The sequence below is a fragment of the Streptomyces sp. JW3 genome (genome assembly GCF_052216785.1).
GTDB lineage: Bacteria > Actinomycetota > Actinomycetes > Streptomycetales > Streptomycetaceae > Streptomyces.
Window position 1 is genome coordinate 56,702 of sequence record NZ_JBQOUX010000014.1, and the last position, 49,117, is coordinate 105,818.

At 72.5% G+C, this 49,117-nt stretch carries 44 protein-coding genes (1 of these 44 only partly in view); 21 read left to right on the forward strand and 23 right to left on the reverse strand.

What is annotated here, in order from left to right; translation table 11 throughout:
- From ACTT8P_RS08795 to ACTT8P_RS08805, 3 genes are all read right to left on the reverse strand, one after another.
- Positions 1 to 1,034 carry the 5' portion of a hypothetical protein gene (locus ACTT8P_RS08795; protein ID WP_442830974.1) on the reverse strand. 1,123 nt of this gene lie to the left of the window's left edge, so only the first 1,034 of its 2,157 coding nucleotides appear in the window; it begins with the start codon at positions 1,032 to 1,034; the stop codon falls past the left edge of the window.
- 114 nt (positions 1,035 to 1,148) lie between these two features.
- Complete coding sequence (locus ACTT8P_RS08800) at positions 1,149 to 2,915, reverse strand: TIGR03767 family metallophosphoesterase (RefSeq protein WP_442830975.1); 1,767 nt, start codon at positions 2,913 to 2,915, stop codon at positions 1,149 to 1,151.
- Between the two features lie 232 nt (positions 2,916 to 3,147).
- The gene (locus tag ACTT8P_RS08805; protein WP_442830976.1) at positions 3,148 to 3,600 is read right to left on the reverse strand and encodes an NUDIX hydrolase; all 453 of its coding nucleotides are present in this window, start codon (positions 3,598 to 3,600) and stop codon (positions 3,148 to 3,150) included.
- Positions 3,601 to 3,830: 230 nt separating this feature from the next.
- On the opposite strand from ACTT8P_RS08805, the gene ACTT8P_RS08810 reads away from it, so the two are divergent.
- Positions 3,831 to 7,142: a S8 family serine peptidase gene (locus ACTT8P_RS08810; protein WP_442830977.1), complete on the forward strand. Its 3,312-nt coding sequence runs from the start codon at positions 3,831 to 3,833 to the stop codon at positions 7,140 to 7,142.
- A gap of 58 nt (positions 7,143 to 7,200) precedes the next feature.
- On the opposite strand, the gene ACTT8P_RS08815 is transcribed toward ACTT8P_RS08810, so the two are convergent.
- Both ACTT8P_RS08815 and ACTT8P_RS08820 read right to left on the reverse strand, forming a co-directional pair.
- Positions 7,201 to 7,899 carry a hypothetical protein gene (locus ACTT8P_RS08815; protein WP_442830978.1) on the reverse strand — a complete coding sequence of 233 codons (699 nt, stop codon included), beginning with the start codon at positions 7,897 to 7,899 and terminating at the stop codon, positions 7,201 to 7,203.
- Between the two features lies 1 nt (position 7,900).
- Complete coding sequence (locus ACTT8P_RS08820) at positions 7,901 to 8,431, reverse strand: RNA polymerase sigma factor (protein ID WP_442830979.1); 531 nt, start codon at positions 8,429 to 8,431, stop codon at positions 7,901 to 7,903.
- Between the two features lie 332 nt (positions 8,432 to 8,763).
- Between ACTT8P_RS08820 and ACTT8P_RS08825 the strand changes: the two genes are divergently transcribed.
- The 3 genes from ACTT8P_RS08825 to ACTT8P_RS08835 all read left to right on the forward strand — a co-directional run bounded on the left by ACTT8P_RS08825 (position 8,764) and on the right by ACTT8P_RS08835 (position 12,850).
- Entirely contained in the window at positions 8,764 to 9,786 is a 1,023-nt protein-coding gene (locus ACTT8P_RS08825) for an aspartate-semialdehyde dehydrogenase (RefSeq protein ID WP_442830980.1), read from the forward strand.
- Between the two features lie 118 nt (positions 9,787 to 9,904).
- The gene (gene pepN, locus ACTT8P_RS08830) at positions 9,905 to 12,475 is read left to right on the forward strand and encodes an aminopeptidase N (protein ID WP_442830981.1); all 2,571 of its coding nucleotides are present in this window, start codon (positions 9,905 to 9,907) and stop codon (positions 12,473 to 12,475) included.
- Positions 12,476 to 12,517: 42 nt separating this feature from the next.
- On the forward strand, positions 12,518 to 12,850 hold the full coding sequence (locus ACTT8P_RS08835; protein ID WP_442830982.1) for an MmyB family transcriptional regulator: 333 nt from the start codon (positions 12,518 to 12,520) through the stop codon (positions 12,848 to 12,850).
- Between the two features lie 21 nt (positions 12,851 to 12,871).
- Here the strand turns inward: ACTT8P_RS08835 and ACTT8P_RS08840 are convergent, their stop codons facing one another.
- Both ACTT8P_RS08840 and ACTT8P_RS08845 read right to left on the reverse strand, forming a co-directional pair.
- A complete protein-coding gene (locus tag ACTT8P_RS08840; RefSeq protein WP_442830983.1) occupies positions 12,872 to 13,312 on the reverse strand; it encodes a hypothetical protein in 441 nt (146 codons plus the stop codon).
- Positions 13,313 to 13,320: 8 nt separating this feature from the next.
- Positions 13,321 to 13,830, reverse strand: coding sequence for a SigE family RNA polymerase sigma factor (locus tag ACTT8P_RS08845; RefSeq protein ID WP_442830984.1), 510 nt, complete (start codon positions 13,828 to 13,830; stop codon positions 13,321 to 13,323).
- Positions 13,831 to 14,026: 196 nt separating this feature from the next.
- On the opposite strand from ACTT8P_RS08845, the gene ACTT8P_RS08850 reads away from it, so the two are divergent.
- On the forward strand, positions 14,027 to 14,401 hold the full coding sequence (locus ACTT8P_RS08850) for a hypothetical protein (protein ID WP_442830985.1): 375 nt from the start codon (positions 14,027 to 14,029) through the stop codon (positions 14,399 to 14,401).
- 54 nt (positions 14,402 to 14,455) lie between these two features.
- Here ACTT8P_RS08850 and ACTT8P_RS08855 read toward each other — a convergent pair whose 3' ends face one another.
- Entirely contained in the window at positions 14,456 to 15,919 is a 1,464-nt protein-coding gene (locus ACTT8P_RS08855; protein WP_442830986.1) for an FAD-dependent monooxygenase, read from the reverse strand.
- Positions 15,920 to 16,120: 201 nt separating this feature from the next.
- Between ACTT8P_RS08855 and ACTT8P_RS08860 the strand changes: the two genes are divergently transcribed.
- Entirely contained in the window at positions 16,121 to 16,690 is a 570-nt protein-coding gene (locus ACTT8P_RS08860) for a TetR/AcrR family transcriptional regulator (RefSeq protein WP_442830987.1), read from the forward strand.
- A gap of 80 nt (positions 16,691 to 16,770) precedes the next feature.
- Here the strand turns inward: ACTT8P_RS08860 and ACTT8P_RS08865 are convergent, their stop codons facing one another.
- Complete coding sequence (locus ACTT8P_RS08865; RefSeq protein WP_442830988.1) at positions 16,771 to 17,061, reverse strand: hypothetical protein; 291 nt, start codon at positions 17,059 to 17,061, stop codon at positions 16,771 to 16,773.
- 306 nt (positions 17,062 to 17,367) lie between these two features.
- Between ACTT8P_RS08865 and ACTT8P_RS08870 the strand changes: the two genes are divergently transcribed.
- Genes ACTT8P_RS08870 through ACTT8P_RS08885 form a run of 4 tightly spaced genes read left to right on the forward strand, consistent with a single transcriptional unit; the run spans position 17,368 to position 20,467 of the window.
- Positions 17,368 to 17,778, forward strand: coding sequence for a hypothetical protein (locus tag ACTT8P_RS08870; RefSeq protein ID WP_442830989.1), 411 nt, complete (start codon positions 17,368 to 17,370; stop codon positions 17,776 to 17,778).
- A 39-nt stretch (positions 17,779 to 17,817) separates the two neighbouring features.
- Positions 17,818 to 19,143: a DUF7224 domain-containing protein gene (locus ACTT8P_RS08875; protein WP_442830990.1), complete on the forward strand. Its 1,326-nt coding sequence runs from the start codon at positions 17,818 to 17,820 to the stop codon at positions 19,141 to 19,143.
- Positions 19,140 to 19,730, forward strand: a complete 591-nt coding sequence (locus ACTT8P_RS08880) for a hypothetical protein (protein WP_442830991.1) — start codon at positions 19,140 to 19,142, stop codon at positions 19,728 to 19,730. The genes ACTT8P_RS08875 and ACTT8P_RS08880 overlap by 4 nt, the downstream gene beginning before the upstream one ends.
- Entirely contained in the window at positions 19,727 to 20,467 is a 741-nt protein-coding gene (locus tag ACTT8P_RS08885; RefSeq protein ID WP_442830992.1) for an ATP-binding cassette domain-containing protein, read from the forward strand. Before ACTT8P_RS08880 ends, ACTT8P_RS08885 begins: the two co-directional genes overlap by 4 nt.
- A gap of 27 nt (positions 20,468 to 20,494) precedes the next feature.
- On the opposite strand, the gene malQ is transcribed toward ACTT8P_RS08885, so the two are convergent.
- The 4 genes from malQ to ACTT8P_RS08905 form a co-directional block, all read right to left on the reverse strand.
- Positions 20,495 to 22,561 (reverse strand): 4-alpha-glucanotransferase, encoded by a 2,067-nt coding sequence (malQ, locus tag ACTT8P_RS08890; protein WP_442830993.1) that lies wholly within the window; start codon positions 22,559 to 22,561, stop codon positions 20,495 to 20,497.
- Positions 22,562 to 22,834, reverse strand: coding sequence for a hypothetical protein (locus tag ACTT8P_RS08895; RefSeq protein WP_442830994.1), 273 nt, complete (start codon positions 22,832 to 22,834; stop codon positions 22,562 to 22,564).
- A gap of 124 nt (positions 22,835 to 22,958) precedes the next feature.
- Positions 22,959 to 23,135: a DUF397 domain-containing protein gene (locus tag ACTT8P_RS08900; protein WP_442830995.1), complete on the reverse strand. Its 177-nt coding sequence runs from the start codon at positions 23,133 to 23,135 to the stop codon at positions 22,959 to 22,961.
- Positions 23,136 to 23,138: 3 nt separating this feature from the next.
- On the reverse strand, positions 23,139 to 24,023 hold the full coding sequence (locus tag ACTT8P_RS08905) for a DUF5753 domain-containing protein (RefSeq protein ID WP_442830996.1): 885 nt from the start codon (positions 24,021 to 24,023) through the stop codon (positions 23,139 to 23,141).
- A gap of 199 nt (positions 24,024 to 24,222) precedes the next feature.
- Here ACTT8P_RS08905 and ACTT8P_RS08910 point away from each other — a divergent pair, with 199 nt between their 5' ends.
- Complete coding sequence (locus ACTT8P_RS08910; RefSeq protein ID WP_442830997.1) at positions 24,223 to 24,705, forward strand: ATP-binding protein; 483 nt, start codon at positions 24,223 to 24,225, stop codon at positions 24,703 to 24,705.
- The gene (locus ACTT8P_RS08915) at positions 24,702 to 25,217 is read left to right on the forward strand and encodes a Uma2 family endonuclease (protein ID WP_442830998.1); all 516 of its coding nucleotides are present in this window, start codon (positions 24,702 to 24,704) and stop codon (positions 25,215 to 25,217) included. The genes ACTT8P_RS08910 and ACTT8P_RS08915 overlap by 4 nt, the downstream gene beginning before the upstream one ends.
- Here the strand turns inward: ACTT8P_RS08915 and ACTT8P_RS08920 are convergent.
- A complete protein-coding gene (locus ACTT8P_RS08920) occupies positions 25,157 to 25,693 on the reverse strand; it encodes an HNH endonuclease (protein ID WP_189412569.1) in 537 nt (178 codons plus the stop codon). The two genes, ACTT8P_RS08915 and ACTT8P_RS08920, sit on opposite strands and share 61 nt — an antisense overlap.
- Before the next feature lie 317 nt (positions 25,694 to 26,010).
- Here ACTT8P_RS08920 and ACTT8P_RS08925 point away from each other — a divergent pair, with 317 nt between their 5' ends.
- The 8 genes from ACTT8P_RS08925 (at position 26,011) to ACTT8P_RS08960 (ending at position 38,526) form a co-directional block, all read left to right on the forward strand.
- Positions 26,011 to 27,147 (forward strand): mechanosensitive ion channel family protein, encoded by a 1,137-nt coding sequence (locus tag ACTT8P_RS08925; RefSeq protein WP_442830999.1) that lies wholly within the window; start codon positions 26,011 to 26,013, stop codon positions 27,145 to 27,147.
- A gap of 178 nt (positions 27,148 to 27,325) precedes the next feature.
- Positions 27,326 to 28,804 carry a hypothetical protein gene (locus ACTT8P_RS08930; RefSeq protein ID WP_442831000.1) on the forward strand — a complete coding sequence of 493 codons (1,479 nt, stop codon included), beginning with the start codon at positions 27,326 to 27,328 and terminating at the stop codon, positions 28,802 to 28,804.
- A gap of 71 nt (positions 28,805 to 28,875) precedes the next feature.
- Positions 28,876 to 29,928 carry a glutamate ABC transporter substrate-binding protein gene (locus ACTT8P_RS08935; protein WP_442831001.1) on the forward strand — a complete coding sequence of 351 codons (1,053 nt, stop codon included), beginning with the start codon at positions 28,876 to 28,878 and terminating at the stop codon, positions 29,926 to 29,928.
- Between the two features lie 96 nt (positions 29,929 to 30,024).
- Positions 30,025 to 31,308 carry a hypothetical protein gene (locus tag ACTT8P_RS08940; RefSeq protein ID WP_442831002.1) on the forward strand — a complete coding sequence of 428 codons (1,284 nt, stop codon included), beginning with the start codon at positions 30,025 to 30,027 and terminating at the stop codon, positions 31,306 to 31,308.
- A gap of 31 nt (positions 31,309 to 31,339) precedes the next feature.
- Positions 31,340 to 34,030 (forward strand): tetratricopeptide repeat protein, encoded by a 2,691-nt coding sequence (locus tag ACTT8P_RS08945; protein ID WP_442831003.1) that lies wholly within the window; start codon positions 31,340 to 31,342, stop codon positions 34,028 to 34,030.
- Positions 34,031 to 34,033: 3 nt separating this feature from the next.
- Positions 34,034 to 35,470: a protein phosphatase 2C domain-containing protein gene (locus ACTT8P_RS08950; protein WP_442831004.1), complete on the forward strand. Its 1,437-nt coding sequence runs from the start codon at positions 34,034 to 34,036 to the stop codon at positions 35,468 to 35,470.
- 112 nt (positions 35,471 to 35,582) lie between these two features.
- On the forward strand, positions 35,583 to 36,929 hold the full coding sequence (locus ACTT8P_RS08955; protein WP_442831016.1) for a vWA domain-containing protein: 1,347 nt from the start codon (positions 35,583 to 35,585) through the stop codon (positions 36,927 to 36,929).
- Positions 36,930 to 36,984: 55 nt separating this feature from the next.
- Positions 36,985 to 38,526 carry an FHA domain-containing protein gene (locus ACTT8P_RS08960; protein ID WP_442831005.1) on the forward strand — a complete coding sequence of 514 codons (1,542 nt, stop codon included), beginning with the start codon at positions 36,985 to 36,987 and terminating at the stop codon, positions 38,524 to 38,526.
- 6 nt (positions 38,527 to 38,532) lie between these two features.
- On the opposite strand, the gene ACTT8P_RS08965 is transcribed toward ACTT8P_RS08960, so the two are convergent.
- A complete protein-coding gene (locus ACTT8P_RS08965) occupies positions 38,533 to 39,510 on the reverse strand; it encodes a methyltransferase domain-containing protein (RefSeq protein ID WP_442831006.1) in 978 nt (325 codons plus the stop codon).
- 77 nt (positions 39,511 to 39,587) lie between these two features.
- On the opposite strand from ACTT8P_RS08965, the gene ACTT8P_RS08970 reads away from it, so the two are divergent.
- Positions 39,588 to 39,992 (forward strand): globin, encoded by a 405-nt coding sequence (locus ACTT8P_RS08970; RefSeq protein WP_442831007.1) that lies wholly within the window; start codon positions 39,588 to 39,590, stop codon positions 39,990 to 39,992.
- On the opposite strand, the gene ACTT8P_RS08975 is transcribed toward ACTT8P_RS08970, so the two are convergent.
- From ACTT8P_RS08975 to ACTT8P_RS09010, 8 genes are all read right to left on the reverse strand, one after another.
- Complete coding sequence (locus tag ACTT8P_RS08975; protein ID WP_442831008.1) at positions 39,976 to 40,653, reverse strand: hypothetical protein; 678 nt, start codon at positions 40,651 to 40,653, stop codon at positions 39,976 to 39,978. The genes ACTT8P_RS08970 and ACTT8P_RS08975 overlap by 17 nt on opposite strands.
- The gene (locus ACTT8P_RS08980) at positions 40,650 to 41,063 is read right to left on the reverse strand and encodes an acyl-CoA thioesterase (protein WP_361166141.1); all 414 of its coding nucleotides are present in this window, start codon (positions 41,061 to 41,063) and stop codon (positions 40,650 to 40,652) included. Before ACTT8P_RS08980 ends, ACTT8P_RS08975 begins: the two co-directional genes overlap by 4 nt.
- 6 nt (positions 41,064 to 41,069) lie before the next feature.
- The gene (gene ettA / locus ACTT8P_RS08985; protein WP_361166144.1) at positions 41,070 to 42,734 is read right to left on the reverse strand and encodes an energy-dependent translational throttle protein EttA; all 1,665 of its coding nucleotides are present in this window, start codon (positions 42,732 to 42,734) and stop codon (positions 41,070 to 41,072) included.
- Positions 42,735 to 43,043: 309 nt separating this feature from the next.
- Positions 43,044 to 44,273, reverse strand: coding sequence for a hypothetical protein (locus ACTT8P_RS08990; protein ID WP_442831009.1), 1,230 nt, complete (start codon positions 44,271 to 44,273; stop codon positions 43,044 to 43,046).
- Between the two features lie 287 nt (positions 44,274 to 44,560).
- Complete coding sequence (locus ACTT8P_RS08995) at positions 44,561 to 44,917, reverse strand: hypothetical protein (RefSeq protein WP_442831010.1); 357 nt, start codon at positions 44,915 to 44,917, stop codon at positions 44,561 to 44,563.
- Entirely contained in the window at positions 44,914 to 46,347 is a 1,434-nt protein-coding gene (locus tag ACTT8P_RS09000) for a Cys-Gln thioester bond-forming surface protein (protein WP_442831011.1), read from the reverse strand. The genes ACTT8P_RS08995 and ACTT8P_RS09000 overlap by 4 nt, the downstream gene beginning before the upstream one ends.
- Positions 46,348 to 46,631: 284 nt before the next feature.
- Positions 46,632 to 47,117: a single-stranded DNA-binding protein gene (locus ACTT8P_RS09005; protein ID WP_442831012.1), complete on the reverse strand. Its 486-nt coding sequence runs from the start codon at positions 47,115 to 47,117 to the stop codon at positions 46,632 to 46,634.
- Positions 47,118 to 47,236: 119 nt separating this feature from the next.
- Positions 47,237 to 49,117: GTPase (locus tag ACTT8P_RS09010; protein WP_442831013.1), on the reverse strand; the 1,881-nt coding region annotated here is incomplete at its 5' end.

A 49,117-nucleotide genomic window follows, 5' to 3' on the forward strand; every position in this document is an offset into this window, starting at 1 on the left:
GTGGCCGGCGCCCCGTCGGCGGGCCGGAACTCCGCCACCGGTCTCGGTGGCAGGCCCCCGTGCAGGAAGTCGCCGCCGTCCGCCCCGCGCGCCGTGCCCACGACCACCACGCGGTCGCGCTGCCCGGCCCGGCGGTCGGTGAGGACGGCGCGCAGCAGCCGCTCGCCCAGCGGTTGATCGGCGTGGTCCAGCAGCAGCCCCGGCCGGCCGACCCGGCCCAGCCAGCCTCCCAGCCCGCCGTACGCCGCCTCCAGATCCTCGCGCAACGCGCGGAACAGGAAGCGCTCGGCGTCCTGGCGCCGCTCGGCGTCCTCCCGCCGCTCACCGCCGGCCAGGAAGTCGGCGGCGAGCCGGCGCAGCCCGTGCTTGGGCTGGCCGGCCGCGCCGGGGTAGTCGCCGTAGAGCCGGGTCAGTGCCACCTCGGCCCGGGGTGTCACGCGCTCGAAGAGGGCGTCGAGCAGGGCGCTGAGCGCGACCGCCCCGTACGGGCCGAGCGTCTGGCCGGCCAGCACCTCCAGCATTCGCCGTACCGCCCCCGTCAGCGCGCCGCGCCAGAAGTCGCGCGTCAGTCCGTGCAGCCGCGGCTGCCCGATCAGCTCCTCGTACCGCTCGACCTCTGTCCTGATCGCCTCGGCGGTGCCGCCCGCGACGCCGGTCGAGATCACCGCCAGGCCCGCGAACAGCCGCGGGAAGGTGAACCCGCCGCCCGTTCCCCGCCAGGTGTGCAGCAGCAGCGCGGCCTCGACCAGGAGCTCGGTCACCGCCGAGCGGGCACGGGGCTCCGGCCGGGCCCGGTCGGCGTACACCACCGAGGCGCAGTCCAGGGCGATCACCGGCACCTGACGGGCGAACCGGTCCAGTACCGCCCGCAGCAGCCGCCCCTTGCCCATCCCCGGGCCGCCGTTGACCAGCACCACGGGCAGGTCGGGTCCGTACAGCGGCTTGCGCGCGGCGCCCGACGGCGACCGCCCTAGCAGGCGCGCGAAGAAGCCGTCCGCGCCGAGGAGTGTCTCGAAGCCCAGGTCCTCATACACGCATCTCCCCCGTGGACGCCCGCCCGCCCGCCCGGGAGCGGGTGACCGATGTGGTGCATGGAGATTAGTGGAACACGTGGCTTCTGACAGAACAACGGCTGTTATGCGACAGGCTCAGCCCTTCTTGAGCAGCAGTTCGGTGTTGCGGTCGGCCGCGTCGCCCGCCAGGTCGGTGCGGGCGCCGGGGGCGTTGAGGGACAGTTCCCGGTAGAGGGCGGCCAGGCCGGTCTGGGACAGGTCGGTGAAGTCGGTGCGGGCCGGGGCCGATGACTCGACGAGGGTGGTGAACAGGGACAGCGTGCCGTCCTTGTTGTCCACCAGCTCGATGACCCGGGCGAGTTGCGGATGGTCTACGTGGGAGGCGGTGGAGATCTCCCAGAAGGAGTGGCCGTCCGACCCGGTGTGCGGGGTGACGGCGTTGCGGTGGATGTGGCCGTTGACCCAGGCCAGCACGTTGCGGTGGCGGCCCAGCAGCGCGACCACGTCGTCCCCGTCGTGGCGCCGGTCGGCCGGGTGGGCCGGGTCGGGGCGGGTGTTGTCCATGGTCTTGCTGGTGTGGTGGCTGAAGACGACGGCGTAGGAGTCGGCGTGGTCCGTCAGTGTCCGGTTCAGCCAGGCGAGTTGGGCCGCGCCGATGGAGCCCTCGTAGTGGCCGCCGGGGTCGGTGGTGTCGAGGCTGATGCCGAGCACGTCGTCGGCGATGCGGAAGCTGTAGTACTGGGTGCCGGCCTCGACGTTGGCGGTGGAGTAGCCGTGGCCGTGCGGGCCCGGACCGAGGTACGCGGCGTCCAGGTGGGCCTTGAGGTACTCGGCCGGGGTGAAGGGGGCGCGCTTCTCGTCCGGGGTGACGGGGCGCATGGCGCGGGCGTGCGCCTTGAGGAAATCGTGGTACTGGGCGCCCCGGGGGTCGTCGGCCTGCTTCAGGGCGGTCTGGAGCCGCGCGGCCTCGGCGGCGGACAGTTCCATCAGCTTGCGGCCGCCGACGGCGAGTTCGGTGAGGTAGGAGTCGCCGTGCGAGGCGTAGCAGCCCAGCGGCATGGCGTCGTGGTTGCCGACGGTCGAGTACCAGGGCAGGTTCAGGCCGGGGCTGCGGACCTCGCGGGTGGCGGCGGCCAGGAAGCCGTCCAGGTGCGGGAAGCCGCGCTGCTTGTCGGCGTCGCGGACCGCCGCGTCGGGCTGCCAGTACTGGGTGAGGCCGCTGTTCTGGACGCCCTCGTAGTGCCGGGGGTCGCCGGAGTTCGGGGTGACGCGCCCGCCGCTCATGACGGTGAGGAACCACTCCAGTTCGGTGCGGGCGTTGTTGTCGGTGTTGTCGCCGGTGGTCATCGCGAAGTGCAGCGGCGCGCCGGTGACGGGGGCGCCGCGCAGCGCGTTGATCCGCTCGACGAGCGCGATGGCGCCCTGCACGGTCAGCGCCTCCTGGGGGCGCCAGGCGTGCACGTCGGTGGAGCGCAGGTATTCCAGGCGCAGCGGGTGCTGGGTGTCGATCAGGTGCAGGTCGGTGAGCTGGACGAAGGCGGCGAGCGCGGTGCGGCGGCTTTCGCGGCCGGACTTGGCGGTCGCCAGTCCGTCGCGGACCACGCGCTGCCAGCCGGGTCCGTCGGCCAGCCGCCGGTAGCCGGAGCCTGCGCCGGAGCCCGGGGTGGCCAGGGCGGCGAGGGTGGTGCCGCGGGTGTAGGGGGCGAGCGGGGCGGCCGGGGCCTGCCGGGAGGAGGCGAGGGCCGCCGCCCGGTCCGGGGCCGCGGCGGCGGTGGCCGCGGCCTCGTCGGGCCGCAGCGCGTAGCCGGCGCCGCCGGCGACGGCCACCGCGGCGGTGGCGGCGAGGACGGATCGACGGTGGACACCCGGCCCGGAGCCGGTGGTTGAGCGTATGCGCGACATGCGCTTGTCTCCCCGAGTGCGAACGCGCCGGCAGTGACGGCGGACGGTCGCATCCGCGAACGTCCGCTCCTACCGGATCGTTGGCAGCGGGGATGACCGGTGCGTGAACGGGGCCGCAACGGGCCACGCCGATCACCGTACGTGGATCATGCGACACCCCCCGCGTTCGCAACCGCTCCTCGACCGGCCGGAAAGCGGTCGCCCGGCGTTCACCTGCCGGGGTACCGGACCGCTACCCCGCGGGCAGCCGCCCCGCCGCCGGCCGCTCCCGCCACAGCCGCAGCCCGGCGTCCACCAGCGGCACCCGGGTCAGCCCGGCCACCGCGCCGAGCTCCTGCCAGGCGGCCAGGTCGGTGGAGCCGCCGACCTCGTGCCGGAGTTCACCTCCGGTGATCCGGGCCTCGTAGACCAGGCGGACGCCGTGGTGGTCCACGGGACGGCCGAACCACCCGGGCCGGACGACCCGGTTGGAGTCCACGCCGAGCAGACCGGTGACCTCCACCCGGTATCCGGTCTCCTCCGCGACCTCCCGCACCACCGTGTCGCAGGGGTCCTCGCCGTGCTCCATGCCGCCGCCCGGCAGCACCCACTCGGGCACCCCGCCGGGCCCCGGCGACCGGGCCAGCAGCACCTGTCCGTCCCGTACACAGAGGGCGTAGGCCGCCACCCGCAGCTTCCGTCGCACGCCGGGACGTTAACGTGCCGCGCTCACAGGATTGTCATGGCCCGCCCCTTGTGTCCCCGGTGGCGCATGGCGGAAGTACGCCATGACCTCATCCCGCCCCGGTGAACTCTCCCCAAACAACGATCCCTTGGGTAAGGCTGAGCGGTCGTCTCGGATCGCATTCCGGACGACGACGATCGGGACAGAGCAGCCTCGGTCGTTTTCTGTACCGCCGTCCACAAGGGATGCCGATGACCCACACTCCCCAGCGTGACCCGATACCGGGTGGCAGACGCGCGGCCCGGATCGCCGTGGCCGCCGGTCTGGTCGCCGCGCTCGCCGCGGCCGGACCAGTACCGCTGGCCCTGGCCGCCGACGGCCCGACGGCCGGCATCGCCCCGGCCGCCGCCGACCCGTCCGTGAAGTCCGCCGACGACAAGCTCGGCTCCGACGACGCGGACCGGCTCGCCGAGGCCAAGGCCGACGGCGACAAGACCGTCACGATGATGGTCGCCACCGCGCCCGGCGACACCGCCGAGGTGGCGAAGAAACTGGACGCGGTCGAGGGCGGCACCGTCGGCCGCACCTACGACAAGCTCGGCTACGTCCGCGCCACCGTCCCCACCGCCAAGGCGGACGCCGCGATCGCCGCCGCCGCGAAGCTCTCCTCCGTGCACGGCATCGATCTACGCGAGGAGATCGCCCTCGACGACCCGACGCCGAGCGCGGACACCGCCAAGGGCGCCGCCGAGAAGGCCACGGCCACCGCCGCCAAGGCGCCCGGCAAGAACACCCCGGCGAAGAACCCGTACAACCCGTCCTTCGAGACCGGCGCCGTCGACTTCGTCAAGCAGAACCCGAAGGCGGACGGCCGCGGCATCACCATCGGCATCCTGGACTCGGGCGTGGACCTGTCCCACCCGGCGCTCCAGAAGACCAGCACCGGACAGCGGAAGATCGTCGACTGGGTCACCGCGACCGACCCGGTGGTCGACGGGGACCGCACCTGGCGGCCGATGACCGCCTCCGTCTCCGGTCCGGTGTTCACCTACGGCGGTCAGAGCTGGACGGCGCCCGCGGGCTCGTACAAGGTCTCCACCTTCCTGGAGTCGTACACCACCGGCGGCGACGCGGCCGGTGACGCCAACCGGGACGGCGACACCACCGACTCCTGGGGCGTGCTGTACGACGCGGCGGCCGGCACGGTCCGGGTCGACCTGAACAACAACCACGACTTCTCCGACGACACCGCGATGAAGCCGTACAAGGACGGCTACCAGGTCGGCTACTTCGGCACCGACGACCCGGCCACCGACGTCGCCGAGCGGCAGCCGTTCGTCGTCGAGATCCGCAAGGACGTCGTCTACAACAGCGCGGGCGCCAAGGCCGACTTCGTCAACATCGGCGTCATCGAGTCCGAGCACGGCACCCACGTCGCGGGCATCACCGCCGCCAACGGCCTGTTCGGCGGGCAGATGGACGGCGCCGCCCCCGGCGCGCAGATCGTCTCCTCCCGGGCCTGCACCTGGACCGGCGGCTGCACCAACGTGGCGCTCACCGAGGGCATGATCGACCTGGTCGTCAACCGGGGCGTCGACATCGTCAACATGTCGATCGGCGGCCTGCCGTCCCTGAACGACGGCAACAACGCCCGCGCGGAGCTGTACACCCGGCTCATCGACGAGTACGGCGTCCAGCTGGTCATCTCGGCCGGCAACGACGGCCCCGGCGCCAACACCGTCGGCGACCCCGGCCTGGCCGACAAGGTCATCTCGGTCGGCGCGTCCATCTCCAAGGAGACCTGGGCGGTCAACTACGGCTCGGCGGTGGAGAAGAAGTACGCCATGATGCCGTTCTCCTCGCGCGGCCCGCGCGAGGACGGCGGGTTCACGCCGACGCTGACCGCGCCGGGCGCGGCGATCAACTCCATCCAGACCTGGCTGCCGGGCGCCCCGGTCGCCGAGGCGGGCTACTCGCTGCCCGCCGGCTACGGCATGCTCCAGGGCACCTCGATGGCCTCCCCGCAGGCCGCGGGCGCCTCCGCGCTGCTGCTGTCGGCCGCGAAGCAGAAGCACATCGACCTCACCCCGGCGAACCTGCGCACCGCGCTGACCTCGACCGCCGACCACATCAAGGGTGTGCAGGCGTACGAGGAGGGCGCGGGCCTGATCAACGTCGTGGACGCCTGGAAGTCGATCCGCAAGGGCGCCACCGCGCACACGTACACGGTCAAGGCCCCGGTCGACACCGCGATCGACTACGCGCTTGAGACCCCGGGCTTCGGCACCGGCCTCTACGACCGCGAGGGCGGCCTGAAGGCGGGCCAGAAGAAGACGTACGAGATCACCCTCACCCGCACCTCCGGCGCGGACAAGGCGATCCGGCACGAGCTGAGCCTCGCCAACAACGCCGGCTCGACCTTCCAGGTGGTCGGCTCCCGCACGGTGAACCTGCCGCTGAACCAGCCGGTCACCGTCAAGGTGCGGGCGGCGCCCCGCTCCGAGGGGCTCAAGAGCGCGATCCTGGAGGTGGATGACCCGAAGACCGAGGGCGTCGACCAGCAGGTCATGACCACGGTCGTGGTCGCTCCGGAGGTCGAGTACACCTACTCCGCGTCCGGTTCGGTGCAGCGCAACAGCACCGCGTCCTACTTCGTGACGGTCCCCGAGGGCGCCAAGTCCCTGGAGGTCGCCATCGGCGGGCTGAAGGGCAAGAGCCAGACCCGGTTCATCACCATCCACCCGTACGGCGTCCCGCTCGACGAGACCTCCACGCCGTACTGCTACAACAACTACCTCGACGGCAACGGCTGCAAGCCCGACGTGCGCGCGTACGCCGACCCGCAGCCGGGGGTGTGGGAGGTCGAGGTCGAGTCGCGCCGCACCTCGCCGCTGCTGGACAACCCGTACCAGCTGGACGTCTCCGTCCTCGGCGCCGACTTCGCCCCCGAGGTCGTGACGGTGCCCGAGGCGCAGGCAGGCACCCCGATCGACGCCTCCTGGACGGTGACCAACAAGTACGCCGCGATCGAGGGCGGCAAGCTGGTGGGCGGCCCGCTGGGCTCGTCCCTGACCAGCCGTCCCACCATCGCCGAGGGCGACGCGCAGACCACCACCGTCGAGGTGCCCGAGGGCGCCACCTCGCTGGACGTGGCGATCGGCAACGTCTCCGACGCCGCCGCCGACCTGGACTTGTATGTGTACGACGCGGCTGGCGAGGAAGTGGGCAGCTCCGCCGACGGCGACTCCGAAGAATCGGTCTCGCTTGCCGGTCCCGCCATCGGCACCTACACCGTCAAGGTTGTCGCCTATTCGGTCCCTGCCAGCTCGACCGAATACGACTACGGAGACGTCTTTTACGCCTCCTCCCTCGGGTCCGTAAGTGTTCCGGCAGCAGACCCGGTGCACCTTGGTTCCGGCGAGTCCATGTCGTTCACCGGCAGCGTCACCGCGCTGTCGCCTGCACCGGAGGGCCGCGAATCCGTCGGTCGTGTGCAGCTGACGAATGCCCGCGGCACGGTCGCGGGCACCGGCAGCGTGGCGATCGAGAAGGTCGTGCCGTAGTCCGGTACGGCGCGTGCGCAGGGGGCGGGCGCCGCGGCGCCCGCCCCCTCTTCGCTCCCTACTCGCAGGCCAGGGTGCGGGACGCCGGGAGGGCGGCGGTGACGCGGGCCCGTTCGGGGGCGATCCCGGCCTCGCCGACGAAGAGGACGTCCGGGTGCACGCCGTGCGCCGGGAGCCCGAACAGCACCCGGTCGCCCACGCCGAGGGCTTCCTCGGTCAGGAAGCCGACCTCGCCGGACGCCTTGTCGGGCACGTACGGCCGGGTGATCCGCGCCGTGATCCGCAGGCCTCCGTCGCCGGGCGCCGGCTCCACGTCGGTCACCGTGGCCTCGGCGACCAGCCGGGCGCAGGCCAGGTAGCCGGGGCTGCCGAAGGGGGCGGCGGCGGCCTCCTTGCCGCCGGAGTCGGCCGCGCTGCCGGCCCCGGCGTCGTCGGCACCACCGGGCCCGGCCTGCGTGACCAGCCACGCCATGCCGGACAGGAAGGCGCCCGCGCAGGCCACGGCGAGCGCGCCGAGGAGCAGCTGCCGGCGGCGGCGCGGGCGGCGTACCGCCGGGGCCCGCTCCCGTACCGCCGAGGCCCGCTCCCGTGGCGGCGAGGGCTCGCTCAGCGCCCCCGCGATCACCCCCAGCTGCTCCCGCAGCACCGTCACGTCGGCGGCCTCGGCCGACCCCGGCGGCAGCGGCTCCCCCATGATCGCGGCCAGCAGCGCGTCGTCCGGGACGGCGCCCTCGTACGCCTCGTGCTCGGCGGCCATCTCACACCACCTCGTCCTCGTGCAGACGGGCGCGCAGGGCCCGGACCGCCGTGTGCAGCCTGCTCTTGACCGTGCCCTCGGGAACACCCAGCTCCGCGGCGATGCCGCGCACCGGCAGATCGGCGTAGAAGCGCAGCACCACGACCTGGCGCTGGGCGGCGGGCAGCGCGTCCAGGCCGCGGGCGACGGCCAGCGAGAGCAGGCTGGTGTCCTCGCCGGAGGGGTGGTCGCTGTGCCGCAGCGCGGCGAGCCGCTCGCCGATCCGCTGCTGGCGGCGTTTGGCCCGGTGCCAGTCCATGGCCAGGTTGGAGGCGACCACCGCCGCCCACGCCGAGACGTCCCGGGGCGCCTCCTGTCCGCTCGCCGCCCGTTCCAGCAGCCGCAGCCTGACCTGCTGCACCCCGTCCGGCAGGTCCGCCTGCGGCACCCCGCCGAGCGCGAGCACCGCCCGCACCCGCCGCTCCTGGACCGCGTCCAGCGGATCGTCGCCGACCGCCTGATCCCGCCCCCGGCGGATCTTTCCGCGCAGCACCGGCCGCCCCCTCTCCCCTCGCCGCGTTTTCTCTACGACGCCGCAGTCGGCGAAAACGTTCGCTCCGGGCCCGGCGAGGGCGGGGAGGCGTACGTCACACCGGGTGTGGGCCGGGGCGAAAGGGGCAGGGGCCGGGGCAGCACAGCTTGCGGCGCCGGGGCCGCAGCGGGTTAATTCCTCCAGCTCGGCAGGGGTGCGGCCGTCGTCCCTGCGGCGCCCGCCGAACCCGGTCCGCGGGCAATGCGGTGGACAGCCGGGCCGGGGATGACCGCATGATGGAAAGGTCCCGGCCGCACAGGCCGGACGCACGCAGGTCACGAAAGGGAGTCGCCGTGAGGGTCGGAATCGTCGGAGCCACCGGACAGGTCGGCACGGTCATGCGCAGAATCCTCACGGAACGAGACTTTCCGGTCACCGAGCTGCGCCTGTTCGCCTCCGCCCGCAGCGCGGGCAAGGACCTGGACGGGGTGACGGTGGAGGACGCGGCCACCGCCGACTACTCCGGCCTGGACATCGTGCTGTTCTCGGCGGGCGGCGCCACCTCCAGGGCGCTGGCCGAGAAGGTCGCCGCGCAGGGCCCGGTCGTGATCGACAACTCCTCGGCGTGGCGCCGCGACCCGGACGTGCCGCTGGTGGTCTCCGAGGTCAACCCGCACGCGATCGCCTCCCGCCCCAAGGGGATCATCGCCAACCCGAACTGCACCACGATGGCCGCGATGCCGGTGCTGCGTCCGCTGCACGCCGAGGCGGGCCTCGAAGCGCTGGTCGTGGCCACCTACCAGGCGGTGTCCGGTTCCGGGCTGGCCGGTGTGGACGAGCTGTTCGAGCAGGTGAGGAAGGTCGGCGAGGACGCGCCGAAGCTCACCCACGACGGCACGGCGGCCGAGTTCCCGAAGCCGGAGAAGTACGTCGCGCCGATCGCGTACAACGTGCTGCCGCTGGCCGGGTCGGTCGTCGACGACGGCTCACACGAGACCGACGAGGAGCAGAAGCTGCGCCACGAGTCCCGCAAGATCCTGGAGATCGACGGGCTGAAGGTGTCCGGCACCTGTGTGCGCGTGCCGGTCTTCACCGGGCACTCGCTCCAGATCAACGCCCGCTTCGCCCACCCGATCAGCGTGGAGCGCGCCAAGGAGCTGCTGGGCGGCGCGCCCGGCGTGGCCCTGGCGGAGGTCCCGACCCCGCTCCAGGCGGCCGGCCAGGACCCGTCCTACGTCGGCCGCATCCGGCAGGACGAGACGGTCGACAACGGCCTCGCGCTGTTCGTCTCCAACGACAACCTGCGCAAGGGCGCGGCGCTGAACGCGGTGCAGATCGCGGAGCTGGTGGCGGCCGAGCTGTCCGGCAAGCGGTAGTCCTCCCAACGTACGGCGCACGGGCGTGGTCACTCCCCGGTGACCACGCCCTTCGCGTGCCCGGTGGCGCGCTGCCGTGGAAGGATGGCGGAAACGACACATACGAGGAGATGACCGCGTGCCTGGCACAAACCTGACCCGCGAAGAGGCGCAGCAGCGGGCGAAGCTGCTCTCCGTGGACGCGTACGAGATCGATCTCGACCTCTGCGGCGCGCAGGAGGGCGGCACCTACCGCTCCGTGACGACGGTGCGCTTCGATGTCGCCGAGAACGACGCCACGTCCTTCATCGACCTGGTGGCCCCGGCCGTCCACGAGGTCGTCCTCAACGGTGACCAGCTCGACGTGGACACCGTCTTCGCGGACTCCCGGATCGCGCTGCCCGGACTGCTGGAGGGCCGCAACATCCTGCGGGTCGTCGCCGACTGCGCGTACACCAACACCGGCGAGGGCCTGCACCGGTTCGTCGACCCGGTCGACGAGCAGGCGTACCTGTACACCCAGTTCGAGGTGCCGGACGCCCGCCGGGTCTTCGCCAGCTTCGAGCAGCCGGACCTGAAGGCGACCTTCCAGTTCACCGTGCGGGCGCCCGAGGGCTGGACCGTCATCTCCAACTCCCCGACGCCCGAGCCCAAGGACAACGTCTGGGTCTTCGAGCCGACGCCGCGCATCTCGTCGTACATCACGGCCCTGATCGTCGGCCCGTACCACTCGGTGCACAGCGTCTACGAGAAGGACGGGCAGTCCGTGCCGCTCGGCATCTACTGCCGGCCGTCGCTGGCCGAGCACCTCGACTCGGACGCGATCTTCGAGGTGACCCGGCAGGGCTTCGACTGGTTCCAGGAGAAGTTCGACTACCCGTACCCGTTCAAGAAGTACGACCAGCTGTTCGTGCCGGAGTTCAACGCGGGCGCGATGGAGAACGCGGGCGCGGTCACCATCCGGGACCAGTACGTGTTCCGTTCGAAGGTGACGGACGCGGCGTACGAGACGCGCGCCGAGACCATCCTGCACGAGCTGGCCCACATGTGGTTCGGCGACCTGGTCACCATGGAGTGGTGGAACGACCTGTGGCTGAACGAGTCGTTCGCCACCTACACCTCCATCGCCTGCCAGGCCGCCGCGCCCGGCTCGCGCTGGCCGCACTCGTGGACCACGTTCGCCAACTCCATGAAGACCTGGGCGTACCGGCAGGACCAGCTGCCGTCCACGCACCCGATCATGGCGGACATCACCGACCTGGACGACGTGCTCGTCAACTTCGACGGCATCACCTACGCCAAGGGTGCCAGCGTCCTGAAGCAGCTCGTGGCGTACGTCGGTGAGGACGCGTTCTTCCAGGGCGTGCAGGCGTACTTCAAGCGGCACGCGTACGGCAACACCCGGCTGTCCGACCTGCTGGGCGCGCTGGCGGAGACCTCCGGGCGGGATCTGAGGTCCTGGTCGAAGGCGTGGCTGGAGACGGCCGGCATCAACGTGCTGCGCCCGGTGATCGACACCGACGCCGACGGCACCATCACCTCCTTCGCCATCCGGCAGGAGGCGCCCGCGCTGCCCGCCGGCGCCAAGGGGGAGCCGACGCTCCGTCCGCACCGCGTCGCGGTCGGCTGCTACGACCTCGACCCGAGCGGCAAGCTGGTCCGCGGTGAGCGCGTCGAGCTGGACGTGGACGGCGAGCTGACCGACGTACCGCAGCTGGTCGGCACCCGCCGCCCGGCGGTCGTGCTCCTCAACGACGACGACCTGTCGTACGCCAAGGTCCGCCTGGACGAGCAGTCGCTGGCGTTCGTCACCGAGCACCTCGGCGACTTCGCCGAGTCGCTGCCGCGCGCCCTGTGCTGGGCGTCGGCCTGGGACATGACCCGGGACGCCGAACTCGCCACCCGCGACTACCTGTCCCTGGTGCTGTCCGGCATCGGCAAGGAGTCCGACATCGGCGTCGTGCAGTCGCTGCACCGGCAGGTCAAGCTGGCCGTCGACCAGTACGCCGACCCGGCGGCCCGCGAGACGCTGCTGACCCGCTGGACCGAGGCGACCCTCGCGCACCTGCGGGCGGCCACCCCGGGCAGCGACCACCAGCTGGCGTGGGCGCGGGCGTTCGCGGCGACGGCCCGGACGCCGGAGCAGCTCGATCTGCTGGAGGCGCTGCTCGACGGCACGCAGACGGTGGAGGGGCTGGCCGTCGACACCGAGCTGCGCTGGGCGTTCGTGCAGCGGCTGGCGGCGGTGGGCCGGTTCGACGAGGCGGAGATCGCCGGCGAGCACGAGCGGGACCGCACGGCCGCCGGTGAGCGGCACGCCGCCGCCGCGCGGGCCGCCCGGCCGACCGAGGAGGCCAAGGCCGAGGCGTGGGCGTCGGTCGTCGACTCCGACAAGCTGCCCAACGCCGTGCAGGAGGCGGTGATCTCCGGCTTCGTCCAGACCGACCAGCGGGAGCTGCTCGCACCGTACGCGGACCGGTACTTCGAGGTGCTGGCGGAGGTCTGGACGTCCCGGTCGCACGAGATGGCCCAGCAGATCGCCGTCGGCCTGTACCCGGCGATCCAGGTCACGGACGAGACGCTGCGCAGGACGGACGCGTGGCTGGCGGCCGGCGAACGGGGCGCGGCCCTGCGCCGGCTGGTCTCCGAGTCCCGCGCGGGCGTGGAGCGGGCGCTGCGGGCGCAGGCGGCGGACGCGGCGGCGCAGTAGGGGTCTGAGGGGGCGCCCGGGACCGGCTCCGGGCGCCCCCTCGTGATCCGCGAGTCCTACGTCGACCGGGAACGGGTCCTGCGCGAGGGCGTCACCCATCTGCGCGCCGCCTGGGCCGCGCATCCCGCGGACCCGGCGCTGACCGGCCTCGTCGCCGAGTTCATGGCCCAGGTCGACGGGTTCGCGGGCCTGTGGGCCGAGCGGGACATCGAGGTGAACGGCAGCGGCCGGAAGGTCATCCGGCATCCCGGCGCCGGTGTGATCGCGGTGCGGTTCGAGGTGCTCGTGCCGCTTCAGGACACCGACCAGCGGCTGATGATCGGCCGTGCCGACGACGACGCGAGCCGGTCGGCGCTGGACCGGCTGTGCGCGTGAACCGTCAGTCCGGCCCCGCCGTCAGTCCGGCCCCGCAGTCCGCCCGGCCTCGGCCGCTTCGCCGGCGTTCGACGCGGCGGGCACGGGGAGCCACGGGTCCGTCGCGGTCTCGGCGGCCGACGGCCCCGTGGCGGCCGTGGAGGCCACGGGGGGCGCCGGAGTGGGCGTGAGCGGACCTGGTGTCGGGCGGCCCGTGCCGGCCGGGGCGAGGGGCCGTTGGGCGGGCCCGCCGTCCGTCCCGGACAGGCCGACGGCCACGGTGACGGTGACGGCGCAGACCGCGAGCGCGCTCGCCGTGCCGGCCACCGCACGGCGGCGCCTGATGCGGCGCCCGCCGGTGACGGCCGCGTCGGTGACGCTGGGCAGGGCGGGCTCCGGGCCGGCGTCGAGCACGGCCTGGAAGGCGGCGCGCAGCAGGTCGTCGTGCGGGCCGCGGTCATGGTCGTGACCGTGCTCGTCCATGCGCGGGCTCACCTGACCCTCCGTTCGTCGGTCAGGCCCTCGACGATCGCGCGCAGCCGGGTGAGGCCGCGGGCGCTCTGGCTCTTGACCGTCCCCGGGCTCACCCGCAGCGCCTGCGCGGTCTGTTCAACGGTCCAGTCCTCCCAGAAACGCAGGACCAGCACGGCGCGGTACCGGGGCGACAGCTCCATCAGGGCCTCCTGCATCATCAGGCGCAACTCCGGTGCGGCCGGCACGGCCGGGGTCAGGTCGGGCGGCTCGCCCACCGATTCCTCCCGCCAGCCTCCCCGGCGCTGCTGGTCGATGAAGGCGCGGGTGAGGATGGTACGGGCGTAGGCGTCCACGTTGCCGTCCCGGCGGACCCGGCTCCAGGCCGCGTAAAGCTTCATCAGGGTGGTCTGGGTCAGGTCCTGCGCCTGGTGCCAGTCCCCGCACAGCAGGTAGGCACTGCGCCGCAGCTGGGCCTGCCGCGCCTCGGCGAACTCCCGGAACTCCCGTTCCCGGACCGCTTCCCTCACTCTTGCCGACCCTCCGCCGCCGCACCGCCCCGCCGGACATACATACGGCGGACGGGTGCGCGAGGTTGCACGCGACGGCGGAGAGATTTTCTCCGGGGCGGCATGCAACCCGCCCCCGGCCGCTCCCGTACTCCTCTCACACACGAAGGCCCCCGCGCCCCGAGCGGCGGCCCGTGACCGAGACAGAGGAAGACCCTTGAAGCATCGCAAGATCTCGCAGAACCGCCGTCGGATGTACAGCCTGGCGGCCGGCACGCTGCTGGCCGCCGCCGGCACCGCCGGCATCGCCACCGCGGCCACCGGCACCGGCGCCGAGGCCGCGACGCCGGCGCCGGTGTCCCACCCCGGCGCGGCCCAGCCGGCCGGAACCTCGACGCCGTCCCCTGCCAAGACCGCGGAAGCGGCGACGCCGGTGGGCGCCGGGGCCGAAGCGACCGCCGCTCCCGTGGGCGCCGGGGCCGAAGCGACCGCCGCACCGGTCGGCGCCGGAGCCGAGCTGGCGCCGGGCCAGGCGGCGGTGCGTCCGATGTCGGAGCTGAGCGCGGCCGAGCTGGCGAGCGCGGTGGGCTGACCGGGGATCAGGCCGGCGTCTCCTTGACCGGGAGGCGCCGGCCACCGGGCGTACTCAGCCCACGTGCGCGGCGAGCGCCGCCGCCACCGCCGCCCCGTCCGCCTCCCGGGCCGCCCAGGCCACATACCCGTCGGGCCGCACCAGCACCGCCGTACGGCGTCCGCTCGCCCAGCGCGCCACCACGAGCCGGTCGGCACGGCCGTCCCCGTCCCCGGCCCCGTCCCCGCCCCCCACGTTCGGCGGGTCCGGCGTGATCAGCACGAACCGGCCGCCCCGCAGCGCCTCGTACAACCGGCCGCCACCGGCGAGCGCCACGTCGGGAGCCCGGCGCCCGGTGAGGGGGTGGGCGCCGCGCGGCGCGGCGTACCGGTACCCGACACCGGAGATCAGGCCGGCCACCCGGCGCCGCACCGGACCCGCGTGGTCCAGCGTCGTGACGGCCGCCGACCGCAGCGCCCGCGACCAGGGGCGGGACGCCATGGCGAGGCGGATCATGCCGCCGCTGCTGCGCAGCACCGACCGGCCGACCGGGTGACGTTCGCTCTGGTAGCTGTCGAGCAGGGTGTCCGGCGCCCGGCCGTGCAGGACGGCGGCCAGTTTCCAGCTCAGGTTGGCCGCGTCCTGGAGGCCGGTGTTCATGCCCTGGCCGCCGGCCGGGCTGTGCACGTGCGCCGCGTCGCCGGCCAGCAGGACCCGGCCGACCCGGTAGGCGGGCACCTGGCGCTCCTCACTGTGGAAACGGGAGAGCCAGCGCGGATCGCGCATACCGAAGTCCCGGCCCGTCACCCGCCGCACCAGTTCCTTGACCTCGGCCAGGTCCACCGGCTCGCTGTCGGGCACGTTGTGCTCGCGCTGCCAGCCGACCACCCGGTGGTAGCCGTCGCCGAAGGGCGCGATGACGACGAAGGCGCCCGGCACCGAGTCCCCGACCAGTTCCGCACCGGACTCCTCGGCGAACCGCACATCGGCGATGACCACCGAACGGATCACCGCACGGCCGGGGAAGGGCAGCCCGACCGCGTGCCGCACGGCACTGCGCACGCCGTCGGCACCGACGACGTACCGGGCGCGCAGTTCCCCGGGCACCCCGCCCGGCCCGCGGACCGCGACGGTCACCCCGTCCCGGTCCTGGCGCACCCCGGTCACCTCCGTCTCGTACCGGAACTCCACGCCCGCCCGCGCCGCCCGCTCCCGCAGGACCTTCTCCACCTCGTACTGCGGAACCATCAGGACGTGGTTGAAGCGGGACGGCAGGGCGCCGAAGTCGAGACGGAGGTCGAAGAAGCGGAGCCGGTCGAGGCGGCGGCCGATCGCCTCCAGCGGTTCGGCGAGGCCACGGGCGTCGAGCTGCTCCAGGCTGCGGGCGTGCAGTCCGAAGGCGCGGGAGAGGTTGCTGATCTCCGGTGACCGCTTCTCGACGAGGGTGACGGGGAGGCCGGCGGCGGCCAGATCGCCGGCCAGGAGCAGGCCGGTGGGGCCGGAGCCGACGACGATCACGGTGCGGGGCGTGCCGTTCACGGTGGACCTCCTACGGGGTACCAACAGCCGTTTGCCAACGCTGTTCGCCAACAACCGTTTGCCAACAGTCGGTCGCCAACAACCGGTCGCCAACAACTGTTTGCCAACGTCTGTTCGCCAACATCTGTTGTCACCGTAGAGCCGGTCACAGACCCCAGTCAACACTTGTTGGCCCACACACGTTGGCCTACGCTCATGGGCATGCCCAACCCGACCCCGGCCCGCCGCTCCGACGCCACCCGCGCCGCGATCCTGGACGCCGCCCGCGAGCGTTTCGCCCTCGACGGCTACGACCGTGCCACCATCCGCGCCATCGCCCGCGACGCGCGCATCGACCCCTCGATGGTCATGCGGTACTACGGCAGCAAGGAGGGCCTCTTCACGGCGGCCGTCTCCGTGGACCTGCGACTGCCCGACGTCACCGCCCTGCACCGGGACGACGTAGGAGCGGCCCTGGTCCGGCACTTCCTCTCCCTCTGGGAGAAGAACGACGTGCTGACGGCCGTCCTGCGGGCCGGCGCCCTGAGCACCGACGGGGCCGAGCGCACCCGCGGCATCTTCCGCGACCAGTTGCTGCCGGTCGCCCGGCGGATCTGCCCGGACCCCGAGCAGGCCCCGACCCGGGCCGCCCTGGTCGCCTCACAGCTCCTCGGGCTGGCGCTCACCCGGTACGTGCTGCGCATCCCGCCGGCCGTGGAGCTGTCCGAGGGGGAGGTCGTGGCGTGGCTGGGCCCCACGGTGCAGCGTTACCTCACCGCACCGAGCCCGTGAGCCCATGAGCCCATGAAACACGTCGAGGGCGCCTGCGGCATGGCAGGCGCCCTCGACGGAGCTTGAACGAGAAACCGGTGTCAGGCCTTGGCGTCGGCCTTCTCCATGGTCTCCCGGGTCTTGATGTTGCGGCTGGTCACCCGGTGCTCCTCCTTGGAGCGGTCGAGGACCAGGACCAGCCCCGCGATGATCGCGAACAGCACGATCGGGGCGAAGACGTAGAGGCCCAGCGTCTCGATGACGCTCAGGCCCGTGCCGGGGTCGTCACCGTCGTCGCGGGTCAGCGCGAGCGCGGGGGACGACATGAGCAGCATCATCAGCGTCGTACCGGCCGCCAGGGTGCCGGCGCGCAAGGCGTTCTTCTTGTCCACGTCCCCAAGTTAGCGAACGCCGATCACCTCCGCGCGCCCGGGGTGCCGTACGAGACCTCGGGCCGACACCTCCGCCACCCGGCCGCCTTCTCCAAGCACCACCCGAGATGGCTTGAACACCGCGCCAATCAGCGGTACACATCGGCTCAAGTCCGACAATCAACCGACTCGCCAAACGCTTTTTTGCCATTGCGGCACATCCGGCCAGCACATTCATTGACGCATTCGATCATGAATGACTAGGGTCAGCTCATTCACCTTGCAGTTGCCATTCAGTCAACTGCTGTTCATCCCTGGGGGGGGATCGTGAACAAACTTCGTGCTGCCCTGGTGGTCGGTGTCACTGCGGCCGTCACACTGGCGGGAACGCCGGCCTTCGCGAACTGGCAGAGTTCCATTTCGAGCTGGACCGACGGAAATGAGTCCCGGAACTGGGACGACGAAAGCTATTCGGAAGTCCGCTTCAAGGGCTGTACCGCGCAGTACGGCAGCGAAAAGGTGACGGTCAAGCTGTGGAAGGCCATCGACCTCTACCCTGACGACTCCCAGGGCACCCACCTCTTCACCAACTGCTACAACGGCTCCACGTCGGTCAGCGCAGGCGAGTGGACCGGCCTGGACAGCGGCTCATATTACTTCGAGACTTCGACGGTCGGAGACGGCGGGGGTCTGCTCGATGCGGACGTCGTCTACGTCGACACCACGCAGGCAGACTAGCCGACCAGTCAGTATCACATACGGCGCTGGGGTTCGCTCATGGAGCCTCAGCGCCCTCTCTGTCCGTTCCGAGAGGGCAGCAGCTTGCGACTCCTTACTGTTCTGCGCACCAGTAGCGCCCTGTGGGCGGCACCGGTCGCCCTGGCGTTGCCGGTCTTCTACTTCTTCGTCGGACGCAGCGATCTGGAGTCGTATTACGACTACGCGCCGACGATTGTTTCCGACGTCCTGATGCCCGATTACTCGTTCGCCTATGCCGTCGCATCCGGGCTTTCTGCTTGGGAAAGCGGACGAATTGTCATGGCCCGCGTGTGGGATTCTGCGGCCGCGCGTTCCCGTTACCGCATCGCCTTGGACGTGCTGGCTCCTGTCGTCGTTCTGAGCTGGCTCATGCTGCTCTTGCCCGTGGCCCTGAGCCTCGGGTTCGCGGGCACCATGCCCTCTTTCGCCAGTCTGCGTCCACTCGCGCTGGCTTTCCTCATCTGCGCCGCCCACGCAGTGATCGGCTTCGGAGTCGGGCTTCGAGTGCCGCGCCATGTCGCCGCGCCCATGCTTCTTGTCGTCGTCTGGGTGCTCACGGCCTTCTCCGTGACCTACGACGAGATGTGGCCGCGCCACCTCTCCGGCCGGTTTCCGACGAATCTTGCCTTCGGCGAGGTGGCCACAATGGTTTCCCTGGTGCCACACATACTCCTGACCGGGGGCATCGCCGTTGCGGTGGCACTGCTCTGGACGCGCCGTGGCACCTTCGCCCTCCGTGCCGGGCTGGCCGGCGCGGTCGCCGTCAGCGGCACCCTGGGCGCCTACACGATGGTTCATGACTGGGGGCACGACGCTCCCGTGCTCACCAGTCAGGCGCCCATGACTTGTGTGGGCACCGCCCCTCGGCTGTGCATGCCCACCGCTACCGGCCAGAACATCAAGGCGGTGCGCCAGGAGGTGGTCTCTGTCCTCGCCGAACTGCAGGCCGCCGGCGTCGAACCGGCACCCGCACTCATCATCGACACCCTGCAACCCTACGGAACGGCGCAGGCGACCGATCCCAGAACCGTTCGCATACCTCTCACCGAAGCGGCGAAGACAGGGACGATCCGGTTCCGTGTACTGAACGGCGCCATACGTTTCTCCTGCCCCCGCCCGGACGCGGCTGACGCGTACGCCGCTTACCTGTGGGCGGCCGATGTGACCGGACAGAAGGACGCCTACCGGACCCGTCTTGCCGCAGCGGCGAGAAGTGATACGAGGGCCAGAGCGGCGCTCGACCAGGCCGCCGACACGGTGAGTGAGATTCGGAAGAGGTCGACGGCAGAACAGTCCCGCTGGTACGCGCGTACCCTCACGGACGCCTGCGAGGAGACCGCATGAGGTTCTGGCTTCGCGCCCGGCGCGCGGCGCTGGTCATGCCTGCCTGTACGGTGGCGCTGTTCGTTCTGACCCTGCTCACCCGCAACGCCTCGGTCGGCCTGCCGAGCCTTCTGTCCGGCTCCTCCGCCAGCGTGGTCGTGTCGATGTTCGTGCCAGTGGTGGTCGTCTCCGGGCTCATGGGCTGCCTCGACTCCAATCTGCCCGCCGCCGAGGCTTCCGGTGTCAGACCGATCGCACTCATGGACGCCGCACTGTCGGTCGGCAGCGTGCTGGCAGCCTCCGTGGCCGCGCTCGGGGCCACGCTGCTTACTGGGGACCGGGACGCGGCCTCGGTCGGCCGCAACACCGCATTCCTCGTGGGAATCGCGCTGATCGCCCGTGTGTTCGTCGGCCAGAAAGCCGTGCTGGTGCCCATCGCCTGGCTGATGACCGTTGTCTTCCTGGGCTTTCGCAGCAGGCTTGATCCTTATCCCTGGACCGTCCTCCCGGAGCCGGTCAGCGCGCCGCACGCGGCCGTGGGCGCCGCGCTCGCGCTCACCGCGGGGATCGCCGCACAGTTGTCCATCTCGACGAGGAAGCTGTCATGACGCTGGAACTGGACTCCTGCACTTACGCCTACAGCCGACGCACACGGCCGATCCTGACCGACTTTTCCTACCGGCTGCCGGACGGGCTCACGATCCTGCTCGGCCCCAACGGCGCCGGTAAGTCCACCCTGCTGAAGCTCGCCGCCGGAGTGGCCTCCCCCCGTGTCGGCACGGTCTCCTGCCACGGTCTGCCGGCCCGGAGCAAGGCGTACCGCCGAGCCGTCGCCTGGATGCCACAACACATCGCCCCCATGTCTTCCCTGACCGCCCGCGATTACGTCGCGTATCTGGGGTGGCTCAAGGGCATGAGCCGCAGCAGCGCATGGTCACAAGCGCGCCGAGCGCTGCAGCGGGTACAACTGACCGACAAAGCGAACACGAAGACGTCCCAGCTTTCCGGAGGACAACTGCGACGGGTCGGTGTGGCGGGCGCCCTCGTGCACGGCGCGGAGATATTGCTCCTGGACGAGCCCACGGCAGGAATGGACCCGCACCAGCGGCGCGTCTTCCGGGACATCCTGCGCGGCGTCACCGACGACGTACAGGTGCTGATGTCGACGCATGATGTCGCCGACCTCGCCGAAGAAGCGGACAGCGTCACGGTGCTGCATGCAGGCCGCGTGCTCCACACCGGGCCGACCGAGGCGTTCCTCGCCCACACACCGGCCGGCACCGCGCCCGGCCGGGCCGCCGAGGGCGCCTACAGCTCCCTGCTGACCCTGCACGCGGCGGACTGACGCGGTCCCACACGGCGCAATGACCGTTCATGGCCCGGTCCCCGCACGTACGGCGTCGATCAGCGCGTGCAGCCGAGGTGCGGCCGCCAGTTCCTCCAGCGTCACCGGGCGGCCCGCGGCGTCGGCGATCGGCAGCCGCCAGTTCGGGTACTGGTCCCAGGTGCCGGGGAGGTTCTGCGGGCGGCGGTCGCCGGCCGTGTCCGGCAGCCAGACGCCGACCATGCGGGCCGGGGTGGTGCGCAGGAAGCGGTACACGGCCTGGATGCCGGCCTCCTCCGGGTCGGAGGTGTCGCCCAGCAGACCGAGCCGGGCCAGCAGGTCCAGCCACTCCCCCGCGTCGGCCGCCGCCTCGGCCCGCTCCTCCTCGACCGGGCGGGTGAGCAGCCCGAGGCGGTCGCGGAGCCCGACGTGCTCGCCGGTGAGGCGGGCGGCGGTGGGCGGCAGGTCGTGGGTGGTGGCGGTGGCCAGGCAGTCGGCGCGCCAGCGGCCGGCGGGCAGTGGCCGGCCGTCGCCCGCCCAGTCCCGTTCGAAGAACAGCACGGAGGTGCCGAGCACCCCGCGCTCCCGCAGCGTCTCGCGCACCCCCGGCTCCACGGTGCCCAGGTCCTCGCCGATCACCACCGCCCCGGCCCGGGACGCCTCCAGGACCAGCACGGCGAGCATGGCCTCGGCGTCGTAGCGGACGTAGGTCCCCTCGGTGGGCGGCAGTCCCTCGGGCACCCACCAGAGCCGGAACAGGCCCATGACGTGGTCGATGCGCAGGGCGCCGGCGTAACGGAACAGGGCGCGCAGCAGGTCCCGGAACGGCGCGTAGCCGGACTCCGCGAGCCGGTCCGGGCGCCAGGGCGGCAGGCCCCAGTCCTGGCCGCGGGCGTTGAAGGCGTCCGGCGGGGCGCCCACCGACATGCCGGCGGCGAAGTACTCCTGCTGCGCCCACGCGTCCGCGCCCACCGGGTGCACGCCCACCGCGAGGTCGTGCACGATCCCGACCGGCATGCCGGCCTCGCGGGCGGCGCGCTGGGCGTCGGTGAGCTGGGTCTCGGTGAGCCAGGTGAGCCAGGAGTGGAAGTCGACGCGGTCCATCAGCGCGGTGCGGGCCCGGGCGGTCTCGGCGGAGCGGGGGTCGCGCAGCCCGGCCGGCCAGCGCCGCCAGTCGGGGCCGTGCACCTCGGCGAGGGCGCACCAGGTGGCGTGGTCCTCCAGGGCCTGCCCCTGGGCGGCGAGATAGTCGCGGTAGGCGGCCCGCCGCCCCGGCCCGAGCGGCACCTCACGGAGGGCCTCCAGTGCCTGCCGCTTCAGCGCCCACACCGCGTCCCGGTCGATCAGGTCACCCGCGAGTACGCCGTCCCGCAGCCGCCCGGCCCGTGCCAGCAGGTCGTCGAGGCGGCCGGGGGCGTACGCGTACTCGGGGACGTCCTCGACCCGCAGATGCACCGGGTCGGGAAAGCGGCGCGAGGAGGGCCGGTACGGCGAGGGGTCGGTGGGCGCTCCCTCGCCCCCCGGCACGGCCGCGTGCAACGGATTGACCTGCACGAACCCCGCCCCGAGCGCCCGCCCGGCCCAGCCGGCCAGCTCGGCGAGGTCACCGAGGTCGCCCATGCCCCAGGAGCGCCGGGACAGCAGGGAGTAGAGCTGGACGAGCAGCCCGTAGGACCGCCCAGCCGGAGCGGCCAGCCGCGGCGGCGCGACGACGAGGTGGGCCTGTCCGATACGCCCGTCGGGAGCGGTGACACTCACCCGGTGCACCCCCGCCAAAAGCCCCTCCACGCCGGTCCGCGTCTCCCCCTGCTCGGTGTCGACGCGCAGCGAGGTACCCGTCGGCAGCGCGGCCAGGGCGGCCGGCGCTGGGCCGTCGCCCCACTGCACGACGGTCGGCGGCAGCAGCCGCGCGCCCAGCTCCTCGGCACGGGCGGCGAGCGCGGCCCGCGGGTCACCGGCGTCGACCCCGAGGGCGGTCAGAGCACGGACGAGGGCGGTGGCGGAGGCGGCGACCGTGCGGTCCGGGGACGGCCGGTAGGAGGCGGCGACACCGTACAGCTCGGCGAGCCGGGTCAGCTCCTCGGAAGGGGGCCCGTCCGGCCGGGGAGCCGCCACCTACGGCCTCATGGCTTCCGGTACGGCGAACGAGGCGGTGCCCTGCTCGGGGATGACGGCGGTCAACTCGGGCGAGGACTCGCTGGTCAGCGGCATGACGTCGGGAAAAGGGGACTCGCTGGTGAGTGGCTCGGCATCGGGCAGCGGCGGCTCACTGGTGAGCGGCGGCTCGGCGTACGCGTCCTGCGCCCCGAAAGCACCCTCGGACTCGGCGGACGGATCCGCCACGGGTTTGGAGGGGGCCGGGAAGGTGAGGTGTGCCGTTACGGTCACGAAGATCTCCTTGGCGAGCACGACTGCGGTTACGGCAGCCCTACCCAGCACGCGCGAGGTCAGACGCCCCAGGACGGGGGACGTGGCCTTGGTCACACCGTCATGCCTTCTCCCCGCCCACCCCTCAGCTCAACGACGCCGCGAAACGCTCCCAGGCCTTTGGGCCGACCCGGAGTATCGGACCGTGCCCGTCGTGCTTGGAGTCGCGTACCGCGACGGTGCGGGGGACGTTGAGGGCGACCTCGACGCACTCGCCCGAGGTATTGCTGTAGCTGGACTTCACGAAGTCGAACTCGGACACCGGTCACATCTCCTGTCGGATGGTTTCGATAAGTCGCATGGAGTCACGCTGAGCGAGGCTTTGCCGGGCCGTTCGGTCAAAGAGGTCGCGGTAGGCGCTGCTCGCCGTCTCGTTCTCCACCCACATGCTGGACGAGATGGTGTCCGCCTGAACCACGTCCACGGCCTCGGCCTGATTAAACGACAAGATCGTGAATGGACCCGAAACGCAAGGGTGCCCGCCGGCATGGAACGGCAGCACCTGAAGACGGACGTTGTCCAGTTCCGCCACCTCCCGGAGGCGCCCCAACTGACCGCGCATGGCCTCCGAGCCACCGATCAACTGCCGCAACGCCGCTTCCCAGACGACGGCGTACACCTCAAGCGGGCGCTCACCCACGAGGCGGTCCTGCCGTCGCATTCGGATGTCGACGATCCGGTCGATGTCCGCGGGGTCCTCCCAGGGACCGACGCCTTCGCTGATCGCCAGCGCCCGTGCGTATTCGGGGGTCTGGAACAGCCCCGGCACCAGCGAGAGCTGCCAAGTGCGGACGCGGGTGGCCGCGTCTTCCATCGCAATGTACTCGGTGAGCGCTCCCGGGTGCGGCGAATCCTGCCACCACCCCTTCGCCTTGCGCCGTTCACGGTCCAGCCTGGCCAGTTCCAGCAATTGGGTCAGGACCTTCCCGTCCACCACGCCGTAGAACTCGCACAGAGCACGGATATCCGGGTCACGCATCGGCACCCAACCGCGCTCCATCTTGACGATCTTCGAGTTGGTCGCACTGATGACGTCGGCAGCCTGCTGCTGCGTCTTCGCGGCGGCGTCCCGCAAGCGCAGAAGTTCCCCACCGAGCCTGCGCCCGAGCACGGTTGACGTCCGGTTCCCGAGTTGTGTGGTTCGAGTCACCCGCACATGGTGCCGGACTCAGCTTCAGACGATGGAATTGGAGACAAATGTCTCTGAGTCAGTTGCGCCCGAGACATGCAATTCGCTACGTTCAGTGTCCGGCCGCCTACAGAGCGGCTCCCGTCATGGCGGAAGCACACCGCCCTGCCCAGGCAGGTCCGGCGAAGCCACCGCCGCCCGTACGCAGGAGGCACGTCCTATGGCCGAACCCGCGCCCGTGCCGGTGTCCCCTCTCCGTGAGGACCGGCTCGACTACACCCCCACCCAGCGCAGCGTCCCCCTCGCCCGGCGCAGAGCCGCCCGGCTCGTCGCCGAGTGGGGGCGGGCGGACATCGCCGGGGACGTCGCCCTCGTCGTGTCGGAGCTGATGACCAACTCCCTGCTGCACGGCAGCCTGCGGGGGCGGCTCATCCACATGAGCATCACGCTCGGTCACCGCACCCTGCGGGTGGAGGTGAGTGACCCGCGCGGCGAGCGGCTGCCCAGCCCGCGCGCGGTGGGAGACACCGAGGAGCAGTTCGGGAGGGGACTCCTCCTGGTGGGGGCGCTGGCCGCGCGGTGGGGCTGGGAGGCGCGGACCGTGGGCAAGACCGTGTACGCCGAGTGGGATGCCCCACCTCTCGTGCCCGGTCTCCCCTACGCTGGGCGTGTGGACCCCCGTACACCCGGAGGAGCCCTGTGACCGTGACCGCCGACCGGCCCCACATGCTCGTCACCCAGTTCGAGGAACTCGCCCGCCATGCCGCCCGGAGCATAGAAGGCGCGCGGCTGGAGTTCATCAACGGACATCTCGGGGGGAAGGCCGTGCCGGACGGCGATCACGGACGCGTCATTCAGTGGCTGACGCGTATCTGCATGCAGCACCGCCCCGATCTGTGGCTGGACCCGACGCAGGGACTGGAGATCGACGCGTACCGCGCCGGCCGCGCCCGTCCCGACGGCTCCCTGGCCCCGGCGGAAGCCTTCGTCGGCCAGGGCGAATGGGCCGACCCCGCCCCCGTCCTCATGGTCGTCGAGGTCACCTCGTACGACTCCGACACCGACACCGATCGGCGCGACCGGGTCGAGAAGCCGGGGGCGTACGCCCGGACCGGTATCCCCGTCTACCTAGGCCCCTGGAGGCCCGGGGCGCGTCAGGCGGAGATGCCGTCGATCCGGGCCAGCGCGTCGTCCGCGCCGTACGGCTGGAGGTAGGGCAGCCAGCGCGGGTCCCGGTGGCCGGTGCCGATGATGCGCCAGGCCAGGCCGGTGGGCGGGGCCGGTTTGTGGCGCAGCCGCCAGCCGATCTCGGTGAGGTGCCGGTCCGCCTTGGTGTGGTTGCAGCGGCGGCACGAGGCCACCACGTTGTCCCAGGCGTGCTTGCCCCCGCGGCTGCGCGGGACCACGTGGTCGACGCTGGTTGCGACGCCACCGCAGTACATGCAGCGGCCCCCGTCACGGGCGAAGAGCGCGCGGCGGGTCAGGGGGACGGGGCCCCGGTAGGGGACCCGCACGAACCGCTTGAGCCGGACCACGCTGGGCGCGGGGACGGTGACGGTCGCGCTGTGCAGGAAGGCGCCGGACTCCTCGAGGCAGACTGCCTTGTTCTCGAGGACGAGGACGAGCGCGCGGCGGAGCGGTACGACGCCGAGGGGCTCGTACGACGCGTTGAGGACCAGGACATGCGGCACGGATGGCCTCCTTGTACGCCGGCGGCGCGTGGCTCGCGCCGGGACGATCCGTAGTCAGTCTCCCCTCAGGGTCGGTGGAAGCGCCACCATGTCCTGGTAACGGGCTGGGAGTGTTTTCGACCACACCTGATACATCCCCCGGGCCCTGACCAGTTCAAGCGCGGGTGAGCACCGTCTCTGCTTCCCGCATTCCGGGGGTGCGCACATCGTGCCCCGTTAGTGTGGTTGTTCCGCTCGTCCGGTGACCTTTTCGTGACCTTGGACCAACTCCCCCGGGTCCCCGGACGGGCGGGCCGCTGCTTTCTGGAGGTCCCGCCGTGTCCCCGTCCGTCGCCTACGCCGCCGTCCTCGCGGCCGCCGATCCCTCGCCGTCGTCGGCCACCCCCACCCCCTCCCCCTCCCCCTCCCCCTCGCAGTCGACGCCGTCCGTGCCGTCGCTCCAGGACGCCCAGGAGAGCGCGTCGAACGCCGCCGGGTGGATCGAGGAGAACTGGTCGACGTGGTTGGCGATCGGGCTGCGGGTGCTGCTGATCGTGGTGATAGCCGCGGTGCTGCGGGTGGTGGTGCGGCGGGCGATCACCAAGCTGATAGACCGGATGAACCGCACCGTGCAGACCATGGACGGCACCGCGCTGGGCGGGCTGCTGGTCAACGCCGAGCGGCGCCGGCAGCGCTCGCAGGCCATCGGGTCCGTACTGCGCTCGGTGGCGAGCTTCGTCATCCTGGGCACCGCCGCCCTGATGGTGCTGGCCACCTTCCAGATCAACCTGGCGCCGCTGCTGGCCTCCGCCGGTGTCGCGGGCGTCGCCATCGGCTTCGGCGCCCGCAACCTGGTCACCGACTTCCTCTCCGGCGTCTTCATGATCCTGGAGGACCAGTACGGCGTCGGCGACACCGTCGACGCGGGCGTGGCCTCCGGCGAGGTGATCGAGGTCGGCCTGCGGGTGACCAAGCTGCGCGGCGTCGACGGCGAGATCTGGTACGTCCGCAACGGCGAGGTCAAGCGGATCGGCAACCTCTCGCAGGGCTGGTCGACGGCCGGCGTGGACGTGACCGTGCGCTCCGGCGAGGACCTGGACCGGGTGAAGGCCACCCTCGACGCGGTGGCCGAGCGGATGAGCAAGGAGGAGCCCTGGAACGAACTGCTCTGGGGCCCGATCGAGGTGCTCGGCCTGGACTCGGTGCTGCTGGACTCGATGGTGGTGCGGGTCTCGGCGAAGACCATGCCCGGCAAGGCGCTGACCGTGGAGCGCGAGTTGCGCTGGCGGATCAAGCGGGCTTTCGACGCGGCCGACATCGACATCGTCGGCGGCGCCACCGCCCCGCCGGCGGAGTCCGAGCAGACCGCCTCCGACCCGACGGCCGGCATGGCGGCCCCCTCCGCCTACGCCAACACCGGTTCCCCGCAGTCGGCCGCGGCCTCCCCGCTGACCCCGCCCAGCACCGCCAAGTGACCGGCGCCCGGGGAACCGAACCGGTTCCCCGGGCGTATTGATGGGCAGGGGTGGTGCCGGAGGACGCGCGGACCTCGGGGCCGGGCCGGGGCCGGTGCCGGTACCGGTGGCACAAGATCGTGTGCAGGCCGGTGCGCAGCCGGGCCCGGGCAGGCGATACTTGCGGTGACGGATGACCATGGGGGAGGTCAGAGTGGCTCAGGCGCCGAACGGCAGCGCACCGCCGGGTCCGGCCACGCCGCCGCTGCCCGCCGTACCGCCCCAGGTCCAGGCCCAGGTGCACTCCCAGGCTCATGCCCAGGCCCCCGCCGCGCAGGCGCCGCCGCCCGGCCCGGTTCCGCCGCGCCGCACCGCCTTCGCCGAGGGCGTGGAGCGGCTGCGCGCCGCCGCCGTCACCGAGCCCGGCCGGCTGCGGGCCATCGGCGCCCTGCTCGCCCTCCTCGTCGTCGCCTTCGGCGCCGTCACCGCCTGGCAGACCACCGACCGGGCCGCGGCCGCCGACGACGTACTGCACCGCAGCCAGCCGCTCAGTTCCGAGGCGGCCGCCATCTACCGCTCCCTCGCCGAGGCCAACACCGCGGCCTCCACCGGGTTCCTGGCCGGCGGGCAGGAGACGAAGGACTCCCGCGAGCGCTACGAGCGCGGCATCCGCACCGCCGCCCAGGGCCTGGTGACCGCCGCCGCCAACTCCGAGCCCGACTCCGCCGCCGCCGCGACCGTCGCCGAACTGAACCGCCTGCTGCCCGAGTACAAGGGCCTCATCGAGCGCGCCCGGGTCTACAACCGCCAGGGCTTCCCGGTCGGCGGCGCCTACCTGCGCTACGCCAACGACACGATGCAGCGCGACATGCTCCCGAGGGCGGAGGCCCTCTACATCTCGGAGAACCGGCGCCTGGGCGACGACTACGACGCCGCCGAGAGCTACCCCTGGGCCGCGATCGCCCTCGGCGTGCTGGCGCTGGCCGCGCTGGCCTGGGCGCAGTACCGCACCTACCGGCGCACCAACCGGGTGCTGAACCAGGGCCTGGTCGCGGCCACCGCCGCCATCGTCGTCGTACTGCTCTGGCTGGTCGTCGGCCACGGTGTCGCCCGGTCCCACCTCACCGCCTCCTACGACCACGGCGTGCGCTCGCTGAACGTGCTGACCGAGGCCCGCCTCGCCTCGCTGAAGGCCCGCGGCAACGAGAACCTGACCCTGGTGGCGCGCGGCGCCGAGAGCAGGACGGTGGACGGCACACCGCAGGACGCCTACGACCTCGAGTACCAGACCGAGATGAAGACCCTCGGCAAGCGCCTGGCCGAGGCCCGGCGGCTGGCCGACGACGCCGCGGGCGAGCGCCCGGTGACGGCGGCGGCCGGGGACATGGCGAAGTGGCAGGAACGCCACAAGGCCGCCCGGCAGGAGGACGAGAACGGCGACTACCAGCAGGCACTGGAGACGGTGATCGGCGACGAGAACGCGACGGCCGAGTACTTCGACGGGGTCGACACCCAACTGGCCGCCGCCCTCGCGCACGAGGAGAACGAGTTCGAGCGGGCGGCCGGGGACGGCCGGGGCGCGATGACGGGCCTGCCGGCCGGCGCCGGCACCCTGGCCGCCCTGGGCGCGGCCGGCGCGGTACTGGGCATCGCCCGCAGGCTGTCGGAGTACCGATGAGCGACGGACCCGTGAGTGACGCAAGTGACGGACCTATGGGCGCCGGAGCGGGCAAAGGAGGCGCGAGGACGATGCGAGCAGCGCGTGCGCGGACCCGGCCGAAGGGCTGGGGCGGAGTGGCCGCGATGGCGGTCGGCTGCGCCCTGGCGCTGCTGTTGCTGTGCCTGCTGCCCGCGGTCCGGCCGGGGCAGGACGGCGCGAGTGGCACCGGCGGCGCCGGCCCGGTCACCCACGGCAGCCAGGCCCGCGCCGAGGCGGAGTGCGCCGACCCGGAGCAGCAGACGCTCGCCCCGGACGACGCCGACGGCCCCACCATCGAGGAGATCCGCAACCGCCCCGCGGAGCGCCGCAAACTGATCGTCGGCGTCGACCAGAACAGCTACCGCTGGGGCTACCGCGACCCCAACAGCGGCGGCACCGCCGAGCTGGAGGGCTTCGACATCGACCTCGTGCACCGCATCGCCGAGGACATCCTCGGCGACCCGGACGCGGTCCTGTTCAAGGCGATCCCCACCGACCAGCGGATACCGGCGATCCAGGACGGCCGGGTCGACATGGTGGTGCGCACCATGACCATCAACTGCTCCCGCCTCCAGGACGTCGCCTTCTCCGCCCCCTACTTCCGCACCGGCCAGCAGCTCCTCGCCCCCAAGTCCTCGACGATCACGGGGTACGACGCCACCCTGGCCGGCAAGAAGATCTGCACGGCGGCGGGTTCCACCGCGCTCAGCAAGCTGACGGAGGACCAGGCGGCCGGCGACCTGGCCGCCTCCGCCGACCTGAGCGTCACCGTCCCCAACCAGCTCGACTGCCTGGTCCGGCTCCAGCTCGGCCAGGTCGACGCGGTGGTCACCGACGGCGCGCTCGCCGCCAGCCAGGCCGCGCAGGACCCCACGGTGGCGCTGAAGGGCGACGCGTTCACCACCGAGTACTACGGCGTGGCGATGAAGAAGAACGCCGACGACCTGGTACGCCGGGTGAACAAGATCCTGGTGGACTTCCGCAAGGACCCCGAGGGCTGGCAGAAGTCGTACGAGCGGTGGCTGTCGGCGACACTGGGCGGGACGGAGGCGGACATGGCGAAGTCGGAGCCCCCGACGCCGCGGTATCTGCGCAGGAGCTGAACCGGCCGCCGGCCGACCGGACTTCGATTCGCCGACCGGCCGCCGGCAAAGCAGCCACAGACCGTCAACCGACCCGACCGCAGCGAGAGGTGATCGATGGGCGTCACGGGACCCACCGGGGCGGTGCTGGACCGGGACGAGGTGGACCGTGCGCTGGCCCGGCTCGGCGCGGAGCACGAGGCGATCGAGACCTCGCTCCTCGCCCTCCAGGACCACGCGGGCCGCAGACTCCTCGAAGGCGCCGAGCTGACCGGCGTCACCAAGGAGCGGTGGACGGACACGGAAGCGCGGATCACCCTGCTGTGGACGTACTTCGACGCCTACGCGGACGCCCTGCGCGCCGCCCGTGAGGTGCGTGCCCGGCGCCGCTGGTCCAGCCGCGAGGACCTGGTGGAACTGACCGAACTGCTGCGCGGCGAGTGCGTCACGCTGGCCGACACCGGCGCCACCGGCGGCCTGCTCAGCGAGCGCTTCACCCTGGCCGCGCTGGTCGACCGGATGAACGACCTGTACGCGTCCTCGCTGGACCTGGTGGTCGCCGCGGACGCGGTGTGGTCCGCGCTGCCCGCCCGCATCGACCTGCTCGCCGCCGAACTCCAGCGCACCCGCCGGCTCGCGCACTCGGTCGGGATCCGCCCCGGCGAGCACCCGGCCGCCGACGACCTGGACCGGATCACCCGCACCCTGACCCGGCTGCGTGAGGAGGTCGTCTCCGACCCGCTGGCGTACTGGGTGCCCACCGAGGGCAGTTCGGCACCGGGCGGCGGCCGGCCGGACACCACGGTCTACGACCGCGAGGCGCGCGCGCTGGAGGACGTACGCCGGGAGATCGACGCGGTGCTGACGGTGCGGCAGGACGCCGAGCAGCGGATCGTGCGGCTGCGGGACGTGCTCTCGCGTGCCGACCGCACCCTCGCCGAGGCCCGGCTCGCGCGCGGCGAGGTGCTCGCCAAGATCGCCGCGACCGAGGTGCCGGTGGTCAGCGGCCCGCCGACCGCGCTCCAGGAGCAGCTCGCGGCGGCCGCCGAGTACCGCCGGCACGCCCAGTGGCACCGGCTCTCCCCGCTCCTGGAGTCCCTGGAGCGGAAGGCGGAGGACGAACTGATCCGGGCCCGCGAGTCGTTGACCGCGGTGACCGCGCCGCTCGCGGTCCGGGCCGAGCTGCGCGGCCGGCTCGACGCCTACAAGGCCAAGGTGGCCCGGCACGGCCTGGCCGAGGACCCCGAGCTGGTGGAGAAGTACGAGAAGGCCCGCCGCATGCTGTGGAGCGCGCCCTGCGACCTGCGCGTCGCCGAGCAGGCGGTACTGCGCTACCAGCGGGCGGCGGCGGAGCTGCTGGCCTGCGGGGACCGGGCGCACGGCGCGGGGCCGGGCGCGTGAGCGACGCAACGGACGAGGGGGCGGCGGGGAGATGAGCGATCCGGGCGGACAGCGGACCGGGGCTCCGGACCGGGCGGCGGCCCGAGCCTGCGACCGCCCCGACTGCGACGGCGCGTACGAGGACGTCGGCGGCGGCGAACTCTACTGCGACACCTGCGGACTGGCCCAGGCCCCCGCCGTACCGCCGGCCCGCACGGCGGCCCCCCGCACCTGCCAGCGCCCCGACTGCGACGGCGGCTACGAGGACGTCGGCGGCGGCGAACTGTACTGCGACACCTGCGGACTGGCACCCGTGGTGTCGCCGTCCGGCCTGGTCGGCTCGCCGCCCACCGGTGTCGCCAGGGGCGCCGAGGAGAGCGGTTCGTCGCGCAGCGGCGGCAGCGGACGCACCTCCTCCCGGTCCACCGGGTCCTCCCAGTCCTCGAAGTCCCGGCGCTCGGTGTCCGGACGGCTGTCCCGTTCGCTGTCCGGCCGGGCCACCAGCCGCTCGGTGTCGGTGCGCGGTTCCGGCTCCGCCTCCGCCTCCTCCGGGCGCGGCCGGCTGGGCGCCGGTCTGGTGCAGGTGCCGGGGGTGCCGCGGCCGGATCCCCGGTCGATGGTCCTGGAGCACCCGGAAGTGCCCGAGCGCAAGCGGTTCTGCTCGCGGGCGGACTGCGGGGCGCCGGTCGGCCGGGCCCGGGGCGCGCGCCCGGGGCGCACGGAGGGGTTCTGCACCAAGTGCGGCCACCCGTACTCCTTCGTGCCCAAGCTGCGCGCCGGGGACGTGGTGCACGGCCAGTACGAGGTGGTGGGCTGCCTCGCGCACGGCGGGCTCGGCTGGATCTACCTCGCCGTGGACCGGGCCGTCTCCGACCGCTGGGTGGTGCTCAAGGGCCTGCTGGACACCGGCGACCAGGACGCGATGGCCGCCGCGATCTCGGAGCGCCGCTTCCTCGCGGAGATCGAGCACGCCAACATCGTGCGGATCTACAACTTCGTCGAACACCTCGACCAGCGCACCGGCTCGCTCGACGGCTACATCGTCATGGAGTACGTCGGCGGCAAGTCGCTGAAGGAGATCGCCAACGCCCGGCGCACCCCGGACGGCCGCCGCGACCCGCTGCCGGTCGGGCAGGCGTGCGCGTACGGCATCGAGGCGCTGGAGGCGCTGGACCACCTGCACAGCCGGCACCTGCTGTACTGCGACTTCAAGGTCGACAACGCCATCCAGACCGAGGACCAGCTCAAGCTGATCGACATGGGCGCGGTGCGCCGGATGGACGACGCCGAGTCGGCGATCTACGGCACGGTGGGCTACCAGGCGCCCGAGGTCGCCGAGGTCGGCCCGTCGGTCGCCTCCGACCTGTACACGGTGGGCCGGACGCTGGCGGTGCTGACGTTCGACTTCCAGGGGTACACCAACGTCTGGGTCGACTCCCTGCCGGACCCCGACACCATCGAGGTCTTCCGCCAGTACGAGTCCTTCTACCGGCTGCTGGTGCGCGCCACCGACCCGGACCCGAACCGCCGGTTCGCCACCGCGCAGGAGATGGCCGAGCAGCTGACGGGGGTGCTGCGCGAGGTCGTCTCGCTCCAGTCGGGGCGGGCCCGGCCCGCGCTGTCCACGCTGTTCGGACCCGAACTGCGGGTCCCCGACACGGAGCTGTTCCCGAAGCCGCACGGCGAGGTGTCCCGGCTGGGCACCCGGCCGCCGCGGGTCCGGGGCGGCACGCCGCCCGCGCTGCCCGCGCCGGGCACCGCCGGCGGTGCTCCCGGCCCCGGCCCCGGCCCGGTCAAGGCCGTCGACGGACCGCGGGCCGCCCTCGCGCTGCCCGTGCCCCTGGTCGACCCCGCCGACCCCAACGCCGGGTTCCTGGCCGGGCTGATCGCGTCCGCGCCGGGTGAGCTGCTGGGGGCGCTGGCCGCCGCGCCGGCCCCGTCGGTCGAGACCCGGCTGCGGCAGATCCGGGCCCGGCTGGAACAGGGCGAGGCCGCGCCCGCGCTGGAGACGCTGCACACCCTGGAGACGGAACGGCCCGACGACTGGCGGGTGGTGTGGTACCGGGGCGTGGCCGCGCTGGTCACCGGCGACCACGAGGGCGCCGCGCTCTCCTTCGACGCGATCTACGACGCCTTCCCCGGCGAGCCGGCGCCCAAGCTGGCGCTCGGCCTGTGCGCGGAGGTACTGGGCCAGTTGGACAACGCGGCCGAGTACTACCGGCTGGTCTGGTCGACCGACCCCAGCTATGTGAGCGCCGCGTTCGGCCTGGCCCGGGTCCGGCTGGCCACCGACGACCGGCGCGGCGCCGTACGCACGCTGGAGTCGGTGCCGGAGTCGTCCATCCACTACATAGCGGCCCGGATGGCGGCGGCCCGGGCCCGGCTGCGTCAACTGACGGGCGGCGCCGCGGCCGTACCGTTCCTGGCGGACCTGACCGCCGCCGCGCGGCAGGTCGAGGCGCTGGACGTGTACGGTCTGGACCCGGCGCGCCGGGAGCAGTTGTCGGCCGAAGTCCTCGGCAGCGCGCTGGACTGGGTACTCTCCGGGGGCGGGGGTCCGGGCGAGGGGGACCCCGACGCCGCCGGGGCCCGGACGCTGCTCGGCAGCAGTCTGGACGAACGGGGCCTGCGCTTCGGGCTGGAGCGTTCGTACCGCACGCTGGCCCGGCTGGCCCGAGGCGGCGAGGAGAGGATCGACCTGGTGGAACGTGCCAATCGTTACCGCCCCCGGACGTGGGTGTAGTTGATGTCGCAGATGCCCCGGCAGGCCGCCGTGCCGATGTGTCCCAGCTGTGCCGAACCGCTCGAGTCGGGTGACCGTTTCTGCGGAGCGTGCGGGCTGGACCTGTCCGCGGCGCCCGCACCGCCCGCGGACTCCGTGGACTCCACAGACTCCGTGGACTCCACAGACTCCGTGGACTCCGTGGATTCCGTGGATTCCGTGGACAGCCCGACCGTCGTGATGAACGGCGTGGTGCCCGGACCGGGTGCGTCCCCTGACGCGCCGTCCGGTACACCGCCGATGCCGTCCGGTACGCCGCCGATGCCTTCGGGTGTGCCGCCCATGCCTTCGGGGACGCCGTCCCTACCCTCGGGGAGCGTCCCGCTGCCGCCGCAGGCCCCGCCGATGCCCGCGCGGCCACCCGCCCCCGCCGCCGCACACGGGACAGCCCCGGATCGCGCCCCCGACCCCGCCCCGGAAGAGCCCGACGAGTATCTGCTCCAGGCCCCCGACCCCCGCCTCGGCGCCCCCGCCGCCGCCCCGGAGGGCACCGTGTGCGTCGCCTGCCGGGCCGGCCGGGTCGACGACGACGGGTACTGCGAGAACTGCGGCCACGCCCAGCCCCGGGAACGCGATCACATGGAGCAGGAGTGCGGCCCGCTCGCCGCGGTCAGCGACCGCGGGCTGCGCCACCACCGCAACGAGGACGCGTTCGGCGTCGGCCACACCGCGCTGCCCGACGGCACCCCGGCCTCGGTGGCGATCGTCTGCGACGGCGTCTCCTCCGCGACCCGCCCCGACGAGGCGTCGCTCGCCGCGTCCCGCACGGCCCGCGAGACGCTGCTCGCCGCCCTGGAGCGCGGCACCCACCCGCAGCAGGCGATGCACGACGCGATCGTCGCCGCCGCGCACGCGGTCGACGCCCTGGCCGACGACCCCGCCGGCCCCCGCGAACACGCCCCGCACCAGAACGCCCCGGCCTGCACCCTGGTCGGCGCCGTCGTCACCGCCGGGCTGCTGGTGGTCGGCTGGGTCGGCGACAGCCGGGTCTACTGGGTGCCGTCCGACCGCCGCGCACCGGCCGCCCGGCTCACCGAGGACGACTCCTGGGCCGCCCAGATGGTGGCCGCCGGTCTGATGAGCGAGGCCGAGGCGTACGCCGACGAGCGGGCCCACGCGATCACCGGCTGGCTCGGCGCGGACGCCTACGAACTGGAGCCGCACACCGCCTCGTTCAAACCCGACCGGGCCGGCGTGGTCGTGGTGTGCACCGACGGCCTGTGGAACTACGCGGAATCCGCGCGGGAGATGGCCGAGGCGGTCCCCCCGGACGCCGCCGCGCGACCGCTGCACAGCGCCCGGGTACTGGTCGGCCACGCCCTGGACGGCGGGGGCCACGACAACGTAACAGTGGCGGTGGTGCCGTTCCCCGCCCCGCCGCAGGGGGCAGGATCGGCCTGAGGCCGACCGGCACAAAGCACGCGTACGGGGCCTCGCGGACCGCAGGGGGCGGTCCGCCGACCGCCACGTCCCCGCCCCGGCGGGGGCGCTGTCGAGGGGGATGCGAACCGGCATGGCCAATTTCTCGAAGTCCAACGCGCCGCGGTTCTCGGTGGACGTGTACCAGAACGAGTACCTGCCCGAGGGCGGGCGCGAGGTCAACGCGATCGTCACGGTGACCGCGACCGGCGGCGGCACCGTCGGTACCGCGGTCACGGCACCGCACCTGTACGCGCCCGGCCAGGGCCCGGCCGCGGCCGTGGTGGTGATGGTGGACTGCTCGGGCTCGATGGACTACCCGCCGACCAAGATGCGGGGTGCCCGCGACGCCACGTCCGCCGCGCTCGACGCCCTGCGCGACGGCACGCACTTCGCGGTGATCGGCGGCACCCACGTCGCCAAGGAGGTCTACCCGGGCGGCGGACGCCTCGCGGTGGCCGACGCCACCACCCGCGAGCAGGCCACACTCGCCCTGCGCAAGCTGAACGCGGGCGGCGGCACCGCCATCGGCACCTGGCTGCGCCTGGCCGACCGGCTGCTGTCCTCGGCGGACGTCGCCATCCGGCACGGCATCCTGCTCACCGACGGACGCAACGAGCACGAGTCGCCCGAGGACCTGCGGGCCGCGCTGGACGCCTGTGCCGGACGGTTCACCTGTGACGCCCGGGGCGTGGGCACCGACTGGGAAGTGAAAGAAGTCACAGCGATCTCCTCGGCGCTGCTCGGCACCGCCGACATCGTCGCCGACCCGGACGGCCTGGCCGCCGACTTCACGCGGATGATGGAGACGGCCATGGGCAAGGAGGTCGCGGACGTCGCGCTGCGGCTGTGGACCCCGGCCGGCGCCACGGTGAAGTTCGTCAAGCAGGTCGCGCCGGCCGTGGCGGAGCTGACCGGCCGGCGCACCGAGGCGACCGCGCGGGCCGGCGACTATCCCACGGGTTCCTGGGGCGACGAGTCCCGGGACTACCACGTCTGCGTGGAGGTGTCCCCGGCCGGCCTCGGCCAGGAGATGCTGGCCGCGCGGGTCTCCCTGGTCGTCCCCCGGCCCGACGGCTCCGCGCACAACCTGGGCGCCCAGGGCCTGGTCCGGGCGGTGTGGACGGACGACCTGACCGCCTCCACCTCGATCAACCCGCAGGTCGCCCACTACACCGGGCAAGCGGAACTGGCTCAAGTCATTCAGCAAGGGTTGGAACTGCGCAAATCGGGAGATGTAGACGGAGCAACGGCCAAACTGGGCCGTGCGGTTCAGCTCGCGGGCTCCTCCGGGAACGCGGATACTGCGAAACTGCTTGCGAAGGTGGTGGACGTGGTCGACGCCGCGGCGGGTACTGTGCGACTGAAAGCGAAGGTCGAGGAGGCCGACGAGATGACTCTCGAGACCCGCTCCACAAAGACTGTTCGTGTAAAGAAGTAGCGAAGAAGCAGCGCAGAAGTACGCAGGACCTGCGAGGAGAGGGGGAAGCGCCGACATGCCGACCTGCCCGAACGGACACCAGTCGGGTTCCGACGACTGGTGCGAGGTCTGCGGTCACCGCATGGCCGGTGCCGTGCCTCCGCCGCCGCCCCCGCCCCCGGGCGGCGGCTACGGCTTCCCGCCGCCCTCCGGTGCTCCGGCCGGCGGCCCCGAGCTGTGCCCGCAGTGCCGCACGCCCCGCGAGGGCGGCGCGCCGTTCTGCGAGGAGTGCCGGTGGAACTTCCTGACCAACACGGCCACCTCGTACACCCCGGCCGCCCCGCGCCCGGCCGGCGGCCCGCCGCCGCACTTCCAGCAGCAGCCGGGCCCGCCCCCCTCCTACGCTGGTGGCGGCGGCGACTCCTACCCGGGCGCGCGTCCGCCGGAGTACCAGGGCTCCCGCCCGTCGCAGATCAACCGCCCCGCCGAGCCGATCCCGCAGAGCCCGCCCGGCTTCGGCGCCGACCCGTCCCGCCCGGTCCCGCCCCCGCCGGGCCCACCGCCCGGCGCCCCCGGCGGTCCCGCCGGCCAGGGTCCGGGCGCGCCCGGTTCATCGGCTCCGGGCGGACCGGGTGGGCCCGGTGCGTACAACGGCCCCGGTGGGGCCAACCCGTACAACGGTCCTGCCGGACCCGGTGGGCCTGGCGGCCCGGGCGGTCCGGGTGGGCCTGGTCATCCCGGTGGTCCCGGCGGGGCGAGCGGCCCCGGCGGTCCTGGTGGCCCCGGGGCGCAGGGCGGCCCGGGCGCACCGGGTCGGCACGGCACGGTGCCGGGCGCGCCCGGAGCACCCGGCGGCCCGGGCGGCCCCGGTGCCACGACTCCCGGCGGCCCGCCGCTGGCCTGGCAGCAGCAGCCCGGTCCCCCGGCACCGCCGCCCCCGCCGCCCGCGTACCCGCAGGAGGGCAACCGGCAGCAGCCGAGCGGCCCGCCCCCGCAGGGCGGTCCGTCCTTCGGCGGCGGTGACGACGACTGGCGCATCGCCCCGCCCGGCGGCGGCCAGCACGGCCTCGGCGCGCAGGGCGGCCCCGGCGGCCCCGGCGGCCGGAACGGTTACGGCTATCCGCAGCCCGGCGGACCGCAGGCCGCGCCCCCGCCGCCGCCCGGTTACGGCTACCCGCAGCAGCCCCAACAGCCGCAGCCCCCGCAGCCGCAGGGCCCGTGGACGGCGACCATCGGCCCGGACCGCGAGTACTTCATGGCGATGATGCAGCGCTCCGGCCCGGAGGCCGCGGGGCTGAACCTGCCCGCGTACTCGCCCGAGCAGCAGCGCCCCCTGACCGGCGACCAGCTGACCATCGGCCGCCGCCGGCACTCCACCGGCGACACCCCCGACATCGATCTGTCGGTGCCGCCGGAGGACCCGGGCGTCTCGCACCAGCACGCGGTCCTGGTGCAGCAGCCGGACGGCGGCTGGGCGGTGGTCGACCAGAACTCGACCAACGGCACGACGGTCAACGGCGGCGAGGAGCCCATCCAGCCCTATGTGCCGGTGCCGCTCCAGGACGGCGACCGGGTGCACGTGGGCGCCTGGACGACGATCACCATCCGCCGCGGCTGAGACCCGCTACGCCGGCAGCGGCCAGACGTACGGCCCCGCCGGATCGTCCAGCCACGCCCAGGCGCCCGCGGTGCCGACGGTGATGCCGTAGCGCTCCCGGCGCGGCGCGTCCTCGCGCTCCCACAGCGCGTACGCCTCCTGCGGGTCCAGACCGCCCCGGGTCAGCGCCAGCAGGAAGCGGAACAGGTCGTCGTCCCGGGCGCCGCGCGGTACGCCGCTCAGTCCCGGCACCGGAAGTTCGGCCCGCTCGCCGCCGCGCAGCGGCACGAAGTAGGCGGCCGTGCTCAGGAACCGGCCCTCGGCGTGTCCGGCGTCCCGCACGGTGAGCGCCAGCAGCCCGGTGGCCAGCGGCGTCAGGATGCGTCCGCCGGGCCGGCACTGTCCGACCCAAGCGCGCGGTACGGCGGGCAGCGCGCAGGTCGCGATGATCCGGTCGTAGGGAGCGCGCTCGGGCACCCCGCGCGCCCCGTCGCCGGTGACGACGGCCGGACGGTAGCCAACGGTGGCCAGGTGCCGGCGGGCGGACTCGGTGATCTCCGGGTCCAGGTCGACGGTGGTGACCAGCCCGTCGTCGGCGAGCCGGTGACAGAGCAGCGCCGCGTTGTACCCGGTCCCGGCGCCGATCTCCAGCACCCGGTCGCCGTCCCGCACGCCCAGCTCGGTCAGCATCATCGCCATCAGCGACGGCTGACTGCTGGAGGAGAGCAGTTCGCCGTCGCGCAGCCGGGTGGCCAGCGGTACGTCGGCGTAGGCGCCGCGCAGCCAGCGCGCGCGGGCCGCCGGGTCGGGGTGCCCGTCCCAGCGGCGCTCGTAGCCGCCGGCGACGCCGACGTAGTAGTAGGGCACGAAGAGGTGGCGCGGGACGGTCTCGAAGGACGCCCGCCAGACCGGGTCGGCCGCCCAGGCGCCGCTCAGCTCGATCTCCCGCACCAGCGCGGCCCGCGCCGCGCCGGCGAGGTCGTCCATGCCGCCGTCGCTGCCCATGCCTCCACCGTACGGGTCCGCGCGGTACGGGTCGTAGGACCCGAGTCCTGGTCCCGGCCGTCTGAGACCATGGGAGCGTGAATGAGATTCGGCGCGGCACGCTTCAGGAGCAGACCTTCTACGAGCAGGTCGGCGGGGAGGAGACCTTCCGCCGCCTCGTCCACCGCTTCTACCAGGGGGTGGCCGGCGACCCGCTGCTGCGGCCGATGTATCCCGAGGAGGACCTCGGTCCGGCCGAGGAGCGGCTGACGCTGTTCATGATGCAGTACTGGGGCGGCCCGACCACGTACAGCGACAACCGGGGCCACCCCCGGCTGCGGATGCGGCACGCCCCGTTCACCGTCGACCGGGCGGCGCACGACGCCTGGCTGAAGCACATGCGGGACGCCGTGGACGAACTGGGCCTGCCCGAGGAGCACGAACAGACCCTGTGGAAGTACCTCACCTACGCGGCGGCGTCGATGGTCAACGCGCCGGGCTGATGCCGAGCGCGGCGGTGCCGGCCCGCCGGACGGCGACCGATCCGAAGGGCGTGCGCAGCCGCAGCCACGCCCCCGAGGAGACCAGCCCGAGGGCGGTGTCGCCGGCGCCGCGCAGGAAGCCCAGCGACTGGGCGGCGTGCACGGCCCGCACCGGCAGCCGGGTGTCGGCCACGGTGCGGGACCAGATGTCCCGCCCGATCCGGTCGTACTCGGCGCGGGTACGGCGCTCGGGGACGAGTTCGCCGGTCCGCGCCCGGAACTCGGTGATCCCGGCGGCGACCAGGGCCCGCAGCGCGTCCAGGGACGGCAGGCCGGTCTCGGCCCGCCAGCCGCCGCGCGGCGGCAGCACCCCGGCCCACGGCGGCCCGGTCACCGCGCCCGGCACGGCGGCGGTGGCCGCCTTCTCCACCACCGCCTCCAGCAGCTCACCGGCCGACACGGTCACGTCGAGCGCGTCGTCGAGCCCGTCCTCGTACGGTTTCGCGAGCCGCGCCGCGCGGATCGCCAGCACCTCGAAGGACGGCGGCCGGCCGAAGACGGCGAGCGCGGTGCCGGCCGCCTGGAGGCGTACCGCGGCACCGCGGTCGTAGTGCAGCAGCCGGGAGAGGAAGGCCGCGAGATCCGCCGCCTCCCCCTCGTCGGCGAGGTGCAGGACCGTCATGCGGCGACGGCCTCCTCCTCGGCCTCGTCCCGGTACTCCTCCAGGAACTCGCGTTCCTCCGCGGTGATCCGCCGGGGCCGTTGGGCCTCGAAGTCGAACGGCACTATCACCGTGGAGGCCCGGACGTAGATCTGGTCGCCGTCCTTCACCTCGTAGGCGATCGTGAACGAGGCGGCCCTGATCTGCGTGACCCACAGCTCGATGTCCACCGGGGCGTGCCGGTGGACGAGCTGCCGCTTGTAGTCGATCTCGTGGCGGGCCACCACCGACCCCTGCTTGAACTCCTTGTCCGGGCGGAACAGGAAGTCGATCCGGGCTTCCTCCAGGTAGCGCAGGAAGACCACGTTGTTGACGTGCCCGTACGCGTCCATGTCCGCCCAGCGCAGCGGGCAGCGGTAGATGTGCCGCAAGATCGATCAGCCCCGGGTCAGCTTCTTGTAGGTGGCACGGTGCGGACGCGCGGCGTCGGCACCCAGCCGCTCGATCTTGTTCTTCTCGTAGGACTCGAAGTTGCCCTCGAACCAGAACCACTTGCTCTCGCCCTCGTAGGCGAGGATGTGCGTGGCGACCCGGTCCAGGAACCACCGGTCGTGGGAGACGACCACGGCGCAGCCGGGGAACTCCAGCAGCGCGTTCTCCAGGCTGCTGAGCGTCTCGACGTCCAGGTCGTTGGTCGGCTCGTCGAGGAGCAGCAGGTTGCCGCCCTGCTTGAGGGTGAGCGCGAGGTTCAGCCGGTTGCGCTCACCGCCGGAGAGCACGCCGGCCGGCTTCTGCTGGTCCGGCCCCTTGAACCCGAAGGCGGACACATATGCCCGGCTCGGCATCTCGACCTGGCCCACGTTGATGTAGTCCATCTCATCGCTGACGACGGCCCAGAGCGTCTTCTTGGGGTCGATGTTCTCGCGGCTCTGGTCGACGTAGGAGATCTTGACGGTGTCGCCGACCTTGATGGACCCGGAGTCCGGCTCCTCGAACCCCTGGATCATCTTGAAGAGCGTGGTCTTGCCCGCTCCGTTGGGCCCGATGACCCCGACGATCCCGTTCCGCGGCAGTGTGAAGCTGAGATCATCGATGAGAACCTTCTCCCCGAACGCCTTGCTGAGGTTGTTCACCTCGACGACGACGTTGCCGAGCCGCGGACCCGGCGGGATCTGGATCTCCTCGAAGTCCAGCTTCCGCATCTTGTCGGCCTCGGCGGCCATCTCCTCGTACCGGGCCAGCCGCGCCTTGGACTTGGCCTGCCGCCCCTTGGCGTTGGACCGCACCCACTCCAGCTCGTCCTTGAGCCGCTTCTGCCGCTTGGCGTCCTTCTGGCCCTCGACCTTGAGGCGGGTGGCCTTGGTCTCCAGGTACTTGGAGTAGTTGCCCTCGTAGCCGTGCAGCCGGCCGCGGTCGACCTCGCAGATCCAGCCGGCCACGTTGTCCAGGAAGTACCGGTCGTGGGTCACGGCCACGACGGTGCCCTCGTACTTGGCGAGGTGCTGCTCCAGCCAGTTGACGGACTCGGCGTCGAGGTGGTTCGTGGGCTCGTCGAGCAGCAGCAGGTCGGGCGCCTCCAGCAGCAGCTTGCACAGCGCGACGCGCCGCTTCTCACCACCGGAGAGGTTGCTGACCGCCCAGTCCCCGGGCGGGCAGCCCAAGGCATCCATGGCCTGCTCCAGCTGCGCGTCGAGGTCCCACGCGTTGGCGTGGTCCAGCTCTTCCTGCAGCTTGCCCATCTCTTCGAGCAGCGCGTCGGAGTAGTCGGTCGCCATCTGCTCGGCGATCTCGTTGAACCGGTCGAGCTTGCCCTTGACCTCGGAGACGCCCTCCTGGACGTTCTCCAGAACGGTCTTCTCCTCGTTGAGCGGCGGCTCCTGGAGCAGGATGCCGACCGTGTAACCCGGCGACAGGAACGCGTCCCCGTTCGACGGCTGCTCCAGCCCCGCCATGATCTTCAGAACGGTCGACTTGCCGGCCCCGTTCGGACCGACGACACCGATCTTCGCCCCCGGCAGGAAGCTGAGGGTGACATCGTCGAGGATCACCTTGTCGCCGTGCGCTTTGCGCGCCTTGCGCATGGTGTAAATGTACTCAGCCAAGAGAAACCGTCCGGCAGCTTAATCAGGCAGTGGGCAGATACACCCCATCTTGCCGCACGGCTAGCCCTGGGCGGAAACCTGTATCTGGTGGGGGCTGTGACCTGGGGTTTCACGTCGGGCCTCCGGCGTCTGCCGGGCACCCTCGCCCGCCCTGGCCGACGAGGACGTGCTCTCCGCCCGCGGCTCCGGCGGCCGACCGCCGAGGAAGCGTCGCTGCTCGACAGCCGGAAGGCCGCCCCCGGCGCGCACGTCCGGGTGATCCACCGCAGCGCCCCGACCGAGGCAGGCCCGTTGCGGCCTTCCATCACGTCAGTTACGAGGCCGTTCCTCCAACGGATCCCGATCGTTCTCCTCGCCTGAGCGGGCAGAGGGGAGCTGCAGCGGATCGAGACCTCTCCTGTGCACCGACACGGGAGCATGGAGCAGGTCCGCATGGTCAGGCACGTTCTGTACGACGGCGATGAGATTGCCGATGGCGGATCCCAGGTGTTCACTTTTCCAGCGCAGAACGCCCTGCAGCCTCATGAGCGCCGTGGTCAATTCGCTGTCGGTGGCTCTCTCGGAGTTCTCGATGAGGAGTTGCAGATCTCCCTGAATCTGTTCATCCCGAGGCAGCTCAGACACGTGCGCCTCACGAGCGGTGAGAGCTCGGGCCACGTATGCCAGTTGGTCGAGTCCCTCATTTTCCCCGCTCTGGATCGCATCGCGGCCCCAGACGACATAGCCGATCATCCATGCGTGCAGCGAGAGGAGCCAGTACCGCGCCTGCCGACGGGCCTCCTGCTGCTTCTCGCTGAGGAATTGGGTGCTCAGGTGCCGAACGGCAGTGACTCCAGCGGCCACACCGAACGTGGCACTTCCGTACTGCACTGCGTCAGTGAGCGACTGGCTGAAGCCCAGATAGCTGGTGGCCCATGTCGCTACACCGGCAGCCAGGGAGTTGACTCCGTCCTGAAGAAGCCGGAACCGAGCGATCCGCACGTCGTCGGCGACTCCGTGCAGGATTTCGTTCGCCATCTCGATCCGCAGGATCTCCTCGTCGTCCGACGGTCCTCGCGAATCAATCAGGAGGCCGTAGATCGCAACCGAGAATCGCTTGCCGAACAGAGCCGACCGTTCCGCTGTCGGTTCGGCACCGATCAAGCCAAAAGCTTCGCCACCCTTTTCTGTGGCCGCCGCGCGCTGGCCCCAGTCCGCCAGGCGTTTGAAGAAAGTCGTGTTCGTTCCGTTGCTCCACTCCGGGAAGCGGACCCCATGAGTGAATGTTTCGCGAGTCAAACGCGTCGCCGCCCTCATGACGCCACGACTGCGCTCCCCGGGGATCGACGTATGGTCCAGCTCGTCGCACAGCAGCTTGGCGGCCTGCGTGATCTCAGGCGGGGTTGGATCATCCCGCTTACGGCCTGGACAGAGCGCCTCGACTACAGCCTTGTAGCGAATATCCGACAATAGTGCACGCCGATGCACTATCCGTTTCAGAACTCGAAACCCACGGTACGCATGTGTCGCAGACCGCCCCGCGTCCCCCATGATGGCCATGCGGGGCAGGGTAGTGACCTCCGTCACTTGGCAGCCACTCCGCACCGCATGAGTACCGTCGAGGCCGTCATGGCTAATTGGGGTCGCTACTGCCGCAGAGCGAGCGATCAGGGGTTGAACGTAGCCCCTTTTCGATCGATTCGGTCGACGTAGTTACACTGAAGCATGTCTGGCATCGCCGAGTCGTGATCACTGAGCCCATATCTTTCACTCCCGGGTGCGACTATCTCGTTCATTGGTTCGAGAACAGGCGGCCCGGCCCCCCGGCCTCGGTGCCCCCCGGGCCGCTACCGCTGACTCCCCTGCTGCCGCCCGGCCCGGTAGTCGTCGAGGAGCTCGAAGAACAGGTCCATCGCGGGTACCCCCGCCGTCTGCGCCTCGCGTTCGATCTCGGCCGCCCAGGTCAGGGAGCTGTCCCGGCCGAGGCGTCGGTGTAGCCAGTGGGTGAAGGCGGCCTCGTCGGCGGGGCTCCAGAAGTCCGTGGGCTCGGTGATGCCGTGGATGTCCAGGGCGATGCGGTAGCCGAGCAGCATGGAGTACAGATGGCACAGGGAGCCGTGGGCGACCCGCATGGAGGGGCGGCGGCGAACCTCGGTCAGGAAGTCCTGGATGTTCGCCGGTTTCGGGGAATACCCAGCCGTCACGCGTCCCGGTCCCTCCTGCGGATGGCGAAGAGGGTGACGCCGCCGGTCGCCACCAGGGTCAGGGCCAGGGCGCCTATCAGTGGGGTGACCTCCGAGCCGCCGGTGTCGGCGAGGTTGACGTCCGTGTCCGGGGTGGTGACGTCGGCGGTCGTGGTGGGGCTGGGCTCGGTCAGGGTCTGGGTGGAGTCGCCGGCCGTGGTGGTCTGGTTCTGGCAGTCCAGGACGCCGGTGAAGCGCTGTTCGAAGCCGCCGGTGCCGCTGACGGTGAAGTCGTAGGGCTGGTCCTCCTGGAGGGGGACGGAGACCGTGCGGGTCTCGCCGGGGGCGATGGTGTACTCGGTCGCCAGCAGTTCGAAGGTGAACGCGTCGTCGCCCTCGTTGGCCGCCGTGAGGTCCAGGCCGCCGCCGATGTCGTCCCCGGTGCAGTTCTCCGCGGCCGACAGCGCGGGTATTGCGCCCCGCTTCGCCCAGTTCGCGGTGGCCGTCGCCGTGACCGTCGACTCGCTGGAGCCCGCCAGGATCTGGGTTTGGCTCCGGCTCTCGGAGGCGAAGGCGCGGCCGACCGGCACGGTGGTCGAGGCGTGCACGGTCAGGTCGGCCGTGCCGGCCGTCGCGTCGTCGGGCACGTCGAAGTAGATCTCGGTGCCGTCGGTGACGGTGCCGACCGGTTCGCCGTCGGCGTCGACTATGCGTACGCCGCTGGTGGCGGAGTCGGCGGGCGGGGTCACCGTCGCGCCGCCGGCGTTGGTGTGCACCGTGACCGGGCCGAGCCGTTCGCCGGGCCGGCCGGAGACGGCGGGCGGGTCGACCGTGAGGGACGCCGTGGGCTCGGCGACGGCGCGGGCGTTCTTCTCCAGGTAGTCCGCGAGCCGCTCGGCCTCCGGGTCGGCGGCTTCCACGTCCGCCTGGTCCGAGTACCGCCAGATCGCCACCTGGGTCCCGGCCGCCGCGTCCTCCTCGGTGAGGGAGCCCCGGACGCCCGCCTTCTTCGCGAGCGACGCGAGATCGTTGACCTGCGGATAGGAGTTCTGGAGGATCCAGCGGACCCGGCCCGCGTCCTGGTTGGTGCCCAGCGAGGTGCCGCTCCAGGGCGTCTCGTGGTATTTGGCGTCCTTCTGCGTGGGGTTGAGGAGGTCGACGCAGTAGGTCTGGAGCATGCCGCCGCCCTCGACGGACATCTCGAACAGGCCGGCCGAGACCTCCTGGTCGCCCGTCTCGTCGTGGATCACGGCGGTGCCGTACGTCTTCAGTCCGCTCATGGTGGCCGTCGCGCCGCCCTGGCCCTGTGCCAGTGCCGTTTCCTGCGCGGCGGCCCGGCCGGCGCCCGCCAGCACGGTGGTGGCCACGGCGAGCACGGACACCAGGGACGAGGCGGCCAGGCGGGCCGCGCCGCGCCGGTGCGCGGACAGGTCAGTGAGCGAAGCAAGCACCAAATTCCCCTTCGAGCGGGACCGGTTGGCGTGGGGAGCACGGTCCCACCAGCAGAATCAGCGGCCCCTCGGGGCCCGTTCGGCATCCTAAGGATCTGGCACATCGTGCCGGCCGGTGGGGCCGCCCGATCATCGATCCGACTCGGAATCGTTATCGCCGAACCGCAGGTGAGCAGGGCTTATCGACAAATCCACCCCGGTGGGGTCGGTATGCATCTGTCGATAAGCCGCCAACTCGACGGATACGGCTCAAGCGGCAGGAAACGTCAGGAGCGCGGCCGTGGTCAGGTCACCCCGGCGGGTTCCTTGTGCCGGGCGGTGTCCCGGTCCCGGGCCTGGTCCCGGTCCCCGGACTCGTCCGCCGGTGTTTCCCAGTCCGGCTCGGGACGCGCGGCGGCGGCCGCCGGTTCCGGCCGGTTCACCCGCCGGAAGGCCGACGTCCCGCGTGCCATGTCGTGGCCGACGGCCACCGCGTCGATGTCCGCCGAGGTCCAGTTCTGCCCCTCGCGCACGTCGGTCCGCACCTTCAGCCGGCCCTGCACGATGACCGGCTCCCCCACCTCCAGCGATCCCGACACGTTGGCGGCGAGCTGGCGGTTGGCCCACACCGTGAAGAAGTTGGTGTGGCCGTCCGTCCACGCGTTCTTCTCGCGGTCCCAGTAGCGCGAGGTGACCGCCAGCCGGAACCGGGCCGACGGGCCGTTCGCCAGCTCCCGGAAGACCGGCCGGGTCGCCACGTTGCCCACCACGCAGACCATCGTCTCGTTCATCTTCGCCCACCCCTCCCATGCCGCCGGGGCTGTCCCGTACGGCCGTGGCGACCGCGTCCGTCGCGCTCGCCGCACGGCCAGACTGCCCCGTCCGGGCCGGACCCGCCGGGCTCTGTGGATCACCCTCCGCCTGTGGAAAACTCCGCCACCCGAACGGGTGATCCGGCCCCCGTCACCCGCCCGTACTGCTCCCGTACCTCCCGGTACCGCAGCAGCTCCGCCGCCAGCGGGTCCAGTACCCGGGCCCGGCCGCAGCCGGCGGACGTCTCCCGCAACCGCCGCTCCGCCTCCTGGCCGTACCGTCTGGCCGGGCCGCGCGCCGCCATCCGGCAGCTCCACTCGATCAGCGGGCCGCCGACGATCCCGGACAGCATCAGCAGCACCGGCACCCCCAGGTTGGGAGACAGGACGCCGGCGATCTGGCCGAGCAGCCACAGGCCGCCCACCACTTGCAGCAGGGTCATCGACGCCTGGGCCAGGACGGCCATCGGCCACCAGCCCGGCCGCGGCGGGCGCCCCGGCGGCAGCCCCGAGCGGGCGGCCAGCTCGTCGAGCGCCTCGGGCAGCCCCTGCGCGCCGCGCACCGCCGCCTCGCGCACCGCCTGCGCCCAGGGCGCGGGCAGCCCGGTGGACGCCCGGTCGGCCACCGTACGCACCGCCTGTTCGACCCGCTGGCGGGCGGTCGCTTCCTCGTCGGCCTGGGAGCGCAGCGGGAGCCGCCCGGTGGGAGGTTCGCGCCGGTCGTGGTACCAGCGCCAAAGGCGCAGCCAGGGGGTGCCGCACGCGCGGTTGGCGTTGCGCAGCCAGGCGCGTTCGGCCGCCTCGCCCGCCGCCGTGGCGCCCACCGCGTCGGCCAGCCGGTCGGCGAACTCCTCCCGCGCCTCCTCGCTGAGCCCGGTGCGCCGCCCGGTGACGTACACGGACCGCAGCCGCCCGGCGGCGGCGTCCACGTCGGCGGCGATGCGGCGGGCCGGTGCCTCCCGTCCGGCGACGAACTGGCCGAGCACCTCGCGCAGCTCGCCCATGCCGTCTCCGGTCAGCGCGGACAGGGCGAGTACGGTGGCGCCCGGTTCGCCATACTCCCCCAGCGCGATGCCGTCCTCGTCGAGCAGCCGCCGCAGGTCGTCGAGGACCTGCTCGGCGGCCTCGCCGGGCAGCCGGTCGACCTGGTTGAGGACGACGAAGGTGACCTCCGCGTGGCCGGCCAGCGGGCGCAGATAGCGCTCGTGCAGGACGGCGTCGGCGTACTTCTCCGGGTCGACGACCCAGATGACGGCGTCGACCAGCGCCAGCACCCGGTCGACCTGTTCGCGGTGCTGGACGGCGGCGGAGTCGTGGTCGGGCAGGTCCACCAGGACCAGGCCGCGCAGTTGCGCGTCGGTGCCGGGCTGCTGCACGGGCCGCCGGCGCAGCCGGCCCGGGATGCCGAGCCGGTCCAGCAGGGTGGCGGCGCCGTCGCTCCAACTGCACGCGATGGGCGCGGAGGTGGTCGGGCGGCGTACCCCGGTCTCCGAGATGTTGACCCCGGCGAGCGCGTTGAACAGCTGGGACTTGCCGCTGCCGGTGGCGCCGGCCAGGGCGACGACGGTGTGCTGCCCGGAGAGCCTGCGCCGCGCGGCGGCCTCGTCCAGGACCCGGCCGGCCTCGGCGAGGGTCCGGCTGTCCAGGCGGGTCCGGGAGAGGCCGACCAGTTCGCGCAGCGCGTCCAGCCGGGAGCGGAGCGGGCCGTCGTAGGCCAGCGGGGTCACGGCCTGGGCGCCGCCCGAGGTGCGGTCCTCGAGGCCGGCGCAGAGGGACGGGGCGGAGGCGGTGGTGTAGGACTCGGCGCCGGCGGAGGTCTCGTTCACCCGCCGTGCGATCAGCCCGTCGTCCCAGGCGCCCTCGGAGTCCTCGAAGTCCACGGCGTCTTCGGCCTCCCTCGCGCCCTTGCCGGCGGGGCGCCGGCCAGGGCGACGACGGTGTGCTGCCCGGAGAGCCTGCGCCGCGCGGCGGCCTCGTCC

Excerpts from the sequence above, each read along its gene's own strand:
- ACTT8P_RS08910 (WP_442830997.1), top strand. The coding sequence starts at position 24,223 with ATGGCCGAACCCGCGCCCGTGCCGGTGTCCCCTCTCCGTGAGGACCGG.
- ACTT8P_RS08860 (WP_442830987.1), top strand. The coding sequence starts at position 16,121 with ATGCCCAACCCGACCCCGGCCCGCCGCTCCGACGCCACCCGCGCCGCG.
- ACTT8P_RS08955 (WP_442831016.1), top strand. The coding sequence starts at position 35,583 with ATGGCCAATTTCTCGAAGTCCAACGCGCCGCGGTTCTCGGTGGACGTG.
- ACTT8P_RS08930 (WP_442831000.1), top strand. The coding sequence starts at position 27,326 with ATGGGGGAGGTCAGAGTGGCTCAGGCGCCGAACGGCAGCGCACCGCCG.
- ACTT8P_RS08810 (WP_442830977.1), top strand. The coding sequence starts at position 3,831 with ATGACCCACACTCCCCAGCGTGACCCGATACCGGGTGGCAGACGCGCG.
- ACTT8P_RS08885 (WP_442830992.1), top strand. The coding sequence starts at position 19,727 with ATGACGCTGGAACTGGACTCCTGCACTTACGCCTACAGCCGACGCACA.
- ACTT8P_RS08815 (WP_442830978.1), bottom strand. The coding sequence starts at position 7,899 with ATGGCCGCCGAGCACGAGGCGTACGAGGGCGCCGTCCCGGACGACGCG.
- ACTT8P_RS08875 (WP_442830990.1), top strand. The coding sequence starts at position 17,818 with ATGGAGCCTCAGCGCCCTCTCTGTCCGTTCCGAGAGGGCAGCAGCTTG.
- ACTT8P_RS08975 (WP_442831008.1), bottom strand. The coding sequence starts at position 40,653 with ATGACGGTCCTGCACCTCGCCGACGAGGGGGAGGCGGCGGATCTCGCG.
- ACTT8P_RS08965 (WP_442831006.1), bottom strand. The coding sequence starts at position 39,510 with ATGGGCAGCGACGGCGGCATGGACGACCTCGCCGGCGCGGCGCGGGCC.
- ACTT8P_RS08960 (WP_442831005.1), top strand. The coding sequence starts at position 36,985 with ATGCCGACCTGCCCGAACGGACACCAGTCGGGTTCCGACGACTGGTGC.
- ACTT8P_RS08950 (WP_442831004.1), top strand. The coding sequence starts at position 34,034 with ATGTCGCAGATGCCCCGGCAGGCCGCCGTGCCGATGTGTCCCAGCTGT.
- ACTT8P_RS08945 (WP_442831003.1), top strand. The coding sequence starts at position 31,340 with ATGAGCGATCCGGGCGGACAGCGGACCGGGGCTCCGGACCGGGCGGCG.
- ACTT8P_RS08990 (WP_442831009.1), bottom strand. The coding sequence starts at position 44,273 with ATGGCCATCATGGGGGACGCGGGGCGGTCTGCGACACATGCGTACCGT.
- ACTT8P_RS08800 (WP_442830975.1), bottom strand. The coding sequence starts at position 2,915 with ATGTCGCGCATACGCTCAACCACCGGCTCCGGGCCGGGTGTCCACCGT.
- ACTT8P_RS09005 (WP_442831012.1), bottom strand. The coding sequence starts at position 47,117 with ATGAACGAGACGATGGTCTGCGTGGTGGGCAACGTGGCGACCCGGCCG.
- ACTT8P_RS08840 (WP_442830983.1), bottom strand. The coding sequence starts at position 13,312 with ATGGACGAGCACGGTCACGACCATGACCGCGGCCCGCACGACGACCTG.
- ACTT8P_RS08940 (WP_442831002.1), top strand. The coding sequence starts at position 30,025 with ATGGGCGTCACGGGACCCACCGGGGCGGTGCTGGACCGGGACGAGGTG.
- ACTT8P_RS08880 (WP_442830991.1), top strand. The coding sequence starts at position 19,140 with ATGAGGTTCTGGCTTCGCGCCCGGCGCGCGGCGCTGGTCATGCCTGCC.
- ACTT8P_RS08935 (WP_442831001.1), top strand. The coding sequence starts at position 28,876 with ATGCGAGCAGCGCGTGCGCGGACCCGGCCGAAGGGCTGGGGCGGAGTG.